This is a genomic window from Bradyrhizobium erythrophlei, from assembly GCF_042430365.1.
GTDB classification, from domain to species: domain Bacteria; phylum Pseudomonadota; class Alphaproteobacteria; order Rhizobiales; family Xanthobacteraceae; genus Bradyrhizobium; species Bradyrhizobium erythrophlei.
Map to the genome: position 1 here is coordinate 57,280 of NZ_JBHMET010000232.1, position 46,577 is coordinate 103,856.

The window sequence follows — 46,577 nt, forward strand, 5'->3', positions numbered from 1 at the left end:
AATTCGCGGTGCGGTTCGGCCGCACGATCATCTCAGCGACATCGTCGAAGCCATTCGGCGCGTAGATGTCGTAACCGTCAGCGATGCGGCGGAGGCCGATGCGGGTGGTCCTGGAGAGGAAGCGGTCGATGCCCTCGGTCGAACAGGACAAGGCCGGATAGGGCACGCCGTGCTTGCCGGGATACCAGAGATGGACGCGGGCCTGGTTGCGCGCCTCGATCGCGACGCCGAGAGGAGCGAGGCGATCCTGCAGTCTGTGGATCACGGCGTCCTCGGCTTCCCATGACGTGTCCGGATCGAAATAGAAGATGTCGTAGTCGTTGATGCCGTAGTCCACCGGGCGCTGCGTCAGCACGTTCCACACCGTCTGCATCAGGCATCCGGAGACGAGCCATGGGTCGGGAAGGGCCATGGCAAACAATTCGCCGACGATGATCTCGTTCGCGGTATTGCGTAGCGCAAGGGAAAGGAATTCGTCAGAGTTCATCGAGCTGCCGTAGGGTGGGCAAAGCGCAGCGTGCCCACCATCTCACGTTCGGTGCAAGAAAGGTGGGCACGTCGCTACGCTCCTTTGCCCACCCTACATTCTATGCTTCCTGAGCGTCGAGTTCCTTCACCGCCTTCTTCGATGCCAGCGTGCGCCAGTGCCGGCGTAGCAGCGGCTCGACGGTCGCGCGCTTGGCCTTCGACAGGCGGATCAAGACGATCGGGTAATCGCGGTAGTGGTCGGTGAAATAGAAGACCCTGGGCTGGCTCTCGATGAGCATGTCGCGCTCATCTAGTGGCACGCCCTGCATCACCAGGCTGTCGCCGTCTTCCTTCAGCCGCGCCAGCATCTTCTTGCGGACCTTCAGCGCCGGTGTGCCGTAGGAGGTGCCGTCCTCGACCTCCGGCCACGCCAGCGCGATATGTCTGACGTCGTCGAAGGTCATGGCCCTGCCCCATGAAGAAACGTAGCCCGGATGGAGCGTAGCGTAATCCGGGGATCTCGCAGGATGAGGGACTTGTCCCGGATTGCGCTGCGCTTCATCCGGGCTACGTGAGCCTACTGCACCGAGGTGAAGAACCGTGCGAGACGGAAGCCGGAGAGCCAGGTCCAGACCGGCTGGCTGCGCATGCCCATGTCCCAGGAGCCGACCACCGCGTCGGCGCGGCCGATCAGATTGTCGATCGGAAGCAGGCCGACGCCGCCATCGCGCACCGGCACACGGCTGTCGGCGGAATTGTCCCTGTTGTCGCCGAGCACGAACAGCTTGCCTGATGGCACCGTCACCTCGGCGGTGTTGTCGAGCCGGCCGTTGTCGCGCATCTTGAAGATCGCGTGGCTGACGCCGTTCGGCAGCGTCTCGACATAGCGATAGGCTTCCTCGCCGCCGCCGCGGTCGTCCTCGGCGAAGCCGGTGCCGTCGGGCTTCAGCGTCGCCGGACGATCATTGATGAAGAGCTGACCCTGCCGCATCTGGATGCGGTCGCCTGGCAATCCCACCACGCGCTTGACCCAGGCCTGCGAGCGGTCGCCCGGCCAGCGGAACACCACGACATCGCCGCGCTTCGGCGTCTCGCCGAACAGGCGGCCGGTCTCCGGCAGCGTGATCTGGATCGGCAGCGAGGCCGCGCCATAGCCGTAAGGATATTTCGAGGCCACCAGCGCATCGCCGATCAGAAGCGTCGGCTCCATCGAGCCCGAGGGCACGTAGAACGGCTCGGCGATCGCGCCCTTGGCGACGAACACGACGGCCACGATCGCGGCCAGTTGCGCCGCCTGCGACCGCCAGCTCGTCGGCTTGGCCGCCGTGATCTCGTTCCCGCTGGTGCTCACTAGCCTGTTCCTCCGACCGTAATCCGTTCCATCCGCAGCGTCGGCTGGCCGACGCCGACCGGCACGCCCTGGCCGTTCTTACCGCAGGTGCCGATCCCGGTGTCGAGCGCAAGATCGTTGCCGATCATGGTAATCCTGTGGAGATCGGTCGGCCCGTTGCCGATCAGCATCGCGCCCTTCAGCGGCGCCCCTAACTTGCCGTTCTCGATCTTGTAGGCCTCGGTGCACTGGAAGACGTATTTGCCTGAGGTGATGTCGACCTGGCCGCCGCCGAAATTGGCGGCGTACATGCCGTTCTTGACGGAGGCGATGATCTCGGCGGGGTCGCGGTCACCCGCCAGCATGTAGGTGTTGGTCATGCGCGGCATCGGCACATGGGCGTAGCTCTGCCGGCGGCCGTTGCCGGTCGGCTTCATGTTCATCAGCCGCGCATTCTGGCGGTCCTGCATGTAGCCGACCAGAATGCCGTCCTCGATCAGTACGGTGCGGTTGGTCGGCGTGCCCTCGTCGTCGATCGAGAGCGAGCCGCGGCGCGAGGCCATGGTGCCGTCGTCGACCACGGTCACGCCCTTGGCCGCGACCTGCTGGCCCATCAATCCTGCGAAGGCTGACGTCTGCTTGCGGTTGAAATCACCCTCGAGGCCGTGGCCGACCGCCTCATGCAACATCACGCCGGGCCAGCCGGCGCCCAGCACCACGTCCATCTCGCCGGCAGGTGCGGGCACCGATTCCAGATTGACCAGCGCCTCGCGCAGCGCGCCATCGGCGGCGTCGCGCCAGGCCTTGGTCTCGATGAAGCGCGCGTAACCCTCGCGGCCGCCATAGCCCATGCTGCCGCTCTCCTGACGGTCGCCCTGGCCGGCGACGACGGAGATATTGACGCGCACCAGCGGGCGGATGTCGCGATAGCTCTCGCCGTCGGGCCGCAGGATCTCGACCACCTGCCAGGTCGCGGTGAGGCTGGCCGAGACCTGCCGCACCCGCGGATCCTTGTCCCTGACATAGGCGTCGATCTCGCCGAGCAACTTGACCTTGGCCTCGAACGCTGGGCCGTCGAGCGGGTTCTCGTCGCCATAGAGCTTGATGTTGGTATGCGCAGGTGCGGCGGCGAAGTTACCGGAATAGCCGCCGCGGACGGCGGCGACCGCATCCGCGGCCCGGATCAGCGCCGGGACCGAGACGTCGGAGGAGTGTGCATAGCCGACCGCGTCATCCTTGACCGCGCGCAAGCCGAAGCCCTGCGAGGTGTCGTAGGTCGCCTGCTTCAGCCGGCCGTTGTCGAACACCAGTGCCTCGGTCTGCCCGAACTCCAGGAACAGTTCGCCGTCATCGGCTCCGGCAAGCCCGCGCGCCACCTCGCGGCGGACGGCATCGCGGTCGAGATTGGCACGGTCGAGCAGGGAGGTGGTGGCAGGGTTGGTCATGGTCACTCCAGCGCAGTGCGAATGTCACGGTCGTCCCGGCCGGTTGCAACTGCGCAACCGGGGCAGGCCATCACCACAGGTTCACGATCTAAGCAGAGACAAGCGGCGGGCTCATCTTACAATCCGGAAACCTGTCGTTCGGCCCCGACCGGGGCCGGGACAACGATCATGGAAGATAGTGCCTATGACCGCAAACCGGGAGAGGCTGCGACAGTGCGGTCGATCACGGCAGCTTGTCATACCCCTCGCCGAGCCCGTTCAGGCTGAGCGGAAAGCCGATACCCTCTTCCGGCGTCTCGAAGATGATGAAGGTTGCGGTTTTCGCGGTCTTGAGCTGACCGAGCAGCTTGTCGTCCATCACGACCTCGGCCACGCAGCCATTGGGCAGGCAGCGCACAAACCCGGCGCGGCCGACGTCCTGGTTGTCGAGCTTGAGGCCGAGGCCGGAGGGCAGGAGCACGCCGAGCGGCGCCACCACCCGCATCAGGCGGCTCTTCTGGTCGGCGGTCTTCAGCACGATCACGGTGAGGCCGGCGTTGGAGCGGTCTTCCGCTACCACGCTCTGGATCAGGGCGCATTGCTCGCTTTGGGCGCCGGGCGGGGTGTCGCAGCGGATCTGCCAGTCGCCGTGCACCGAGCGCACCGCACCTTGCGCGTTCGCCGCCTGGGTCAGGCCAAGGAAAAGGGCCGCTGCGAGCAGGCAGCCCAGCCCGCCCGCCAGCGCCGTGCGTCTTGCCTGCGTGTTCGAAGTGCCCATCCGGGTCGGTCCTCTGATGTTGGGTCCAAGGATGTTAGGTCCAAGCCCGGCCGTCCGTTCGGCCGCCGGCAGCACGCTACCCATCGACTGATACCGCAATGACGGCGCCTTGAAGGCGTTCCTCAAGCAATTCCCGCGCCGGTCAGGGCTCCGCGAGCCGAATCAGGTTCCTGTGGAGCATCCGGTCTGTGGGTACATCCGGCAATCCCCCTGTCAAGCAGGGCCGATTACCGAATCCGTTCCTTTTGCCTGATTTTGCGGGAAAATCCGAGGGCGGCAGGTTCATCGCGGACGCATGGGCTTCGGCCCTACTACTGCATTGCGAGCGCCTGCGAATTATGGTTTGAGAGGCTGGATTTCGACGCGTTCTAGCGATCTGGCTCCCGTACCCACCGTCCTTGAAGACGGGTACGTCCGGTTAAGCCGTTTGTCAGGGCGGATCGTGCTGCATCTTTGGCCGTGCGCCGGGGTGCTTTGGGGAATTATCAAGGGAGCGCGAGCGGCATGAAGATGTCGATTGGCCAGTTTGGCCGGCAATTGCTGGGGTTTGCGGCGGCGGGGCTGTCGCTTGTGGCCGGCGGAACGGCTTCTGCCGAAATGGGACAACCGGCGCCGTGGGAGTACAAGCTCCAGGAAGCCGCGACCCCGGTGATGGAAAACATCATCTGGTTTCATAACTTCCTGTTCGTGCTGATTACCCTGATCACGCTGTTCGTGCTGGCGCTGCTTGTGATCGTGGTGATCAAGTTTAACGCCAGGGCCAATCCGGTCCCCTCCAGGACCACCCACAACACGCTGATCGAGGTGGCCTGGACGCTGATCCCGGTGCTGATCCTGGTCGGCATCGCGGTGCCGTCGTTCCGCCTTCTGTTCCTCGAGCTTGACGTGCCGAAGCCCGATCTCACCGTGAAGGTGACCGGCAAGCAGTGGTACTGGTCCTACTCCTATCCGGATAACGGCAAGTTCGAGTTCGATTCGCTGCTCGACAAGGACAAGCAGCCCCGCCTGCTCGGCGTCGACAACGAGATGGTCGTGCCGGTCAACAAGGTGGTGCGGATCCAGACCATCGGCGCCGACGTGATCCACTCGTTCGCGGTGCCGGCCTTCGGCGTCAAGATCGACTCGATCCCCGGCCGTCTCAACGAAAGCTGGTTCAAGGCCACCAAGACCGGCATGTTCTACGGCCAGTGCTCGGAACTGTGCGGCAAGGACCATGCCTTCATGCCGATCGCGGTGCGGGTCGTCAGCGAGCAGGAATTCGCGACCTGGGTCGAAGGGGCGAAGAAGAAGTTTGCGACCAACCCGGCGAATTCGTACGCCTCGGCTGGTCAGGCAGCGCAGTAAGCCACCGGCTTTCCGCGCATAAGGGTTAAGGGCGAGGGGACCGCGAGGTCCCCATAGGGACTGCAAGGCAGGATTTGGAACATGGCTACAGGCGCAGCGACACACGACGATCACGCCCATGATGATCACGCGCACCATCCGACCGGATGGCGGCGCTTCCTCTACTCCACGAACCACAAGGACATCGGTACGATGTACCTGATCTTTGCGGTGTTCGCGGGCATCATCGGTGCCGCGATGTCGGTCGCGATCCGTGCCGAGCTGATGTATCCGGGCGTCCAGATCTTCCACGAATCGCACACCTTCAACGTGTTCGTGACCTCGCACGGCCTGATCATGATCTTCTTCATGGTCATGCCGGCGATGATCGGCGGCTTCGGCAACTGGTTCGTGCCTTTGATGATCGGTGCGCCGGACATGGCATTCCCGCGCATGAACAATATCTCGTTCTGGCTACTGCCGGCTTCCTTCGGGCTGCTCGTGATGTCGGCCTTCGTCGAGGGTGAGCCGGGCGCCAACGGCGTCGGAGCGGGCTGGACGATCTACGCGCCGCTGTCGACCTCGGGCCATCCCGGGCCAGCGGTCGACTTCGCGATCCTGTCGCTCCACCTTGCTGGTGCGTCCTCGATCCTCGGCGCCATCAACTTCATCACCACGATCTTCAACATGCGCGCGCCGGGCATGACCCTGCACAAGATGCCGCTGTTCGTGTGGTCGATCCTGGTGACGGTGTTCCTGCTGCTGTTGTCGCTGCCCGTGCTCGCCGGCGCGATCACGATGCTGCTGACCGACCGCAATTTCGGCACCGCCTTCTTCGCGGCCGACGCCGGCGGCGATCCGGTGCTGTTCCAGCACCTGTTCTGGTTCTTCGGCCACCCCGAAGTGTACATCCTGATCCTGCCCGGCTTCGGCATGATCAGCCAGATCGTCTCGACTTTCTCGCGCAAGCCCGTGTTCGGCTATCTCGGCATGGCCTACGCCATGGTCGCGATCGGCGGCATCGGCTTCGTGGTGTGGGCGCACCACATGTACACGGTCGGCATGTCGTCGGCGACGCAGGCCTATTTCGTCGCCGCCACCATGGTGATCGCGGTGCCGACCGGCGTGAAGATCTTCTCCTGGGTCGCCACGATGTGGGGCGGCTCGATCGAGTTCAAGACGCCGATGGTCTGGGCGATCGGCTTCATCTTCCTGTTCACGGTCGGCGGCGTCACCGGCGTCGTGCTGGCGAACGCCGGCGTCGACCGCGTGCTGCAGGACACCTATTACGTGGTGGCGCACTTCCACTACGTGCTGTCGCTCGGCGCCGTGTTCGCGATCTTCGCGGGCTGGTACTACTGGTTCCCGAAGATGTCGGGCTACATGTACTCGGAGACCATCGGCAAGCTGCACTTCTGGGTCACCTTCATCGGCGTGAACCTGGTGTTCTTCCCGCAGCATTTCCTCGGTCTGTCGGGCATGCCGCGCCGCTATGTCGACTATCCGGACGCGTTCGCCGGCTGGAACCTGATCTCCTCGATCGGCTCCTACATCTCTGCCTTCGGTGTTCTGATCTTCATCTACGGCGTGATCGATGCCTTCGTCCGCAAGGAGCAGGCCGCGAACAATCCGTGGGGTGCGGGTGCGACCACGCTGGAGTGGACGCTGACCTCGCCGCCGCCGTTCCACCAGTTCGAAGTGCTGCCGCGCGTGCAGTGAGTTGAGACAGCGCGGCGCACCTTAAGGTGCGCCGCGTTCTTGAAGGAAGCGAGACCAGTCTTGTCGGTTGTCGATCACCACGCCATCGAGCTGCCCCGGATCTCAGAGGCCGGGGTGGGCGACTACATCGCGCTGCTGAAGCCGCGGGTGATGTCGCTGGTGGTGTTCACGGCGCTGGTCGGATTGCTGATCGCGCCGGTGCACGTCCACCCCGTGCTGGCGATCACCGCGATCCTCTGCATCGCGGTCGGCGCCGGCGCCTCCGGCGCGCTGAACATGGCCTATGAGGCCGATATCGACGCCAAGATGTCGCGCACCGCCAACCGGCCGATCCCGCGCGGCCGCATCACGCCGCAGGAAGCGGCGGCGTTCGGCATTACGCTCGCCTTCTTCTCGGTGATGACGCTCGGCATCCTGGTCAACTGGGTGGCGGGCGGCCTGCTCGCCTTCACGATCTTCTTCTATGCCGTGGTCTACACGATGTGGCTGAAGCGCTTCACCGCGCAGAACATCGTGATCGGCGGCGCCGCCGGCGCCTTGCCGCCGGTGGTGGCATGGGCGGCGGCGACCGGCTCGCTGTCGATGGAGCCGATCCTGCTGTTCCTGATCATCTTCTTCTGGACCCCGCCGCATTTCTGGGCGCTGGCGCTGTTTCGCAGCGACGACTATGCGCGTGCCGGCATCCCGATGCTGCCGGTGGTCGCCGGTCCCGACGCGACGCGGCTGCAGATCCTGCTCTACACCGTCGTGCTGGTCGCGGTCGCGCTGTCGCCGTGGCCGCTCGGCTATTTCGACGCAATCTACGGCATCACTTCGCTGGTATCAGGCGCCGGCATGCTGTGGCTCGCCGTCAACGTCTATCGCCGCCGCGAGGGCGTCGAGGCCAACCGCGCCTGCCGCAAGCTGTTTGCCTTCTCCATCCTTTACCTGTTCGCGCTGTTCGCCGTTCTCCTCGCCGAGGTCGTGGTCCGCGCAATTGCGCCTGTCATCGTCGGGTAGGGGCGAGATGGGAGCCCTTGGGACAGCCATGGACGACAAGCAAGAGCCAGAAGGAATCGTCCTCACCGAGGCGCAGCTCAAGAGCCGTCGCCAGCGTTCGGTCGCCATTGCGCTCGCGCTCGGCGTTCTCGTCTTGCTGTTTTTCGCCGTCACCCTGGTCAAGGGGCCGGCTGTCCTGGTGCGGCCGCTGTGAGTGAGATGGCGAACCAACCGACCACGCAAGGCGCCGACAAGGCCAAGGTCTCGCGCCGCACGCTGACGCGCGACGCGGTGGTCGCCTCGATCTGCGGCTTCGTGGTGGTGCTGATGGTCGGCGCGTCCTATGCCGCGGTGCCGTTCTACAACTGGTTTTGCCGCACGACCGGCTTCAACGGCACCACGCAGGTCGCGACCTCGGCGCCGTCGGAGGCGCCGCTCGAGCGCACCATCACCGTCAGTTTTGACTCGAATGTCGCGCCGGGCCTGCCCTGGAAGTTCGAGCCCGAGCAGAACAACATCGAGGTCAAGATCGGCCAGGTCGTCACCGTGTTCTACACCGTGACCAACCAGTCGGCGCGGACCACCACGGGGCAGGCCGCCTACAATGTGGCGCCGCTGACGGTCGGCGCCTACTTCCAGAAGATCAACTGCTTCTGCTTCACCGAACAGACCATGGCGCCGGGCGAAAAGCGCGAGATGCCGGTCGTGTTCTATGTCGATCCGCAACTGGCGAAAGACAGCGAGAACGACACGCTGAAATCGATCACGTTGTCCTACACCTTCTTCCCGGTGCGCGAACCGGCGGCGAAGCCCGTGGCTGCGGGCGAGCCGGACCAGCGCAAGGGCAACCTCTGAGTTTTTGGGACGAATACGTGCCTTGACGGCACGCGAATGGAGAGACGGCAATGGCTGAGGCGCAAGTCAAGCATCACGACTATCATCTCGTCGACCCGAGCCCGTGGCCGGTGGTCGGCTCGATCTCGGCCTTCATCATGGCGTTCGGCGCGATCGGCTGGATGCATCACATGTATTCGGCCGCGCCGATCGTGTTCGGCATCGGCACCGTCGGCGTGCTCTACACCATGGCGAGCTGGTGGGCCGACGTGATCAAGGAAGCCCAGTACAAGGGCGACCACACCCGCGTGGTGCAGATCAGCCACCGCTACGGCATGATCCTGTTCATCGCCTCCGAGGTGATGTTCTTCGTCGCCTGGTTCTGGGCCTTCTTCAACTCCGCGCTGTTCCCGGCCGACGCGGTCCACGCCACGCGCGATGCGGTGTTCGGCTGCGGCGCGGGCACCGCGGCGGGCGCCTGCAGCGTCCCCGGCACCTGGCCGCCGAAGGGCATCGAGACCTTCGATCCCTGGCACCTGCCGCTGCTCAACACGCTCTTGCTCCTGACCTCGGGCACCACGGTGACCTGGGCGCACCATGCGCTGCTCGAGAACAACCGCCAGGGCCTGAAATACGGCCTGATCCTGACCGTGCTGCTCGGCGCCACCTTCACCTGCGTGCAGGCCTATGAGTATGCCCACGCGACGTTCTCGTTCGGCGGCAACGTCTATGGCGCGACCTTCTTCATGGCGACCGGCTTCCACGGTTTCCACGTGCTGGTCGGCACCATCTTCCTGCTGGTCTGCCTGATCCGCGCCTATGCCGGCCACTTCACGCCGAAGCAGCACCTCGGCTTCGAGTTCGCCGCCTGGTACTGGCACTTCGTCGACGTGGTCTGGCTGTTCCTGTTCGTCTGCATCTACGTCTGGGGCCGCGGCGCCGAGACCATGGCCCACGCCGCGCACTAATCGCACGTGACGTGCTAAGAAAGGGGCGGCCGCGATGGCCGCCCCTTTTGCTTTCGCTGCATGATCCGGAAAAGTGTGTAGCGGTTTTCCGAACGGATCATGCTCAAACAAGGAGCTAAGGCGCGATCTCATCGCGCTTTAGAGAGAGCCGATGACCGAGACGCCACCCACCGTAACCGAGAGCGCGCTGCGCGGCATCGCCTGCAAGTGCCCGCGCTGCGGCAAAGGCAAGCTTTATGCGGGCTTCCTCACATTGGCGCCGCGCTGCGAGAATTGCGGCCTCGACTACGCCTTCATCGATGCCGGCGACGGGCCGGCGATCTTCATCATCATGCTGGCGGGCGCCATCGTGGTCGCCGCGGCGCTGATCGTCGAGGTGAAGTACCAGCCGCCGTTCTGGCTCCATGCGGTGCTCTGGCTGCCCTTGATCGCCGCCACCACGCTGCTGCCGCTCCGCGCCATGAAGTCGCTGCTGATCGCGCTGCAGTTCCACCACAAGGCCGCCGAAGGCCGCCTGATCGAGCGCGAGCCGAAATGAACGACGTGACGACACGCCGGCGCAGCGCCGCCGGCTTCGGCATTTTCACGCTCGTGCTGGTGGCGTCCTTCGTCGCCCTCGGGGCCTGGCAATTGCAGCGCCGCGTCGCGAAGCATGCGCTGATCGCAGCGCTCGACACAAGGCTCGCGGCGCCGCCGGTCGCCCTGCCGTCGCCGTCGGCATGGCCGACGCTGACCTCGGCGAAGGACGAGTTCCGCCGCGTCGCGTTCAGCGCGACCTACGCGCCGCTGCCGGATGCGATGGTCTATGGCTCCGGCTCCGCAGTGCGCGACGACATCTCCGGCCCGGGCACCTGGGCGTTCCTGCCGGCCAAGCTTGCCGATGGTGAAACCGTCGTGGTCAACACCGGTTTCGTGCAGAACACGATGCAGGATCGTGCCTTCGAGGATCGGGTGGCCGGCCGTCTCGTCACCGGCGCGCCGCTGACACTCACCGGCTACATCCGCTTTCCGGAAGCCGCGGGCAAGCTGACGCCCAATGAGGATGCGGCGAAGCGGCTGTGGTTCAACCGCGACCACCGCGCGATGGCGCGCGCGCTCGGCTGGGGCCAGGATAGTGCGCAACTCGCGCCGTTCTACATCGATCTGGAGGCGCCGGTGCCCGAAAGCGGCATCCCGAAGCCGGGTGCGCTCAAGGTGCATCTCAAGGACGACCACATGCAGTACGCCATCACCTGGTTCACGCTGGCCGCAGCCGTCGTGATCGCGTTCGGCATCTGGTGGCGGGGGCAGCGGCGCAAGGCGGCGTGAGGACGCGGCGTCACCGACGGTCCGTCACCGGGCTCAACGGGCCGCCCCGATCGGCCGTGCCAAAACGTCAGGCGTCACGGCTTGACGTAGATGCTCTGCGACGCCCCGGCGTAAGCTTCCTTCCAGCCCCGCTTGTCGACGAGAAACCGCCGCAACTGCTGATGCGCCTTGACCCACAGCACGGTATCGATCCTGTACTTCTCGAGCACGGCGTCCCAGGCGGCCTCGTCGATCTCGCGTTCGGGCAGCTTGAAATAGTCGCGCAGCAGGGAATCGGGATACGCGGTCGCTGCTCGGCCATCCACGAACACCGGCACGGCACCTCGGGTGCGGAAGATCAGGATGCCACCGACGTTCCAGTGGTTGAGAAGCCGCGCATGCGGAAAATGCGTTTGAAGATAGAGCGCATCCTGCTCTGAAAGCATTTGCGGAAGCCCGAGCGCCGGCTTCACGTGCATGAACGTCAGCGGCAGCGCGCAGGCGGCGATGAGGCCGGCCGCCAGCAACGCGCGCTGGATCCTGGTTTCATTCAGCCGTTTGGGCAGCAACCGATCGATGTGCAGCGCCAGCGGAACCGTGGAGAACACGATGAACAGCGACATGTACCTGAACTGGTAGAATCCCAGCAGCAGGAACAGCCAGGACAATAGCCGCGCCTCCAGCGGAACCGGACAGGATGCCCGGTCGCGCAGCTCGAGCCAAACGAACATCACGATGTAGACCATGCCGGGAATGCTCCCCGGCATCACCATGTTCTCGGAATAGGACTGCCACTCGGTGATGTTGGCTTGCACGAAGTGGCCGAGCGTCGCCGCGACGCCATCGTAGACGTGCCAGCCAAGCGGATTGATCAGGATGGCAAGCAGGCAGCCAATTCCCGCGAGGCTGTAGGTCCTGACATCAACCCAATCCCGCCGCAGCAGCGCCACGGCGGCAAAGGCGCCGATGATCGGAAAGCCGAGCAGAAAGCCGCCATGCAGATTGGTCCAGAGGACCATCATCACCGGCAGCAGAAACCAGCGCGTTCTCTTCAAGCACTCTGCGTAGAAAATAACGCAGAACAACATCGTCGCCATGTTTGGCGAAGCAGCGAGATAGATATTGGGGGCCGTCGAGAAGGTGGGGTAGAGCAGGGACGCGGTGAAGACGGCGATGCAAACCGCAGTCGTCGAGGCGCCGCTGCGGAGGCCCGTGGACGCCAGGTATCCGACGATGATTGCGCCACATGCGACGACAAAGACGACGAGCCCACCGAAGCCTGTGTATTGAAACACGACGCTGGCGATCACGTCCCACAGCCACGACAGATTGTACCACTGCTTGTCGCCATGGGTGAATGACCATGGATCCTGCAGCGGGACATGGCCCCGCTCCCTGATGAGGTCTCCGGCGGCCAGATGCCAGCCCAGATCATAGTGGCCAAGCAGCAGCGGCGCGTTCAGCAGGTAGTACACGCATGCGAATGCGATCACGAAGACGTAGAGTCCGGACCTCTGGACCAAAGGACTGATGCTCATCGGCCCTCTATCGAGCCCGGGCTTGCCCCAGGCCTCCAGCGCGTCCATGGCTGAGCCTCTCACGGTCGAAGCGCGCCTCCGGCGGGCCCTGCATGCTCTGGGCGTGCACGGCCAGATGCAAACGGCGGCGACCTTAAGCAGGGTCGATTTAAGGTTGGGTGAAGATCAGCCGTGCAATTGGACCGCCGCAGGCCGAGGGATGTCCGGAGAACGGTATGGAGCGGGCATGTTCTCTATAGCGTCATGAGATTTGGTCGAATTGGCGGACCGGGAAGACGCTGCCCTCCCTCCGCTTGCGGGGGAGGGCCGGGGTGGGGGCTCTCTCCACGAATCGTACTGTGGAGAGAGCCCCCACCCGCCGCGCTACGCGCGTCGACCTAAGAGCGAGCTTCGCTCCTCTCGACCCCGCAAGCGGGAGAGGTGCAGCGAGTCTGCAGACAAGCCGATTCAACCAAGAACCATCGCGGTCTAGCGGCCCGGCGGGTCATCTCCCCGGTTGCAGCGCTGCGATGGTTTCCCTGACCAGGCGCTCGGTCGCGATGCGGTCGTCGTTTGGGGTGTAGGCCCAACCGATCCTCACGATTACGACGTCCTCGGAGGGGATGATGATCGTGTACTGGCCCTGGCTGCCGACGGCCATGAAGCTGTCGGCCGGCATGCCGGCTGCAATGCGCGCGCGGGCGGCGGTCGAGTTCCCGCGCTGGGTCCAGAAGCCCGCGCCATAGCCATACTCGTCGCCGCTTTGCGGGGTGAGTTCGGCGGAGTAGTCGACCCAGCCTTCCGGCAGGATCCGTTGCCCGCTCTCGGTGACGCCGTCGCGCAGGCACAACTGGCCGAACCGCGCCCAATCGCGGGCGCTGGCCCACAGATGGATCGATCCCAGCGGCACTCCGGCGCTGTCATATTCGAGCGTGGCGTGCGCGAAGCCGAGCGGCGCGAACAATTCCCGCGCGATGAAGTGTCGCGCGGCGTTGGCGTCGCCGCCGGCCAGATCGCGGATGATCCGCGACAGCAGCACGAAGTTGCAGTTGGTGTACCGCCACTCGCTTCCCGGCCTGGCCCGCAGGCCTGCATGGGCCGCGAAGGCCGACTGGTCGGCCATGTCGAACTCCATCTGGGTGTCGGCATCGAACAGCGTGGTCAATCCCGTATGCAGCGACTGGCCGCAGCCGATGCCGCTCATCATGCGCAGCATCTGGTCCGGCGTGATCACCTGGCGCGGATCGCCCGGCGTCGACCATTCGGCAACCGCTGCTGGCTTGTGCATATCCAGCATTCCCTTCCGCACGAGAATGCCGAGCAGCGCGTTGGTCACCGACTTGGTCATCGACCACCCGATCAGCGGCGTCGCCGGTGTCACGCCCTCCGCATAGCGCTCGCCGACGATGCGGCCGCGATGCATGACTACGACGGCCTTGGTGAAGCGACGCGGCCCGGAGACGGATTCGGCAAACGCGTGGCCGAGTGCCCCGGACAATCCGTCGTTGACAGGCGCGACAAGTCCGGGAGCCGTGAGCGGCGGCGCCGGCGCGCCACCTTCCTGGTGCTCGTCGGCTTCGCCCTTGAAGAACCGCGCCTCGCGTCCGGGATGCAGCACGCGGCATCCGAAGGGACCGTCATGGACCGCGCGGCTGTGCATCAGGCCGGCAAGGCTGACGCGGACCTCCTGCTGTTGCCGGTCGATGTCGTAGCGGAGCAGAGCGCCGAGCGGGCCGAGCTTGGGCTTGATGGCTTCGTTGAAGAACTGCGTGGGGTCGAGGCCCGCCACGAATGACGCGGAGCAGAGCTGGTGGCTCGTGAAATGAACCGGCACGCCGGCCACACGTACCAGCGCGGCGCGCCCCATGAAGGCTGCAGCCGCCGATCCCAGGCACGCCAGCGTCGAAGCGAGTTTCCAGTTTTTCCGCAGCCAGATCATCCACTTCATCCCCAGTGTTGCGCGGACGATGGCATAGCCGCATCATGCGCCGCCCGTCTGTCGGCGAGCCGACACAGCGCGAGGACCGATTGCAGGCAGGACAAGGGATGAACGAGGTCGTCAGGTCAGCTGCGATGACGCCGGAGCAACTGGCCGTCCTGAACAGCAGCGAATGGTTCGCCGCGCTCGATTCCGGCTTTCAGCAGGCTGTGCTCGGATCGTCGCGCATCATGGTGTTGGCCGCCGGCGAGTCGGTCTTCCACCGCGGCGACCGAAGCGACGGCATTTATTGCGTCATGTCGGGCGCCGTCTGCTTCGGCGCTATCGCGCCATCGGGCAAGGGAGCGATCGCCGCGCTCGCCGAAGCGCCGCAATGGTTCGGCGAAGTGGCGTTGTTCGACGACGGGGTGCGCACCCATGATGCCTGGGCTGACGTTGCATCGACCTTGCTGCACCTGCCGTTGCGTCACCTGACGAGAATTCTCGCCGACGATCCGCTCCGCTGGCAGCAATTGGGACGCTTGCTGGTGCGCAAGCTACGCATCGCGCTCTCGCTGCTTGAGGACATGGCGCTGGAGTCGCCTCGGGTCCGGCTGGCGCGTTGCCTGATCCATCTGTTCGAAGGGTATGGCCAGCGCAAGGCCGCGCCGTCGAGCAGCGTGCGCGTCTCGCAGGAGCGCCTCGGAATGATGCTCTCGCTCAGCCGCCAGACCGTCAACGAACTGCTCCGGCACCTGGAGCAGGACAGGATCATTCAGTGTCAGCGCGGCGGCGTCCGTATCCTCGACCCGAACAGACTCAGGGATGCGGCGCGGGGGTCTTCCTAAGAGTCTGACCGGACGAACGCGCGGTACTTTCAGTGCCTTTCCAATCGACTGAGAACGACTCGTTTTTCTTTCGTCATGGCCGGGCTTGTCCCGGCCATCCACGTCTTTCTTTTGCGACTAAGGCAAAGACGTGGATGCCCGGCCCAAGGCCGGGCATGACGGCGCTAGATGAAAGAGCCGGATTTCAACGTTCGCTTTTTCAGTCAGCCTCGAAGGCGCGCGCATCATGCGCGTCGCCGGCGGCGCTTACTTGATCAGCGCAATCGCGTCGCGAAAATTCCGATGCTCGGCGGTCTGAAGCCATTCGAAGACGGCCATCTCGGTCGTGACGATCTCCGCGCCATGGCGCTCCATGCGCCGGATCGCGGTCTCCTTGTCTTCCTGACGGCGCGAGCCGAGCGCGTCGCGCACCACGTAGACCTTTCGGGACGCTTGCAGCAGGCCGAGCACCGTCTGCTGGACGCAGACGTGAGCCTCGCAACCGGCGACGACGACCTGTGCGTCGACGGGAATGCGTTCGAGAAAGCCGCCCTCCCGGCACGCGTCGAAGAACTGCTTGTGAACCAGCCGGTCATTCTCGACCGGTAAGCCCGCGACGGTCGCCCCCAGGCCCTTCGCGTTCTGTTCGGTGAACACATACGGGATGTCGAGCAGCTTCGCAGCCGCAAGCAGCCGGTTCGCATGTCGGACGGCGGCCTCGCCGTCATGGATCGCCGGCATCAACCGCGCCTGGAAGTCGACGAGGAGGAGGAGGGAACGTTTGGGGTCGATGGTCAGCATGATGTCACCCTTCCGAAAGGTGGGCGATCCGGTCCTTGACATAGGCTTCCATCAGCTCCGGCGCCGATGCGCCGAACATCCGGATGCGGCCGGTGTGGAGCAATAGCAGCAGTCCCGTGGCGTGCGCGAAACAATCGACCATCAGGAGATTGGCCTTCTGCCTGGAGGCCCCGAGCGCGATCGCAGCCTCGGCGATCGGCCGCAGCGCGGCCTCGAGCGCCGCGTTCAAGGCCTCATCCCGCTCATGCCCGAGACCCGCCGGCTTCATGCCGCCGCGGAACAGGTAGAAGCCGAGGTCCAGATCCCGCGGATGTTCCGCGTAGAAGCGAAAGAACGCGATCGCCGCGGCCTTCAGCTTCTGTGCCGGCGTCCGCGCTTGCGCGACCGCCCGGTCGACCGTGGCGCCCAACGAAGCGAGGGAGGCCTTCAACAGCTCCGCATAGATCGCATCCTTGGACTCGAAGTGGAAGTAAAGCGCCGCCGGTGTGTAGCCGGCGCGGACCGCGATCGCCCGGAGGCTCGCGCCCTCCAGCCCCTCCTCCGCGAAGACCTGCTTCGCCGCGTCGAGGATGAGCTCGCGTTTGTGCCCGCTGACCGCCTCGCGCCGGCTCTGCCGCTTCTCGCCCATCTGCCTCCTCGGATCTCGCTTGACAGTAATTCTAACGGTGTTAAAATTTTAACATCGTTCAATTATTTAAACAAGAGGGATGGCCGTCATGCTGATGTCGGGTGCCGACTACCGGGAATCCCTTCGCGCCTACAAGCCGCGGGTCTTCGTCAACGGAAACACCGTGGCGAGCGTCGCCGACGAGCCGCTGCTCGCGCCCGGCGTCGCCGGCGTGGGCGTCACCTACGATTTCGCGCTTCGCAAGGAGCACGTGCCGATCATGACGGCGCGGCAAGGCACCTCCGGCAAGACCGTGAACCGGATGCTGCACATCAACGAGACCTCGCAGGACCTGCTGTTCAAGCTCGAGGCCGTACGCCTGGTCTGCAAGACGGTCGGATGTGCGCAGCGCTATCTGACCCATGACGCGTTGAACGGCATCTATCAGGCGACCAAGCTGACCGACGGCCGGCACGGCACCGACTACGGCCAGCGTTTCCTCGCCTATCTCCACGACGTGCAGGACAAGGATCTCACGCTCGGCGTGGCGATGACCGACGCCAAGGGCGATCGATCGAAGCGTCCGGGCAAGCAAGCCAATCCCGACGTCTACGTTCACATCAAGGAGCGCCGGCCAGACGGCATCGTCATCCGCGGCACCAAGGCGATCGTCACCGGTGCGCCCTACATGCACGAATTCCTCGTCATGCCGTGCCGAACCCACAGTCCGGAGGACAAGGATTTCGCCGTGTGCTGTGCCGTTCCGTGCGACGCGCCCGGCGTGACCATCATCGCCCGTCCGGCCGGGCGCCCCGGCGAAGCTGCGGCAAAATTTTCCGCCAGATATGGCCAGTCGGTCGGCGTCGTGATCTTCGACGACGTCTTCGTTCCGCACGACCGAGTCTTCCTGGCCGGCGAGACCGAGGAGGGCGGCTTCCTCACGACGTCCTACGCGACCCACCACCGGCATTCCTGCATCGGCGCCCGCGCCGGGTTCGGCGATCTCCTGATCGGCGCCAGCGCCCTGATGATCGAGGCCAACGGGCTCGACGTCGAGCGTCACGCCCACATCCGCGAAGCGATGGTCGAGCTCATCACCATCACCGAAAGCTTCTATGCCTGTGGCGTCGCCTCGTCGGTCTACTGCACCAGGGATCCTGCCGGATCGGTGATGCCCGACGCGGTGTTCTCCAACATCGGCAAGCTGCTGCTCGCCACCAAGATCTACGACATGCACCGCGTGGCGCACTACGTCTCGGGCGGCCTGATCGTCGCCCTGCCGGGACCGGAGGAAGACCACAATCCGGAGACAAAAGCGTCGCTGGCCGCGGTCATGGGCGGGCGGCCCGATATCCCCGCTGAGCAACGCGCCGAGGTCGCGCGCCTCATCGAGGACCTGACGATCTCGCGCGAGGCCGGGTGGTATTCGGTGATCTCGCTGCACGGCGGCGGCTCGCCCGAAGCGATGAAGCGCGAGATCTGGCGCAACTATCCGGTGATGGAGAAGGTCGAGCTGGTCGAGAACCTGCTCGATCGCGGCATCCTCGACGAGGGACGCCGCGTCTCGAAACAGCCCGGCCGCTGTTGCGCGACCGGATGCGAGGTGCCGGAGCCGCCCCAGCATGCGGCGGCGTTGGAGGGCGCGGCGGAGTAGCTCGTGGTGGCGCGGCCGGTGGCCCCGTGATCGGGGACGATCAACCGGCAGTGCCACGTTGATCCGGTCTGCGACGACCCGCCCGGCGCCTGCAGTCCACCGCAAGGCGCGCCTTATCGGCTCAGCATTGGGGGCGCCTACCCTAAGGAGGCGAAGCTATTTCTTCTTCCCTCCGCCCAACTGGCTCAAGGCCTTGGCGGCGGAGGCATCGCCGCCGGCGGCCGCCATTTCGAGCCATTTCCTGGTCTGCGCAAGATCCTTGGCCACGCCGTGTCCCTGCAGGTAGAGGGCGGCGATCTGTATCATGGCGTGAGTCTGGCCACCGGCCGCCGCTTTCTCATACCAGGCGCGCGCTTGCGCATAATCTTTCGCAACGCCGCGGCCGTCGCGATAGAGGTTGCCGAGGTTTATCATCGCGTAGAGCTGGCCGAGGCTTGCGGCTTTCTCGTACAATTTGCGTGCTTCATCGAGATTCTTCCCAATCCCGCTACCCTGTTCATACAGATAGCCGAGATTGTTCATTGCCGTGGCGTCGCCTGCGGCCGCCGCCTTCTCATACCACTGACGCGCCTGGACGGGATCCTTGGGAACTCCCATGCCGCGGTCATATAGAAAACCGAGCGACCTCATGCCGGAGGGCTCGCCTGCGTTGGCGGCCGTCTCATACAGGCTTCGTGCCCGCCCCGAGTCCACGGGCACGCCGCTACCTTCCTGGTAGAGGCGCCCGAGATTGGCCGTCGCCATTTTCATGCCGGCCGCGCTGGCTTTCTCGTACCATCTGCGCGCTTCACCGTAATCTTTCGCAACGCCCTTGCCCTGTTCGTAAAGCCAGCCAAGATTGTTCATCGCGGTCGTATCTCCGCCGGCTGCGGCCTTTTCATACCATTGACGTGCCTGCACCGGGTCCTGCGCGACGCCGATTCCCCGGTCGTGCAGATAGCCAAGCAACCGCATGCCGCTCGGCTCCCCGGCGGCGGCCGCCGTTTCAAACAGCCTTCGCGCGCGCGCGGGGTCCTGCGCAACGCCTTTCCCTTCCAGATAGAGACGGCCCAGGTTGGCGTTTGCGATGTTCGCACCGGCCGCACTGGCCTTCTCGTACCATATGCGCGCTTGCGCGTAGTCCTTCGGCGCCCCGTTGCCTTGCTCGTAGAGATGACCAATCGCGTTCAGGCCCGCAGGATCGTTGGCGGCAACCGCTTTTTCATACCAGTTGCGTGCCGCGTCGTAGTCCTTCGGCGTTCCGCTTCCCTGAAACGAGAGCGCGCCGAGGTTGACGTAGCTTGCGACGTAGTTCTGGCTGGCGGCTTTTTCGTAGAGTTGCTTCGCGAGCGGGAAATCCTTCTGGGCGTGCGCAACCCGACCGGCCTGATACACAAAACGCACGACGTCGGGATATTGCCGCAAGGCCTGGTTACAGGCAGCGAGCGCCGGGACGATCTGAATTTCACCGAGCTTCACGCCCCTCACGCCCTTGGGGCGTTGCGGATCGGCGGGATTGGCGGCCTGCCGGTCGCAGTCGGTGATGAAGCCATCCGCAGGCGCCGGCTCTGTCGGCTCGGCCAGCCGCGCCTCCTGCCGCGCCGGCTCCGGCGGCGGCGCATCCTGGTGGGGCATGATTGCGGTTGCGGACGCGGCAGGAGGCGAACCTGTGAAATAGAAGCTGCCGTCTATCGGAGAGGACGAGACCCAAGGCTGTTGAGCGCCGCCGGTCATCCGCTTCACGGAGAGACCGACCTCGTTGAAGGTCTGAAACAGGTCAAGCGCCGGCCGTTTCATCGTCGAGGCCAGCGCGCGCGTGTAGGGACTGTGGCCATCGCTGCCGTCCTGCGCCACGTTGCCCGGCTGCGTGGCATACGAAATCAGCGTGCCATCGGGTGCACGGAGCTGTGCAAGCCCGCCTTCCGAGGAGCGCAGGCCGCGACCGCCGAACGGATTGTTGCGGCAGGCATCCAGGATGATCACGTTGAGCCGCGTACCCGAGCCCTGCATCTGATTGAGCACGACATTGAGGTCGACCATCTGGAAATCAACGTCGGCTTCACGCGTCGGATTGGCATTGACGGGAACAAGGTAATTGGAGCCGCGCACCTGGACGCCGTGTCCCGCATAGTAGAATAGAGCAACATCGGCGCCTTGGACCTGACGTCCGAACGCCTGCACCGCTTCGTCCACGGCCCGCTTGTCCAGGTTGAGCTGGGCGCCGCCACCCGTCAGATTGAACCCGAGGTCTTTCAGCGTCTCCGCCATCAGCGCGGCGTCGTTGGTCGGATTGTCCAACGGCGCGACGTTCCGATACGAAGAATTGCCGATCACCAGCGCGACCCGCTTCTCGGCCAGCGCCGGGCTTGCCAGGCTGACGGAAAGCAGGATCGCGAAGAGCAGGCGATATTTCATCTCGAAAAATCCTTGGACCGGCAGCAAAAAGCGAAGCGCAAATCAATCTAACCTGCCGGAGCATGGCCATTGAATTGGGTTGCGGCAAAACTCTCGGCGTCCAGGTCCATAGCCTGACGGGTTGCAATCGAAAAGGATCGAAGCATCCCTTTGATGTGTTGTCCTCACGTGGCGCCGATTTCCGGATCAAGTTCGGGGCAGGCGCGAGCGGGCGACCTTTGCTCTGCACCATCAATGCCGGGGAGGCGACGGGCAAATCAGCAAAAACCTGTCGAGCCCTCCTTGAGAAAATATTCCGCTTCCGTCGTCGGGCAAATCAGTGATCTAAATTCGCCCGTCTCACCCGATTGAGGGGCGCGTCGCGATCGTCACGAGTGTTGCGGTGAGATGCGGTGGACGCTGATCGTGCGCAAGACGAGCGCGCAACGCAGCGGACGGCGAAGTCGTGTGGTCCTGACGCCCCAGTGGCAGGTGTCTCCTCGCAAGACGCGGAGCGTCTTTGCGAAGACGGTGACAAACAAGCCTGGTCTCACCGGGGAGAGCACGAAATAAGCCGTAACCCATCGCGCAGGGAAAGCCGGCGTGTTTCCGGTCTCACCTGTGGTCCGACCTCCGGTGCTTTTTGTTGCACCGGACCCATGGGTGCAATCGGCGCCCGGCTTTCCCTGCGCCCTCTGCTCAAGTGGAGTGGCGAAACGAACGGCAAACCTCGGACGCATCGCGCCGCGAGAACGCGGATTCTTGCTCAAATGCCAGGCACCGTCATTGCGAGCGAAGCGAAGCAATCCATGTCTCCACTTGCGGAGGCATGGATTGCTTCGTCGCTTCAGCGCAAAATTGCTTTGCAATTTTGTCGCGAGCTCCGCGCAATGACGCGCGGGGCGGGGGGCCCGCCGCACCCGATTTGAGCGCCCCCACAGCGCATCCTCGGGCTACCCTTTGCCGCCTCTATCTTCTATGGTGCCTTGCTGGTTCGCATTGGACGAACTCGATAATTCCAAGATATCAAAGGCTTAAGGCTCGGATCGAAGCCTTTGGAGGGTGGTTTGACGCGGTATATTTCGACACGGGGCGAAGCCCCAAGCCTGGGCTTCTGTGATGTGATGCTGACCGGGCTCGCCCGTGACGGCGGTCTCTACGTGCCGGAGACCTGGCCGCAGCTCACGCCCGAGACCATCGCCGCCTTCTTCGGTCGCCCCTATTGGGAAGTCGCGGTCGAGGTGATCCGCCCGTTTGTCGCGGGCGAGATCTCCGAGGCCGATCTCGGGCGCATGGCCAACGAGGCCTATGCCACCTTCCGCCATCCCGCCGTGGTGCCGCTCGACCAGATCGGGCCGAACCAGTTCCTGCTTGAGCTGTTCCACGGGCCGACGCTGGCGTTCAAGGACGTCGCGATGCAATTGATCTCGCGGCTGATGGATCATGTGCTGGCCAAGCGCGCGCAGCGCACCACCATCGTGGTCGCGACCTCGGGCGACACCGGTGGCGCCGCGGTCGAAGCCTTTGCCAATCTCGACAATGTCGACCTCATCGTGCTGTTTCCGAACGGCCGCATCTCCGAGGTGCAGCGCCGCATGATGACGACGACGGGCGCGGCCAATGTGCACGCGTTGGCGATCGAGGGCACCTTCGACGATTGCCAGGCGATCGTGAAGGAGATGTTCAACAATCACCGCTTCCGCGATGCGGTCGCGCTGTCGGGAGTCAACTCGATCAACTGGGCGCGCATCGTGGCCCAGGTGGTCTACTACTTCACCTCGGCGGTCGCGCTCGGCGCGCCGCAGCGGACGGTGGATTTCACGGTCCCGACCGGAAACTTCGGCGACATCTTCGCCGGCTATGTGGCCAAGCGCATGGGCTTGCCGATCCGGTGGCTGCGGATTGCCGCCAACGTCAACGACATCCTGCCGCGCACGCTGAAGACCGGCAACTATGAGGTGCGCGAGGTGCACGCCACGACGTCGCCGTCGATGGACATCCAGGTATCCTCGAATTTCGAGCGGCTGCTGTTCGAGGCGAGCGGGCGCGATGCCGCGCAGATCCGCCGCCTGATGGCCTCGCTGAAGCAGTCCGGCCGTTTCGTGCTGCCGGATGCGACGCTGGCCGCCGTGCGCCGCGATTTCGATGCCGGCCGTGCCGATGAAACCGAGACCTCGGCCGCAATCCGCGCGGCCTGGCGCGAGGCCGGCGATCTCGTCGATCCCCACACCGCGGTGGCACTTACGGTCGCCGACCGCGACACCTCGGATTCGACGATCCCGAACATTGTGCTGTCGACCGCGCATGCGGCCAAGTTCCCCGATGCGGTCGAGGCGGCGTGCGGCGTACGGCCGCAACTGCCGGCCTGGCTCGACGGCCTGATGGCCAAATCCGAACAGATAACGGTGATGAAGAACGATTCCGCTGAAGTCGAACGCTTCGTGCTGTCGGTCAGCCGTGCGGCCAAGCAGGGAGCCATCGGATGAGCGTTGAAGTCACCAAGCTTCCGACCGGGCTCACCGTCGTCACCGACACCATGCCGCATCTGGAGACCGCGGCGCTCGGGGTCTGGGCCGGCGTCGGCGGGCGAGACGAGAAGCCGAACGAGCACGGCATCTCGCATCTCCTGGAGCACATGGCGTTCAAGGGCACCACGCGGCGCTCTTCGCGCGAGATCGTCGAGGAGATCGAGGCGGTCGGCGGCGACCTCAATGCCGGCACCTCGACCGAGACCACGGCCTATTATGCGCGGGTGATGAAGGCTGACGTGCCACTGGCGCTCGACGTGCTCTCCGACATCCTCGCCAATCCCTCCTTCGTGCCCGACGAGCTCGAGCGCGAGAAGAGCGTCATCGTGCAGGAGATTGGCGCTGCGCAGGATACGCCCGACGACGTTGTGTTCGAGCATCTCAACGAGCTCTGCTATCCGGACCAGGCGATGGGCCGTTCGCTGCTCGGCACCGCGAAAACGCTGAAGAGCTTCAACCGCGACATGCTGCGCGGCTACCTGTCGACGCATTACCGCGGGCCCGACATGGTGGTGGCCGCCGCCGGCGCGGTCGATCACAAGCGCATCGTCGAGGACGTCGTGCAGAAGTTTGCAAGCTTCGAGGCGACGCCGGCGCCGAAGCCGGCGCCTGCCATGTTCGGCAAGGGCGGATCGCGCGTGGTGCATCGCGAGCTCGAGCAGGCGCATCTGACGCTGGCGCTCGAAGGCGTGCCGCAGACCGATCTGTCGCTGTTCTCGCTGCAGGTGTTCACCAACACGCTGGGTGGCGGGATGTCGTCGCGGCTGTTCCAGGAGGTGCGCGAGAAGCGCGGGCTCTGCTACTCGATCTACACCTTCCACGCCCCCTACACCGACACCGGCTTCTTCGGCCTCTACACCGGGACCGATCCGGCCGATGCGCCCGAGATGATGGAGGTCATCGTCGACGTCATCAACGACGCCGTCGAGACGCTGACGGAGGCCGAGGTGGCGCGGGCCAAGGCGCAGATGAAGGCCGGCCTGTTGATGGCGCTGGAGAGCTGCTCGTCGCGCGCCGAGCAACTGGCACGCCACGTGCTTGCCTATGGCCGTCCGCAGACCGTGGACGAACTGGTGGCGCGGATCGATGCGGTCAGCGTCGAATCGACCCGCAATGCAGCACGTGCACTGCTGTCGCGCAGCCGCCCGGCCGTCGTCGCACTTGGCAGCGGCAGAGGGCTGGACACGGCGGTGTCTTTTGCGGAAGGATTGACGAAGTCGAAGGCAAAGACGCTTTTGCACTAGGGCCACGGCCGGACAGGCTGGGCTGACAGGGCAGGGGCGTCGCGCCCGGATCCGGGCGGGGGAGTGTTGGGCCATGGCCCTGTTTCGTTTGCCATCCAGTGGACCTGCCGCGCTGATGCCCCGCGGCCACGGGCTGTTGCTGCGCGCGCCGCAAATGTCGGACTTTCCGCAATGGGCGCAGTTGCGCGAATTCAGCCGCGCCTATCTGACCCCGTGGGAGCCGATCTGGCCGTCCGACGACCTGACCCGCGCCGGCTTCCGCCGCAGGCTGCGCCGCTACGCCGAGGACATCGCCGCCGACCGCTCCTATCCGTTCATCATCTTCCGCGAATCGGACGGGGTCATGATCGGCGGCATCACGCTCGCCAATGTCCGGCGCGGCATCGTGCAGGCCGGCACCATCGGCTATTGGGTCGGCCAGCCTCACGCGCACCGCGGCTACATGACGACCGCGCTCAGGGTGCTGCTGCCGTCGCTGTTCGGCGAGCTCAATCTGCACCGCATCGAGGCCGCCTGCATCCCCTCCAACACGCCGTCGATCCGGGTGCTGGAGAAATGCGGCTTCACCCGCGAGGGCCTGGCGCGGCGCTATCTCTGCATCAACGGGGTCTGGCAGGATCACCTGCTGTTCGGCCTGCTGCACGAGGATTTCCGCGGCTGATCCCGACTTTCGGCTGATCGGCGGGTGCCTTGGGTTCGCCGCCATTGCCCTGCTATAACGCCCGCGAAACGGGGAACCCGGGACTTGACCCGGTACTTGGAGGCTTTGGGAATTCGAATGGGTGACGGACGCGTGGTCAGGTTGGCGCTGGTGGCGGCGGTTTCGATCGGGCTCGGCTGTGGATGGTTGGCGACGCCGGCGCCGGCGCAATCCCTGAGCGATCGTTTCAAGAGCCTATTCGGCGGCGGCTCGTCCGACCAGCCGAGCGACAAGCCGCCCGCGGCGCCGCCGGCGCTCAGCGACAGCGATGCGGAATTGACCTGTCCGCCGGTCACGATCCGCGCCGGCGCCTCGACCTATGCAGTGGCCGCGCCCGGCAAGCAGCCGGTCGGCAACGACCTCAAATTCCTGGCGTCGATCACCCGCACGGCGCGGCAATGCAACCTCGCCAATGGCCAGATCACCGCCAAGATCGGGATCCAGGGGCGGGTGATCGCCGGGCCTTCGGGCGCGCCGCCGACGGTGCAGGTGCCGCTCCGCGTCGCCGTGGTCCGCGGCGGCGTGTCGGAGAAGACGATCGCCACCAAGGCCTATCAGACCACGGTCCAGATGGACGAGAACGGCAGCGTGCCGTTCAGCCTGGTCGCCGAGGACATCATTTATCCGGCGCCGCCGCCGGCCGAGAACGACAACTACATCTTCTATATCGGCTTCGATCCGCAGGCCCTGAAGCCCGAGCCGAAGCCGCGCGCGCCGAAGAAGAAGTAGCGCTCCGGGCGACGCTTGGACGATAGCCAACAAAAAAGCCGGCGCGATCATCTCGCGCCGGCTTTCTGTCGAATTCGAATTGCTTCAGTTCAGCTTGGCGCGAACCTCGGCGATGCCCTTGCCGACGAGGTCGTCGGCCACCGAGCCCTTCACCGACTGCGACAGGATGGTCGAGGCGGCGGCGACCGCGGCGTTGGCCGCGGCGGCGCGGACGTCGGCCAGGGCCTGAGCCTCGGCCATGGCGATCTTGCTCTCGGCGGTCTTGGTCCGCCGCGCGACAAAATCCTCCATCTTGGTCTTGGCTTCGGCCGCGATCCGCTCAGCCTCGGCCTTGGCGCCCGAGATGATCTCCTCGGCCTCGCGCTCCGCGCTGGCGCGGCGAGCCTTGTACTCGCCGAGCAGCTTGGCGGCCTCGTCCTTCAGACGGCGGGCGTCGTCCAGCTCGGCCTTGATGCGCTCGGCGCGGTGATCGAGCGCCGTCAGCAGCGTGCGGTGGACGCCGAGATAGGCGAACACGATCATCAGGATGACGAACGCGATCGCAACCCAGGTTTCCGGTTCGAAAAACATCCGCTTATCCCTTCAGCGAGGCGTCGACGGCGCTGTTGACCGCATTGACGTCCGGCGTCACGCCGGACAGCCGCTGGACGATGGCGCCGGCCGCATCCGCCGCGATGCCGCGGACGTTGCTCATGGCATTGGTCCGGGTCGTTGCGATCTGCTTCTCGGCGTCGGCGAGCTTGCTCGCCAGCTTCGCTTCCAGCGCCTTGCGTTCCGCTTCGGAGGCCGCGTTCAGCTTCTCGCGGGTCTCGTTGCCGATCGCCTGCGCGCGGGCGCGCGCATTCGCCAGCTCGCTCTCATAGGCCTTCAGCGCAGCGTCGGATTCGTCCTTCAGCTTCTGCGCCTCGGCCAGATCGCCCTCGATCTTGTTCTGGCGTGCATCGATCGTCCCGCCGACACGCGGCAGTGCGATACGCGACACGATCAGGTAAAGCGCGACGAACGCAATGACCAGCGACACCAGCTGCGAGGCGTAGTTGGACGAATCAAACGGAGGAAAGGTTCCGCCGTGATGTCCGCCGTCCGTCTCGGTGTGGGCGCCGGCTTTCTGGCCTTTTGCCTCGCCATGACTCTCAGCCATGGTGTTCTCCTGTTGCTGTCATGCGCGCCGCCCTGAAGGCGGCGCGAAGGGGTGCCGCTCGGATCAGAGCGGAACGAACAGCAGGAGCAGCGCGATCAGCAGCGAGAAGATGCCGAGCGCTTCGGTCACGGCGAAGCCGAAGATCAGGTTGCCGAACTGGCCCTGAGCAGCCGAAGGATTGCGCACCGCCGCGGCAAGGTAGTTGCCGAAGATGATGCCCACACCGACGCCCGCGCCGCCCATGCCGATGCACGCGATGCCCGCGCCGATAAGTTTAGCTGCTGCCGCTTCCATTTTTAGCTCCTTGGAAAGAAAGACTGATGTGAGGGTGGAATTCCCCGGACCGCTTAGTGTCCCGGATGAATGGCGTCGTTGAGGTAGATGCAGGTCAGGATCGCAAACACATAGGCTTGCAGGAAGGCGACCAGCAATTCGAGCGCGGTCAGCGCGACGGTGAGCGCCAGCGGCAGCACGCCGCCGATCCAGCCGATCGCGCCGAGCGAAACGCCGAGCATGGCGACGAAGCCCGCGAACACCTTCAGCGCGATGTGGCCGGCCAGCATGTTGGCGAACAGACGCACGCTGTGCGAGACCGGCCGCAGGAAGAACGACAGGATCTCGATGAACATGACCAGCGGCAGGATGTAGATCGGAACGCCCGACGGCACGAAGATCTTGAAGAACTTCAAGCCGTTCTTGTAGACGCCGTAGATCAGGACCGTGAAGAACACGAGCAGCGCGAGCGCCGCGGTGACGATCAGATGGCTCGAGATCGTGAACGTGTAGGGAATGATGCCGACCAGGTTCGAGACGCAGATGAACATGAACAGCGAGAAGATCAGCGGGAAGAACTTCATGCCGTCCGCACCGGCGGTGCCGCGAATCGTGCTGGCGACGAATTCGTAGGAGATCTCGGCGATCGACTGCAGCCGTCCCGGAACCAGCTCGCGGCCGCTCGCCAGCATCAAGAGCGCGATCACCAGGACCGCGATCAGCATGTAGAGGGACGAATTGGTGAAGGCGATCGTGTGATTGCCGATATGCCCGATCGTGAAGAGGGGCTCGATATTGAACTGATGGATCGGGTCGATTTTCATCCGCGCGGCTCTTGGTCCACCGGCCGTCCTGCCGGTTATCGAATTTCAAATGTCGTGACTTCCCGCCAGCGCTCAACGCTTGCCCGAGGCCACGCCAGCGGACCTCACCACGTTGACCACGCCGGCGACGAAGCCGAGCAGCAAAAACACGATGAAGCCGAATGGCGATGTCGACAGCAAACGGTCGAACCCCCAGCCAATCGCCGCCCCGACGGCAACGCCCGCGATCAACTCCGAGGAAAGGCGAAAACCGAGCGCCATCGCCGAAGCTCTGGCCGCACTGTCCCCGCTTTCAGTTCCGGATTGATCAGTCCTCTTTCTCCGGCTGTCGCGAACTTCAGACAACCGATGATCGAGATTTCCGAGCCTTGCGGAAAGCGCAGCTTCGTCGGAGGACGAAGGATCGCGATTCCCATTTGCGTCGTGGTTTGTGTTTTCAGCCATGCTGCAAACACTAACCGAAGCCGCGGTTGATGGAAATTACGCCCGTCCCCGTCAAAAGCCGCGCGGACCATACTTACCGAGTCTAATCAAGTCAAGATTACGTCGTAACCAGTTATTCCTTTGATTTCATTGGATTTATCTGGAGATATTCAACGGCAGAGTGACGCAGTGTTCGCAGTGCAGCAGCTGTTCTGCAATGGAACGAACTTGCGCGTGTGCGATCGCTCTGTTGGGATGGCCGAAAGTCACCCTCGTTTGCGTTCGGGGATCCTCATGCCGCGTCAGGTCGATTACTACTTCTCGCTTCAATCGCCGTGGGCTTATATCGGCCACAAGCCCTTTATGAAGCTCGTAAGTACTTACGATCTCAAGGTAAATTACCGCCCCGTGCTGCTGATCGATCTGTTTTCGGAGACCGGCGGCCTGCCGCTTGCCAAGCGCCATCCGGTGCGGCAGCGCTATCGGATGATCGAGCTGCAGCGCTGGCGCGACAAGCGCGGGCTGAGTTTCCACCTTGAGCCCGCGAACTGGCCGTTCAACCCGCGGCTCGCCGATGGGGTCGCGATCGCGGCGATCGAAGCGGGCCTCGATCCCGATCCCTATCTGCAGCGGGCCTATCCCGCGGTCTGGGAGCATCAGCTCAACCTGGCCGATCCGGCAATTGTGGAAAAACTCGCCGATGATGCCGGTTTGCCCGGCAAGCAACTCGTCGCGCGTTCAGGAACGGACGCAATCAGCGCGGCCTATGAGCAGAACCGGCAGGATGCAATTTCAGCCGACGTGTTCGGCTCCCCCGGCTATGTGCTCGACGGCGAGGTGTTTTGGGGGCAGGACCGGATCGAATTGCTGGAAGACGCGTTGAAGTCGGGCCGCAAGCCCTATAGCTCAGAAGTCTAGGGCAGGGTTCTGATTGAGACGGAGCAAGCCCATGCGCATGGCGACGTCGTCCTCGAAATTCCCCATCGCGATCGCGGTTGGCGCCCTCTTCGTCTGCGGCGTGGCGGCCGCTCAATCGGCGCCGGACACCGAGAACGGTCGCTATGTGCTGTCGCCGGCGGCCGATGGTTTCCTGCGGCTCGATACGCGCACCGGTGCGGTCTCGACCTGCAGCAATTCCGGTGCGGGTTGGGCCTGTTATGCGGTGCCCGACGAGCGGGCGGCGATGGATGTCGAGATCGGCCGCCTGCAAGCCGACAATGACAGGCTGAAGGCCGAGCTCGCGGCGCGCGAGCCGACCGTACCGGGCAAGATCGAGGAGGCGCTACCGAAAGCGGACGCGCTGAAGAAGCCGGAGCCGAAGGTCGCCGAGGGCGAGCGCAAACTCGAGATTCCGTTGCCGAGCGACCGCGACATGGATCGCATGATGTCGTTCCTGGAGCGCGCGTGGCGTCGGCTGATCGAGATGGCCAATCGCGTGCAGCGCGACGTCAACGGCGGCAAGATTTGATGTCGCACTTTGACGTCGTCCCGGCGAAGGCCGGGACCCATAACCACCGATGCGCATTGGTTACGGAAGATATCAACTCCGAGCCTTCGAAATCGAAGGGCCGCGGCGTATGGGTCCCGGCCTGCGCCGGGACGACGGGTTGAGAGAACGCAGACAATGGCACCGAAAGCAATATCGCGCTCTGCGCCTTCGTCCGTCGCCGCGACCACCATCATCTCGTCGCGCCTCACGGTGCAAACCTCGGGCGCGGGCTTCTCCGACCTCACGCGCGAGGTCGCATCGTTCCTGCGTGACGCGCACGCCGGCGAGGGCGTCGTGACCATGTTTATCCGCCACACCTCGGCGTCGCTGACGATCCAGGAGAATGCCGACCCCACCGTGCTGGTGGATCTGATGACGGCGCTCGACCGCGCCGCGCCCGAGGACGGAGGGTGGCGTCACGATACCGAGGGTCCCGACGACATGCCGGCGCATATCAAGACCATGCTGACCGCAACCTCGCTCCAGGTCCCGGTGCTTGACGGCGAGATGGCGCTCGGCACCTGGCAGGGCATCTACCTGATCGAGCATCGTGCCCGTCCGCACCGGCGCGAGATCGTGCTGCAGTTCGTCGGCGCGACCAGGGCCTGATCGCGGATCACGCCCGAAAAATGAAACCGGCCGCGGATCGCTCCGCGGCCGGTTCGTCGAAAGGCCTGTGTCAGCCGATCAGGTCTTGCTGATGTCGACGTCCTTGGTCTCCGGCAGGAAGAGCGCGCCGACCACCGCAGTGATTGCCGCGAAGATGATCGGGTACCAGAGGCCGGCGTAGATGTCGCCGGTCGAGGCCACGATCGCGAACGCGGTCGCGGGCAACAGGCCGCCAAACCAGCCGTTGCCGATGTGATAGGGCAGCGACATCGAGGTGTAGCGGATCTTGGTCGGGAACAACTCGACCAGCATCGCGGCGATCGGGCCGTAGACCATGGTGACGAAGATCACCAGGATGAACAGCAGGCCGATGACGGCGGCGACCTGCGGCCGGAAGATATCGAACGGGTTCGACATCTTCACGATGCCGGCGTCGCCGGTCTTCGGATAGCCGGCGGCGGTCACCGCGGCGGTGATCGCCGGGTTGCCGTCCTTGGCGTTGGCGTAAGGGACCTCCTTGCCGTTGACCATCACCTTCACGCCGGAGCCGGCCGGGCCGTAGGTCGTCGAGTACTTGACCGACGACTGGGCCAGGAAGGCGCGGGCGGTGTCGCAGGGCGCGGTGAAGACGCGGGTGCCGACCGGGTTGAACAGGTCGCCGCAGCCTGCGCGATCGGCAACCACCTCGACCTTGGTCGCTTCGATCGCCTTCTCCAGCGCCGGATTGGCGTTGGTGGTGATCATCTTGAAGATCGGGAAGAAGGTCAGCGCCGCGATCGCGCAGCCCGCCAGGATGATCGGCTTGCGGCCGATCCTGTCGGACAGCGCGCCAAACACCACGAAAAAGCCGGTGCCGAACACGAGCGACCAGGCGATCAGGAGGTTCGCGGTGTAGCCGTCGACCTTGAGGATCGATTGCAGGAAGAACAGCGCGTAGAACTGGCCGGTGTACCAGACCACGCCTTGGCCCATGGTGCCGCCGAGCAGCGCGAGCAGCACGATCTTGGCGTTTGACCAGTTGGCGAAGGCCTCGGTCAGCGGCGCCTTCGAGCTCTTGCCCTCTTCCTTCATGCGCTGGAACACCGGCGATTCATTCAGCCGCAGCCGGATCCAGACCGAGATGCCGAGCAGCAGCACCGAGACCAGGAACGGAATGCGCCAGGCCCACTCGGCGAAATCCTTCTCGCCGGTGATGGTTCGGGTGAACAGGATCACCAGCAGCGACAGGAACAGGCCGAGCGTCGCCGTGGTCTGGATGAACGAGGTGTAGTAGCCGCGCTTGCCCTGCGGAGCATGCTCGGCGACGTAGGTCGCCGCACCGCCATATTCGCCGCCGAGCGCGAGGCCCTGCAGCAGGCGCAGCGAGATCAGGATGACCGGCGCCGCGATGCCGATGGTCGCGGCGTTGGGCAACAGGCCGACGATGAAGGTCGACAGGCCCATGATCAGGATGGTGACGAGGAAGGTGTACTTACGGCCGACGATATCGCCGACGCGCCCGAACACGATGGCGCCGAACGGGCGGACCAGGAAGCCCGCGGCGAAGGCCAAAAGGGCGAAGATATCGCGCGTTGCCGGCGGATAGGCCGAGAAGAACTGCGCGCCGATGATGCCGGCGAGCGATCCGTAGAGATAGAAGTCGTACCACTCGAAGACGGTGCCGAGCGACGAGGCGAGGATGACGAAGCGTTCGTCCTTCGTCATGCCGGCCGGTCGTGCCGAAGTTGCAGTCACTGTGGACATCTGGATCGTTCCCCCAAATTTATTGCTGCCGAACTGGCCCACCTGCCGAGTTCGGCTTGGTTAAGCTCTGGACTTGGCAGGAAGGTAACATCGCCGTGAAACGCGCCCATATAAGACTTTCGGCTTTTGCACGTCCTGATCCCCCGGGGGAACATGACGGCACCGGCTGCATCTATTGCGGCGCACAAGCCGCTGAGTTAACTGCATTGGCATGTGGTATTATCGAGCGCTTGCACGGTATTGCTGCTCGGGAGAGAACAGGGCCTTGTGGGTTCGCCGTGACCCGCGCGTGAGACTGAGATGACTGCCGTAACCAATACTCATCTTGTCATCGCCGACGATCATCCGCTGTTCCGCGATGCGTTGCGCCAGGCCGTTGCGACCGTCGTGAACTCGGCCACGATCAGCGAGGCCGGATCGTTCGAGGATCTCACCACGCTCCTGGAACGGGACTCCGAAGTCGACCTGATCCTGCTTGACCTGTCGATGCCGGGGATCAGCGGCTTCTCGGGCCTGATCTATCTGCGGGCGCAATATCCGGCGATCCCAGTGGTGATCGTCTCCGCCACCGACGATGCCGGCACGATCCGCCGCTCGCTCGATTTCGGCGCCTCGGGCTTCATTCCCAAACGTTTCGGCGTCGACACGCTGCGCGACGCCATCATGAAGGTCATGGAAGGCGACGTCTGGGTTCCGCCGGACACTGACCTGTCGGCCGGCGGCGATCCCGACATGACGCGGCTGCGCGATCGCCTGGTGACGCTGACCCCGCAGCAGGTGCGGGTGCTGATGATGCTGTCGGAGGGGTTGCTCAACAAGCAGATCGCCTACGAGCTCGGTGTTTCCGAGGCGACTATCAAGGCTCATGTCTCGGCGATCCTGCAAAAGCTCGGCGTCGAAAGCCGCACCCAGGCCGTGATTGCCGCCGCCAAGATCGCCGGCGGCCAGTGGCGTCAGGGCACGCCGACCACCTAGCGCCGCAGTGGTTCCGATCGAATCGGCACCGGGGGCGCCAGCTTTTGTTTCGACCCGCAGTTCCGGCGCGAGCCGCAATCCACCTCGCTTGAAGACAACGTGAGCCCCGCAATGGAGCAGGACCAGATCCGGGAGGGATGGCGATCGCTCCTCAGACGGGAATGGATCCCGACGCTCGCGGTCCTGCTCGGCGGCGTGCTGCTGCAGTCCATGAACGTGCTGATGCTGACGACCGTGTTGCCGTCGATCGTCGGCGAACTCGGCGGCGTCACGATGCTGAGCTGGCCGACCACCGCCTATCTTGCCTCCTCGATCGTCGCTGCAAGCTGCGCTGGCGTGCTCGCCACGGCGCTTGGCGCGCGCGCCGTCTATTGCGCGGGAGTGACGATATTCGGCCTCGGCTCCCTGCTGTGTTCGCTCGCCCCGGCGATGGGTTGGATCGTTGCCGGCAGGCTGATTCAAGGGTTCGGCGGCGGGCTGGAGGCCGCCGTGGCTTACGTCCTGGTGCGCGGAACGTTTCCAGAGATGGTCTGGTCGCGGACCATCGCGTTGATGTCGACGAGCTGGAGCATGTCGGTGTTGATCGGCCCGCTCGTCGGCGGGATGTTCGCCCATTTCGGCAACTGGCGCAGTGCCTTTGTTGCGACCGCCGCGACCGCAATGGTGTTGGCGGTCAGCGCCTTCTTCATCCTGCCGCCGGTCGCGGCGGAACGTCGCACCGCGTCCGCGCGTGTCCCCGCCGGTCGTGTCGCCCTGGTCTGCCTCGCCATCGCCGCGACGTCCGCCGCGTCCGTCGTCGCCTCGCCGGCTGCGAAGCTCGCGGTGATCGCGGCGGCGATCGTCGCATTCGCTCTGATGCTGCGGCTCGACCGTTCGTCGTCGACCCGGCTATTGCCGAGCGACGCGTTCTCCTGGCGCACGCAAACGGGCGTCGGGCTGTGGCTGGCGCTGCTGCTCTGCATCACCTTCAGCCCGCTGCAGATCTATGTGCCGATGTTCCTGCAGCAGCTGCACGGGTTCGATCCGCTCTCGGCCGGCTTTGCGGTGGCCAGCGCCTCGCTGGCCTGGAGCGCCGCCTCGCTTGCGACCGCCGGGGTGTCGGCCCCCTGGCGGGATCGATTGATGCTGACCGGGTCGGCGATCATGGGCGTGAGCCTGCTTGGGCTCGGGCTTCTGGTGCCGCAGGCCGCGGCATCGGCATTGCTGCTGGTTCCGCCGATTGCCTTGCTCGGTGCGGGCATTGGTCAATGCTGGCCGTTCGTCGCCCACCGCATCATGGATGGCGCCAAGGCGGGCGACGAAGTGGTCGCGGCATCGTCGGTCCCCACCGTGCAGCAGATGGGTTTTGCATTCGGCGCCGCGATCGCGGGGCTGGTCGCAAATGCCTGCGGATTATCGGCCGCGGTTGCCGATGCGACGATGGCGCGGGCCGCCTTCTTTGTGCCGGCGAGCTTCGTGATACCGGCGATCCTCGCCTTTGCGGCCGCGTTGCGCCTCTACGGCTTGCGCAAGTCCTGAATTCAGCGCTCGGTTGCTACTCCGCCGCCACCATCTGCTGGGTGCGCCACTGTCCGAGCAAAGCGCGCAGCGAGGCCGGTTTGACCGGCTTGTTCAGCACCGCGATGTTCTCCTCGCGCGCCGCGGCGCGGACCGGTGGGCTGCGGTCGGCGGTGATCAGGATCGCCGGGATATTCTCGCCGAAGCGGCGGCGGATCTCGCGGATTGCGGCGACGCCGTTGCCGCGGTCGAGATGGTAGTCGACCAGAAGCCCGGTGACGTCGCCGCCGGCTGCCTCGATCGCGGCGATGGCCGCCTCGGGATCGGCCACCGCGATCACCTCGGCATCCCAGGCGGTCAGAAGCGTCTTCATGCCGTCGAGGATGGCGGGGTCGTTCTCGATGCAGACGATCAGCGCGCCGCTCATCGGCGTCTTCGACAGCGGCGTCGCGCTGGTGACGGCGGCGGTGTGGTTGATTGCGGTTGCGACCGGCACGGTCACCGAGAAGACCGAACCGCCGCCGGTGTTGGCGTCGATCGCGATGCGGTGGTTGAGCACGCGTGCCAGCCGTTCGACGATCGACAGGCCAAGGCCAAGGCCGCGGGCGATCCGGGCGCCCTGCTCGAGGCGATGGAACTCCTTGAAGATCTCGCCCCGCTTCTGCACGGGGATGCCGACGCCGGTGTCGTAGATGCCGATCTGCAGGCTTTGGCCGCGGCGGCGACAGCCGACCAGCACGCGGCCCCGCGGGGTGTATTTGATCGCGTTGGAGACGAAGTTCTGCAACAGCCGGCGCAGCAGCGAGCGGTCGGATTCGACCGGCAGCGAGCAGGGCACGAAGCGCAGATCGAGGCCCTTGTCGCGGGCGATCGGCGCGAACTCGATCTCCAGCGAGCGCATCAGGTCCCCCATCCGGAAGCTCGTGATCGACGGCGTCATGGCGCCGGCATCGAGCCGAGAGATGTCGAGCAGCGCGCCCAGGATGTCCTCGATCGCCTCCAGCGAGTCGTCGATATTCTCGACCAGGCGCGAATCCTCGCCGCCGTTCTGGCGCTCGACCAGGCTTGTCACATAGAGCCGCGCGGCGTTGAGCGGCTGCAGGATGTCGTGGCTCGCTGCGGCAAGGAAGCGGGTCTTGGAGGCGTTCGCGTCTTCCGCCGTGCTCTTGGCGTGCGCGAGCTCGGAGTTCAGTCGCGTCAGTTCCTCGGTGCGGTCGCGCACGCGCTTTTCCAGCGTCGCGTTGGCGCGCTCCAGTGCTTCGGCAGCCTCGAAGCTCGGCGTGACGTCGGAGAAGGTGATCACGAGCCCGCCGCCCGGCATGCGGTTGGAGCGCACCTCGATCACCATGTGGCGATCGGGGAAGCGCTCGAGATAGGGTTCGCCCGCGGTGGTGTAGGCCACCAGGCGCTTGTCCAGCAGGCTGTCGGTGGTCTCGGGGCCGAGCGGGCCCACCGCGCCCATGAATTCGAGGATCTCGGGCAGCGGGATGCCGAGTTGCACCAGATGCGGCGGCAGCGCCAGCAGCTCGCTGAACTGGCGGTTGGAGCAGATCAGCTGCAGGTCCGCATCGAACACGGCGATGCCCTGGCGCACGTGGTTGAGGGCGGTCTGCAGGATCTCGCGGTTGAAGTGCAGCGCGGCGTGGGAATCGTCGAGCAGCTTCAGCGCGGCCTTGGCCGACACCGTGCGCCGGCGCAACAGGAGCGACATCACGATGCGCGAGGAAGCGGCGCCGATCGAGGAGGCGATCAGCCGCTCGGCATGCTGCAGCAGCTCGAAATCCGCGGGCGACGACGGATCGAGCGCGCTGTTGTGGTCGGCTGCGAAGGCCGCGAATGCCTCGCGGGCGCGGTCGGGGCCGAGATACTGCGCCACCGTGCTCTCGATGTCCTGCACCGTCACCGTGGTGCGCCAGCGCCGGAAGGTCGGCGCGATCGGGGTCAGCGTGTTGGGCACGAACAGATCGGCCTGCAGCAGCTCGATCGATGACGGCGCGCGCGCCAACGAGAACACGACATAGGTCAGGATATTGAGCGACAGGCTCCACAGCACGCCGTGCAGCAACGGCGGCAGATCGGCGCCGAACAGCGCCTGCGGCCGCAGCAGCTCGAGGCCGAGCGGGCCGTGCCGCAGCAGCATCAGGCCGGTAGTCGAGGTTTCGAGGAAGCTCGGCACGAACAGCGTGTAGAGCCAGACCGCGAAGCCGACCAGCATGCCGGCCATGGCGCCGTGCGCGGTGGCGCGGCGCCAGAACAGGCCGCCGAAGAACGCGGGCGCAAGCTGCGCGATCGCGGCAAAGGACAACAGGCCGATCGCGACGAGCTGGGTGTTGCCGAGCGCGCGATAGTAGAAATACGCCATCACCATGATGGCGAAGATCGAGAAGCGGCGCACCTTCAGCAGGAAATCGCCGAAATCCTTCTCACTGAGGCGGGCCTCGCTGCTGCGCGGCAGCACCAGCGGGAGCACGATGTCGTTGGAGACCATGATCGACAGCGCGACGCATTCGACGATCACCATCGCAGTCGCGGCCGACAGGCCGCCGATGAACACGGCGACGCTGAGCAGCTGCGAATTGCCTTCGATCGGCAGCGCCAGCACATACATGTCGCTGTCGACGGCGCCGAACGGAAAGATGACGAGGCCTGCGATCGCGATCGGGATCACGAACAGGTTGATGGCGACGAGATACAGCGGGAACAGCCAGCGCGCCCGGCTGACCTCCGCGCTGGTCGAATTCTCCACCACGCTGACATGGAATTGGCGCGGCAGCAGCATGATCGCGCAGAACGACAACAGCGTCATGATCAGGAAATTGCCGATCGACGGCACATATTCGATCGCGCGCACCGCCTCCGGCGTCTTCAGCGCGCGCTCGTACAGGTCGGCGGGCGAGAACATCCAGAACGTGACGAAGGCGCCGACGGCAATGAAGCTCACCAGCTTGACGATGGATTCGGTCGCGATCGCCAGGATCAGGCCGTGCTGGTGCTCGGTCGCGTCGGTGTGGCGGGTGCCGAACAGCACCGCAAACACCGCCATCGCCAGCGTCACGATCAGCGCGATGTCGCCGATGATCGGAATCTTGGAGAGCGCCTGATCCTCGCTCAGGATGGTCTCCAGCGACGCCGCCACCGCCTTGAGCTGCAGCGCGATATAGGGCACCGAGCCGATGATCGCGATGCCGGCCACCGTCGCCGCCACCGCCTGGCTCTTGCCGTAGCGCGCGGCGATGAAGTCGGCGATCGAGGTGATGTTCTGGGATTTGGCGAGGCCGATCACCCGGCGCAGCAGCGGCGTGCACAGCCCGATCATCACGATCGGGCCGACATAGATCGCCAGGAAGTCGATGCTGGTGCGGGTGGCGAAGCCGACGGAGCCGAAGAAGGTCCAGGACGTGCAGTAGATCGCCAGCGACAGCGGGTAGATCCAGTGGCTGGCGCGGCCGCGCTCGCCCGGCGGCATCCGGTCGCCGCGGCTGGCAACGAAGAACAGGAACCCGATATAGGCGAACGCCGCGGCGATGACGCCCCAGTCGTGCAGCATTGCTGCGTGTCTCCTTCCCGGCCCGCGAGGGGCCGATAGGAGGTATATATAAACGCATTGGGCCGGCCGCGCACCGCGCGACCGGCCCAATTTCAGGGACTGGAAGGGAAAAGGGTTACTCGGCCGCCAGCGACTTCTTGTTCAGCGGCAGATCGAGCCGCTCCCAGACCTGCAGCAGGGCTTCGGCGAGAGCGTCGATCAGGCCGTCGTCGTGATAGGGCGAGGGCGTGATGCGCAGCCTCTCGGAGCCCTTGGCGACCGTCGGGTAGTTGATCGGCTGGATGTAGATGCCGTGGTCCTCGAGCAGCATGTCGGAGGCGCGCTTGCACTTCTCGGGGTCGCCGACGAACAGCGGCACGATATGGGTGTCGCTCGACATCACGGGCAGGCCGGCGGCGATCAGGATCGCCTTGGTGCGGGCGGCGCGGTCCTGGTGGCGCTCGCGCTCCCAGCTCGAGGTCTTGAGGTGGCGGATCGCAGCCGTCGCGGCCGAGCAGATCGCCGGCGGCAGCGCCGTGGTGAAGATGAAGCCCGGCGCGTAGGAGCGCACGGCATCGATGATCTCGGACTTGGCAGCGATATAGCCGCCGAGGCAGCCGAACGCCTTGGCGAGCGTACCCTCGAGGACGTCGATGCGATGCATGACGCCGTCGCGCTCGGCGATGCCGCCGCCGCGCGGGCCGTACATGCCGACCGCATGGACCTCGTCGACATAGGTCATGGCACCGTATTTCTCGGCGAGATCGCAGATCTTGGCGAGCGGCGCGACGTCACCGTCCATCGAGTACAGGCTCTCGCAGGCGATCAGCTTCGGCCGGTCCGGGCCTGCGGCGATCAAGAGCTCCTCGAGATGCGCGACGTCGTTGTGGCGGAAGATCTGGCGCTCGCAGCCGGCCTGCCGCACGCCCTCGATCATCGAATTGTGGTTCAGCGCGTCCGACAGGATCAGGCAGTTCGGGATCAGCTTCGCGAGCGTCGAGATGCCGGTCTGGTTGGACACATAGCCCGAGGTGAACAGCAGCGAGGCCTCCTTGCCGTGGAGGTCGGCGAGTTCGGCCTCGAGCTGCACCAGCGGATGATGAGTGCCCGCGATGTTGCGGGTGCCGCCGGCGCCGGTACCGACCCGGGTCGCCGTCTCGACCATGGCGCCGACCACCTTGGGGTGCTGGCCCATGCCGAGATAGTCGTTCGAGCACCAGATCACGACGTTGCGCAGGCCCTTCGGCGAGTGCCAGGTCGCATGCGGGAAACGGCCCGCGATCCGCTCGAGGTCGGCGAAAACCCGGTAGCGCCGCTCGTCATGCAGGCGATTGAGGGCGGTTTGGAAGAACTGGCTGTAATCCATCGGCAATCCTGAAGGCGGAACCTGACCGGAAGAGCTGCCTCTTCTTAGAGCTTTTCCAGCTCCAATGTCCATGCGCTGGCCCACATTTGGGCATGCGCCAGAGGTGGGCAAATTGCCCTAGCCGGGCCAATCCCGGGTTGATTCCGATCAAATCGGCGGGAGCCGCGGAGCGCCGGCCGCCTCCGGGGCGCTCAGGTCGTCCTGAAGCGCAGCACCCCGTCGGCGGTCTCGGCCTTCAGCCGGCCCTCGACCAGCATGTAGTTGACGTGGGCGATCAATTCGCCGGCGGCAAAGCCCATCTGGTGGGGGTCGAGCGCGTGCTTGTGGAAGACCACCGGCACCAGTTCTTTCGAGGTCTGGGGCACCTCGCGGCAGGCGTCGGCGATCAGCCGGCAGCGCTCCTCGTGGTGGTCAGCGAGCTGCTTGATCCGGGTCTTCAGCCCGTAGAACGGCACGCCGTGGCCGGGCAGCACCATCACGTCATAGGGCAGGGTGGTGGTGAGGCTCGCCAGCGACGCGAGATACTCGCCGAGCGAGTTCTGCTCGGGCTCGACCGCCCAGACGCTGACATTGGGCGAGATCTTGCTCAGGACCTGGTCGGCCGACAGGAACAGCTTGTCGGCGGCGCAGTACAGCATCACCTGGTCGAGGGCGTGGCCGCCGCCGGTGATCACCTTGAAGCGCCGCGCGCCGATCACGACCTCGTCGCCATGGGTGAGGCGGTGGTACGACGGCGGCAGCACCGACACCCGCTTCAGATAGTCCTGGCCGCGGCCAAGCAGCTTTTCCGTCAGGTCCTCGTCCATGCCATGACGGCGGAAGAACAGCCGCTGCGCGTTGCGCCGCTCCTCGGTGCCGCGATTCTGGTGGTAAACCGACTGCAGATATTCCACCTGCGACATCAACAGCGGGCAGTTGAAGCGTTCGGTGATCCAGCCCGCAAGTCCGACATGGTCGGGGTGCGAATGGGTCACGATCAGGCGCGTGACCTTCACATGCTTGAGCGGCCCTTCGAACAGCGTGGTCCAGGCTGCGATCGATTCCTCGTTGCCGAAGCCGGAGTCGACCATGGCCCAGCCGTCACCGTCGGCGAGCAGGTAGATGTTCACGTGGTTGAGGCGGAACGGCAGCTTCAGCCGTACCCACAATACGCCGGGCGTCACCTCCACGACCTGGTCGTGGCCGGGATGGTTTTCCCAGGGGTATCGCAGTGCCTCCGCGGAGGAGTGGATGCTGTCGGTCTTTGAATGCATGCTATCGGCTTAGCGGCACACGGCCCCCCGCGCCAGCCGAAAAATCGGCTGCCAGTCCGGAGAATGGGAGTGGCAGGAACCGAAATTCCGTAGCCCGGATGGAGCGCAGCGCAATCCGGGATAAGTCGATCCACGAAGAACGGTCCCGGATTTCACTACGCTCCATCCGGGCTACGGTCTTCCAGCTCACGCCGCCCGGATATTCGACAGGAAGGCGTCGATCTCCGAGCGCAGCACGTCGGCCTCCCGGCGCAGCGCGTCGGAGGCGTTCAGCACCTCGCCGGCGGCGGCGCCGGCTTCCGAGGAGGCGTTGCTGACGCCGACGATGTTGCTCGACACCTCGCTGGTGCCGCCGGCGGCGTGCTGGATGTTGCGGGCGATCTCGCGCGTCGCCGCCCCCTGCTCCTCGACCGCAGCCGCGATCGCGGTGGTGACGTCGTTGATCTCGCCGATCGTGTTCGAGATGTTGCGGATCGCGGAGACCGCCGTGGTCGTCACGTCCTGCATGCTGACGATCTGCTGGCGGATCTCCTCGGTCGCCTTGGCGGTCTGGCTGGCGAGGTTCTTCACCTCGGAGGCGACCACCGCAAAGCCGCGGCCGGCCTCGCCGGCGCGCGCCGCCTCGATGGTGGCGTTGAGCGCGAGCAGGTTGGTCTGCGAGGCGATGGTCTGGATCAGGTCGACCACGACGCTGATGCGCGCGGCGTTGTCGGCAAGCCCCTGCATCGTGGCGTCGGTGGCGCTGGCCTCTTCCACCGCCTTGCGGGCGATCTCCGCCGAGGTGACGACCTGACGGCCGATCTCCGAGATCGACGACGACAGCTCTTCGGTGCCGGACGATACCGTCTGCACGTTGACCGAAGTCTCCTCGGCGGCCGAGGCCACCGCGTTGACCAGCGCGCTGGACTGGTCGGCAGTCGCCGACATGCTCTGCGCGGTGGTCTGCATCGAGTTCGCCGCGGTCTGCAGGCTGCCGAGCGCGGTGCGGACGGTGGATTCGAAATCGACGATCTGGGCCTCCATGCGTGAGGCGCGCTCGGCCTTGGCGATGCGGTCCTGGTTCTGGCTTGCCGAGAGCTCGCGGCCCTCGATCATGCTCTCGCGGAACACCTGCAGCGAGTCGGCCATCGTGGCGATCTCGTCGCGCTGCCGGCTGTGCGGGATCTCGGTCTCGAGGTCGCCGTCGGACAACAGCTGCATCGAGCGTTGCAGGCCGCGGATGCGGCGCAGGATGTTGCGGCCGACATAGAGCCAGACGAACAGGAACGAGCCGACCAGGGTCAGTGCGCCGAGCCCGATCATGACCGTGGTCGCAAACGAGATCTGCTGCCGCGCCTGGAAGGTCGAGGCGTCGGTCTCCTTCTGCACGCCGTCGACGAGCTGCTGCACGCTGATGCCGAGGCCGACATTGAGCTTGCGCGTCTCGTCGAGGATGGTCTGGCCGTAGTCGATCGAGTCGAGCTCCTTCTCGCGGACCTTGAACACGCCGCTCTTGCCCTCGCCGAGCGCGAGCAGCTTCTGCGCGGTGTCGCGCACTGCGACGAGCGAGGGATTGTTGGGCAGGTCTTCGAGATTGGACTTGATGCGCTCGCGGCCCGCCTTGAAATCCTTTTCGATCGCATCGAGCGTGTCGCTGGCATTCGCCGACAGCGCCGCGGTCAAGTCGGCGGCCATCAAATTGCCGACGGAGAGAACGTTGCCGATCTGGCCGACGCTGCGGGCCGCTTCGCCTGCGGCGTCAGCGTCGACCTCGGCCGAGCCGAGGATCGCGTTCAGCCGCGTCTGCGCATCCAGCATCGCCGGGCCCGCCGCGGACACGAAGGCCGCCTGCGCCTTGCGCAGCGCGACGTATTGCTTGTCATGGAGGGCTGCGACCTCCAGCCGCTCGCGCGCCGCCGAGATCAGGCTCTTGGTCGCCTCGTCGGTGTTCTTGACGTTCTCCTGGAGCGCGCTGACTACGGACTTATCGGCGCCGAGCTCAATGATCTCGCCGAGCTTGGCCGAGGTGAGCTGCTGGACCTCCTTCACCTTCTTGGTGCGTTCATTCAGCGCGTCTTCGCTGGGAGCGGCCAACAGGCCGGGTCCCTGCGCGGCGAGTGAGGCACTCTGCGCGGCGAGCTGCAGGCTTGCGGCAAGGCGCGGGATGTCGCGGCCGCTCAGATCGGTCATGGTGCCGCCGAGCTGGCGCAGCACCATGCCGGCGCCCGCGCTGATCACGAGCGCCATGCCCGCGATCACGGCGAACGCCGCGAACAGGCTGCCCCTGACGCCCATCTGCGGAAGGTGGATACGCGTGAGATTGAGTTTGCCGAGCTTGAACCGAAACGCCATTGCCCCTGCCCCGAAAGTGCTACCTTGGATGATCCTCGCGCGGCAGTATCGGGGGAGGCGGTTAACAAAATCGGGAAAATTGCGGCGATCTGCGCGAATTTTGGGCGTGGTCGGCACACTGGCGTATTCTTGCTCACGGCGATCGATGCACGCGATCGAACGCAAAAAGGCCGGCGGATGCCAGCCTTTTCCACGCCTGGTTGTATCATAGCGTTTTCAAGCGAAGTGGATGCCGGTTCGCGTGAAGAAAACGCGTCAAGACAAGAATCTAGGATTGTCTCAGTAGCGCGCGACCACCGGGCCGCCGAAGTTGAAGCGATAGTTGATGCCGGCCTTCACCGTGTGTTCGTCATTGCTGAAGGTGCCGAACGGAACCAGCGCGGCCGGGGCAGTGAAGCGGCTGTCGCCGAAATTGTAGTACTGATACTCGGCCTTGGCCGACCAGTTCGGCGCGAACATGTATTCGATGCCGGCGCCGACGGTGTAGCCGTTGGTGTGGTTGTCGCTGAGCGCGAAGGCCACCGGCACGCCGCCGAAGGTCACCGTCTCGCGGTTGTCGGAATAGGCGTAGCCGCCCTTCACATAGATCAGGCCCGGTCCCCAGGTGTAGCCGACGCGGCCGGTGATCGATCCGATGCCGCGCTGGTTGTTGTTGTAGACGATGCCGCCGGGGAACACCGCGTTGAGCTGGTGGCCGCTGAGCCAGGAATACTGGCCTTCGACACCGACCACCCAGGTCGGGGCGATCTGCCAGTCGGCGCCCGCCTGCACGCCGCCAAGGAAGCGGCCGTCGGTGTTGGTCAACGCGAGGCCGTTGAAAGCGTTGCTGTTGCTGGCGAACGCGCCGCCGAGATGGCCGCCGATATAGAAGCCGGTCCAGTTATAGAGCGGCGCGGCATAGGCCGGCGGCGGATTGTTGTAGTAGGGGCGGCGGGCGCCGAGGTCGGCGGCCTCTGCGGACGCGCCCAGGCCACCAAGGGCGGCTGCGACGGCTGCGGTTGCGAGCAGGTACTTCTTCATTTCGGGACTGTCTCCGGCAATTCGATTGGGACGGCACCCGCATCGGGTGCCGTCCGTGATGCACTTAGACAGCTATTGAATAAAATGCGGTCAGTTGGAGGCGACGGCGGTATCAAACCAAGCTGTTGGCCGATAAACGTTTTCTTGTGCCTAACGAAGGCCTAACGAGAGGTTGAGGAAGGCTTAAGAACCCGACGCGGTTACCGCTTCCGCAAATCCTCGGCGTGCACGATGCAAGACAGCTAATCCAGCCGGCGGAGCACGTCGTCGCGGATCTGCGCGCGGAACGCCTGCTTGCGCGCCGGGCGGTCCTTCTCGGCGACGTCATAGCGATCGAACACGTTGAACTTCTCGAGGATCGGGTAGCGCTCGCTCGCCATCGCCAGAATGCGCAAGAGGTCGGCGGCCTGTCCGCTCGGGCCGCTGACCTCCCACCGGCGGATCGTGTCGGCCCCGCCGGCCGCCGGCAGCCCGCACAGCTTTGCCATGTCGACGGCAGTGAGCGGCCGGCCGATCGCCTCGCCGAGATCTTCGCGCAGTTTCTTGAGCTCTGGGCCGGTCACTCTGGTTCTGCTCCGGGATGAGAAGTGTGAACTGCGTCACGCGACGCAGTTCGGGTCCGGGCTATACGGCGCGCAACCGTTCCGGAAGGAGATCGTCATGCGCGACATCATTGAAAGCCTCAGTCCCGAGGATGGACAGATCGAATGGAAATGGGTCGGCAGTGTGTTCGCGTTCTACGTCGTGGTGATGATCGGCGCGGCGGGGGTGCTGATCGCGCGTTGATCCGGCAGCCGTTAGCAGCTCCGACGAGCGCCGCGCGATCTGGCCGGTGCGATGTTTGCGGCCGGGCAGGATTGAACTGTCGAGAGCCTACGTTTTCGCTGAAATCGTTGAGTTTTTCGGCCTCGCCAAGTTGCCCTGTGCATCAGCCGCGGGTGCAGTTGTCTCGTCGTTGCAGTTCAGGGATCAGTGGTAGTTTCGGCTTGTGGGGCTCTTCACCTCACCCTTCGCTTCCTTCGCGGCGCTCAACAGCTGGGTCGCTAGCATCCGGTCCAGCATGTCTTCTAGTGCGCTCACGTCGATTGCGCCCTCGGTGAGGCGGAGATCGGCAGCTTCGAGCGCGTCGTAGTAGGGCTTTTTATTTCCAGCGATCTGCTCGGGAATTGTTGGAGCACCCGGCAGCAGGCTGTCCAGCTTGGCGCTCATCACAACATACGACACGGCTCGGGCAGTACGCCCGTTGCCATCAGCAAACGGATGGATCCAATTGAGCCGCCACAGCACTAGATGGACTGCAGTTTTCGACCAATTGTCGTTGACGTAGTCGCATAGATGCTCAATTTCCTCGGATACGAACGGCGCTTCCGGAGGCTGATGCTTGCTGCCCTGAATTGTCACATTGGTATTCCGCCACGTTCCCGCCAACGGATGGATACCGTCAAGAGCCGCCTGGTGCAGCTTGAGAATCAAACTCGAGCGCAAACGAAAAGGGCGCTCTGGTTCCTTGACGAAAGACCGGATCATCTCCAGTGCGAGGTCGAATTGACGAATGCCGTTCTCAGCCTCGCGCCGAGCGATTTCGTCAGGATCGTTGAGAAGTGGCGCTGTCTCGGCAACGCTATGCCGGTCCTCGGCCACGACTACTCCTACTCGCCCGAGTGAAGCTTCTTGTCGAGCGCGGCGACCATCTCGCGGGTGATCCGATCGTTCTCGATATGAGTGTTGCCGTAGGCGAAGCTCCGGCGCTGTTCGCCCAGTTGGTCAGGCGTCATCTCAATATGGCGAGCCCGCTCAATCAGTTCCTTCAGATCATTAGTCATCGAGCCACTCCCCGCATCAGAAGCAATCATAGCGAACGGCCTACGTTCCTGTAAAGTTCCTAATCGCACGTAAAAGGACGTACAGTCGCTGATGCGGCGTTTAGGTGACTCGTTCAATCGTGTCGAGCCACCGCGGGCGGAAAGCGAAGTCGACCCCTTGAACGGGCGGCGAGGGGGAGCTCGGACAGACAATCGGAGGTGCCGGCCTCAGGCGGCCGGGTCGTGTCCCAGCTGGTGGTGTAGCTGGAGCGAAGCCGCTCGCGACGCGCGCCCCCCC

At 64.9% G+C, this 46,577-nt stretch carries 44 protein-coding genes and 1 pseudogene (1 of these 45 running past the window's edge); 20 read left to right on the forward strand and 25 right to left on the reverse strand.

Annotation, left to right across the window (positions count from 1 at the left end):
* From ACFFWD_RS35105 to ACFFWD_RS35125, 5 genes are all read right to left on the reverse strand, one after another.
* Positions 1–487: the 5' portion of a nucleotidyltransferase family protein gene (locus tag ACFFWD_RS35105; RefSeq protein ID WP_376973392.1), read on the reverse strand. The gene continues 143 nt to the left of window position 1, outside the view; only the first 487 of its 630 coding nucleotides appear in the window; its start codon is at positions 485–487; its stop codon lies beyond the left edge, outside the window.
* 100 nt (positions 488–587) lie between these two features.
* Positions 588–932 (reverse strand): MmcQ/YjbR family DNA-binding protein, encoded by a 345-nt coding sequence (locus ACFFWD_RS35110; RefSeq protein ID WP_376973394.1) that lies wholly within the window; start codon positions 930–932, stop codon positions 588–590.
* Positions 933–1,045: 113 nt separating this feature from the next.
* Positions 1,046–1,819 (reverse strand): signal peptidase I, encoded by a 774-nt coding sequence (gene lepB, locus ACFFWD_RS35115; RefSeq protein WP_376973396.1) that lies wholly within the window; start codon positions 1,817–1,819, stop codon positions 1,046–1,048.
* The gene (tldD, locus tag ACFFWD_RS35120) at positions 1,819–3,243 is read right to left on the reverse strand and encodes a metalloprotease TldD (protein WP_376973398.1); all 1,425 of its coding nucleotides are present in this window, start codon (positions 3,241–3,243) and stop codon (positions 1,819–1,821) included. Before tldD ends, lepB begins: the two co-directional genes overlap by 1 nt.
* Before the next feature lie 223 nt (positions 3,244–3,466).
* Positions 3,467–4,000: an invasion associated locus B family protein gene (locus ACFFWD_RS35125; protein ID WP_376973400.1), complete on the reverse strand. Its 534-nt coding sequence runs from the start codon at positions 3,998–4,000 to the stop codon at positions 3,467–3,469.
* Positions 4,001–4,504: 504 nt separating this feature from the next.
* Here ACFFWD_RS35125 and coxB point away from each other — a divergent pair.
* The 8 genes from coxB to ACFFWD_RS35165 all read left to right on the forward strand — a co-directional run bounded on the left by coxB (position 4,505) and on the right by ACFFWD_RS35165 (position 11,130).
* Positions 4,505–5,344, forward strand: coding sequence for a cytochrome c oxidase subunit II (gene coxB / locus ACFFWD_RS35130; RefSeq protein WP_376973402.1), 840 nt, complete (start codon positions 4,505–4,507; stop codon positions 5,342–5,344).
* A gap of 81 nt (positions 5,345–5,425) precedes the next feature.
* Complete coding sequence (gene ctaD / locus ACFFWD_RS35135; RefSeq protein ID WP_376973404.1) at positions 5,426–7,042, forward strand: cytochrome c oxidase subunit I; 1,617 nt, start codon at positions 5,426–5,428, stop codon at positions 7,040–7,042.
* 60 nt (positions 7,043–7,102) lie between these two features.
* Positions 7,103–8,041: a heme o synthase gene (locus ACFFWD_RS35140; RefSeq protein ID WP_376973406.1), complete on the forward strand. Its 939-nt coding sequence runs from the start codon at positions 7,103–7,105 to the stop codon at positions 8,039–8,041.
* A 28-nt stretch (positions 8,042–8,069) separates the two neighbouring features.
* Positions 8,070–8,234 carry a cytochrome c oxidase system small membrane protein gene (locus tag ACFFWD_RS35145; RefSeq protein WP_376973408.1) on the forward strand — a complete coding sequence of 55 codons (165 nt, stop codon included), beginning with the start codon at positions 8,070–8,072 and terminating at the stop codon, positions 8,232–8,234.
* 5 nt (positions 8,235–8,239) lie between these two features.
* Complete coding sequence (locus ACFFWD_RS35150; RefSeq protein ID WP_376973410.1) at positions 8,240–8,875, forward strand: cytochrome c oxidase assembly protein; 636 nt, start codon at positions 8,240–8,242, stop codon at positions 8,873–8,875.
* A gap of 50 nt (positions 8,876–8,925) precedes the next feature.
* A complete protein-coding gene (locus ACFFWD_RS35155; protein WP_376973412.1) occupies positions 8,926–9,822 on the forward strand; it encodes a cytochrome c oxidase subunit 3 in 897 nt (298 codons plus the stop codon).
* 151 nt (positions 9,823–9,973) lie between these two features.
* On the forward strand, positions 9,974–10,360 hold the full coding sequence (locus ACFFWD_RS35160; protein ID WP_376973414.1) for a DUF983 domain-containing protein: 387 nt from the start codon (positions 9,974–9,976) through the stop codon (positions 10,358–10,360).
* Positions 10,357–11,130: an SURF1 family protein gene (locus tag ACFFWD_RS35165; RefSeq protein ID WP_376973416.1), complete on the forward strand. Its 774-nt coding sequence runs from the start codon at positions 10,357–10,359 to the stop codon at positions 11,128–11,130. The genes ACFFWD_RS35160 and ACFFWD_RS35165 overlap by 4 nt, the downstream gene beginning before the upstream one ends.
* Before the next feature lie 74 nt (positions 11,131–11,204).
* Here ACFFWD_RS35165 and ACFFWD_RS35170 read toward each other — a convergent pair whose 3' ends face one another.
* Both ACFFWD_RS35170 and ACFFWD_RS35175 read right to left on the reverse strand, forming a co-directional pair.
* Positions 11,205–12,695 carry a hypothetical protein gene (locus tag ACFFWD_RS35170; RefSeq protein WP_376973418.1) on the reverse strand — a complete coding sequence of 497 codons (1,491 nt, stop codon included), beginning with the start codon at positions 12,693–12,695 and terminating at the stop codon, positions 11,205–11,207.
* Between the two features lie 436 nt (positions 12,696–13,131).
* Entirely contained in the window at positions 13,132–14,565 is a 1,434-nt protein-coding gene (locus tag ACFFWD_RS35175; protein ID WP_376973420.1) for a serine hydrolase domain-containing protein, read from the reverse strand.
* Positions 14,566–14,672: 107 nt separating this feature from the next.
* On the opposite strand from ACFFWD_RS35175, the gene ACFFWD_RS35180 reads away from it, so the two are divergent.
* The gene (locus ACFFWD_RS35180) at positions 14,673–15,392 is read left to right on the forward strand and encodes a Crp/Fnr family transcriptional regulator (RefSeq protein ID WP_376973422.1); all 720 of its coding nucleotides are present in this window, start codon (positions 14,673–14,675) and stop codon (positions 15,390–15,392) included.
* Between the two features lie 246 nt (positions 15,393–15,638).
* On the opposite strand, the gene ACFFWD_RS35185 is transcribed toward ACFFWD_RS35180, so the two are convergent.
* Both ACFFWD_RS35185 and ACFFWD_RS35190 read right to left on the reverse strand, forming a co-directional pair.
* Entirely contained in the window at positions 15,639–16,172 is a 534-nt protein-coding gene (locus ACFFWD_RS35185) for an isochorismatase family protein (protein ID WP_376973424.1), read from the reverse strand.
* 4 nt (positions 16,173–16,176) lie between these two features.
* Entirely contained in the window at positions 16,177–16,800 is a 624-nt protein-coding gene (locus ACFFWD_RS35190; RefSeq protein WP_376973426.1) for a TetR/AcrR family transcriptional regulator, read from the reverse strand.
* A gap of 88 nt (positions 16,801–16,888) precedes the next feature.
* Between ACFFWD_RS35190 and ACFFWD_RS35195 the strand changes: the two genes are divergently transcribed.
* Positions 16,889–18,433 carry a 4-hydroxyphenylacetate 3-hydroxylase family protein gene (locus tag ACFFWD_RS35195; protein ID WP_376973428.1) on the forward strand — a complete coding sequence of 515 codons (1,545 nt, stop codon included), beginning with the start codon at positions 16,889–16,891 and terminating at the stop codon, positions 18,431–18,433.
* 156 nt (positions 18,434–18,589) lie between these two features.
* On the opposite strand, the gene ACFFWD_RS35200 is transcribed toward ACFFWD_RS35195, so the two are convergent.
* Positions 18,590–19,900, reverse strand: coding sequence for a tetratricopeptide repeat protein (locus ACFFWD_RS35200; RefSeq protein ID WP_376973481.1), 1,311 nt, complete (start codon positions 19,898–19,900; stop codon positions 18,590–18,592).
* Positions 19,901–19,939: 39 nt separating this feature from the next.
* Positions 19,940–20,827: pseudogene (locus ACFFWD_RS35205) on the reverse strand (caspase family protein); the annotation flags it as partial.
* A gap of 1,046 nt (positions 20,828–21,873) precedes the next feature.
* On the opposite strand from ACFFWD_RS35205, the gene thrC reads away from it, so the two are divergent.
* The 4 genes from thrC (at position 21,874) to ACFFWD_RS35225 (ending at position 26,007) form a co-directional block, all read left to right on the forward strand.
* Positions 21,874–23,292: a threonine synthase gene (gene thrC / locus ACFFWD_RS35210; RefSeq protein ID WP_376973430.1), complete on the forward strand. Its 1,419-nt coding sequence runs from the start codon at positions 21,874–21,876 to the stop codon at positions 23,290–23,292.
* Positions 23,289–24,578 (forward strand): M16 family metallopeptidase, encoded by a 1,290-nt coding sequence (locus tag ACFFWD_RS35215; RefSeq protein WP_376973432.1) that lies wholly within the window; start codon positions 23,289–23,291, stop codon positions 24,576–24,578. The genes thrC and ACFFWD_RS35215 overlap by 4 nt, the downstream gene beginning before the upstream one ends.
* 73 nt (positions 24,579–24,651) lie before the next feature.
* The gene (locus tag ACFFWD_RS35220) at positions 24,652–25,239 is read left to right on the forward strand and encodes a GNAT family N-acetyltransferase (RefSeq protein ID WP_376973434.1); all 588 of its coding nucleotides are present in this window, start codon (positions 24,652–24,654) and stop codon (positions 25,237–25,239) included.
* A 117-nt stretch (positions 25,240–25,356) separates the two neighbouring features.
* On the forward strand, positions 25,357–26,007 hold the full coding sequence (locus tag ACFFWD_RS35225) for a hypothetical protein (RefSeq protein ID WP_376973436.1): 651 nt from the start codon (positions 25,357–25,359) through the stop codon (positions 26,005–26,007).
* An 84-nt stretch (positions 26,008–26,091) separates the two neighbouring features.
* On the opposite strand, the gene ACFFWD_RS35230 is transcribed toward ACFFWD_RS35225, so the two are convergent.
* The 5 genes from ACFFWD_RS35230 to ACFFWD_RS35250 all read right to left on the reverse strand — a co-directional run bounded on the left by ACFFWD_RS35230 (position 26,092) and on the right by ACFFWD_RS35250 (position 28,689).
* A complete protein-coding gene (locus ACFFWD_RS35230; RefSeq protein ID WP_376973438.1) occupies positions 26,092–26,577 on the reverse strand; it encodes a F0F1 ATP synthase subunit B family protein in 486 nt (161 codons plus the stop codon).
* A 4-nt stretch (positions 26,578–26,581) separates the two neighbouring features.
* Positions 26,582–27,148 (reverse strand): F0F1 ATP synthase subunit B, encoded by a 567-nt coding sequence (locus tag ACFFWD_RS35235; protein ID WP_376973440.1) that lies wholly within the window; start codon positions 27,146–27,148, stop codon positions 26,582–26,584.
* Positions 27,149–27,211: 63 nt separating this feature from the next.
* Complete coding sequence (locus ACFFWD_RS35240) at positions 27,212–27,442, reverse strand: F0F1 ATP synthase subunit C (RefSeq protein WP_291602905.1); 231 nt, start codon at positions 27,440–27,442, stop codon at positions 27,212–27,214.
* A gap of 53 nt (positions 27,443–27,495) precedes the next feature.
* Positions 27,496–28,245, reverse strand: a complete 750-nt coding sequence (locus ACFFWD_RS35245) for a F0F1 ATP synthase subunit A (RefSeq protein WP_376973443.1) — start codon at positions 28,243–28,245, stop codon at positions 27,496–27,498.
* 72 nt (positions 28,246–28,317) lie between these two features.
* Complete coding sequence (locus ACFFWD_RS35250; protein WP_376973445.1) at positions 28,318–28,689, reverse strand: AtpZ/AtpI family protein; 372 nt, start codon at positions 28,687–28,689, stop codon at positions 28,318–28,320.
* Between the two features lie 273 nt (positions 28,690–28,962).
* Here ACFFWD_RS35250 and ACFFWD_RS35255 point away from each other — a divergent pair, with 273 nt between their 5' ends.
* The 3 genes from ACFFWD_RS35255 to ACFFWD_RS35265 all read left to right on the forward strand — a co-directional run bounded on the left by ACFFWD_RS35255 (position 28,963) and on the right by ACFFWD_RS35265 (position 30,766).
* Positions 28,963–29,586 carry a 2-hydroxychromene-2-carboxylate isomerase gene (locus ACFFWD_RS35255; RefSeq protein WP_376973483.1) on the forward strand — a complete coding sequence of 208 codons (624 nt, stop codon included), beginning with the start codon at positions 28,963–28,965 and terminating at the stop codon, positions 29,584–29,586.
* Between the two features lie 31 nt (positions 29,587–29,617).
* Positions 29,618–30,136, forward strand: a complete 519-nt coding sequence (locus ACFFWD_RS35260; RefSeq protein ID WP_376973447.1) for a hypothetical protein — start codon at positions 29,618–29,620, stop codon at positions 30,134–30,136.
* A 156-nt stretch (positions 30,137–30,292) separates the two neighbouring features.
* The gene (locus ACFFWD_RS35265; RefSeq protein WP_376973449.1) at positions 30,293–30,766 is read left to right on the forward strand and encodes a secondary thiamine-phosphate synthase enzyme YjbQ; all 474 of its coding nucleotides are present in this window, start codon (positions 30,293–30,295) and stop codon (positions 30,764–30,766) included.
* Between the two features lie 78 nt (positions 30,767–30,844).
* Here ACFFWD_RS35265 and ACFFWD_RS35270 read toward each other — a convergent pair whose 3' ends face one another.
* On the reverse strand, positions 30,845–32,470 hold the full coding sequence (locus ACFFWD_RS35270) for an MFS transporter (RefSeq protein ID WP_376973485.1): 1,626 nt from the start codon (positions 32,468–32,470) through the stop codon (positions 30,845–30,847).
* 339 nt (positions 32,471–32,809) lie between these two features.
* Between ACFFWD_RS35270 and ACFFWD_RS35275 the strand changes: the two genes are divergently transcribed.
* Together ACFFWD_RS35275 and ACFFWD_RS35280 are read left to right on the forward strand one after the other, a co-directional pair.
* Positions 32,810–33,484 (forward strand): response regulator, encoded by a 675-nt coding sequence (locus ACFFWD_RS35275; RefSeq protein WP_376973451.1) that lies wholly within the window; start codon positions 32,810–32,812, stop codon positions 33,482–33,484.
* A 99-nt stretch (positions 33,485–33,583) separates the two neighbouring features.
* Positions 33,584–35,002: an MFS transporter gene (locus ACFFWD_RS35280; protein WP_376973453.1), complete on the forward strand. Its 1,419-nt coding sequence runs from the start codon at positions 33,584–33,586 to the stop codon at positions 35,000–35,002.
* Between the two features lie 16 nt (positions 35,003–35,018).
* On the opposite strand, the gene ACFFWD_RS35285 is transcribed toward ACFFWD_RS35280, so the two are convergent.
* The 6 genes from ACFFWD_RS35285 to ACFFWD_RS35310 form a co-directional block, all read right to left on the reverse strand.
* Positions 35,019–38,528 (reverse strand): PAS domain-containing hybrid sensor histidine kinase/response regulator, encoded by a 3,510-nt coding sequence (locus ACFFWD_RS35285; RefSeq protein WP_376973455.1) that lies wholly within the window; start codon positions 38,526–38,528, stop codon positions 35,019–35,021.
* Positions 38,529–38,643: 115 nt separating this feature from the next.
* On the reverse strand, positions 38,644–39,873 hold the full coding sequence (gene hemA, locus ACFFWD_RS35290; protein ID WP_376973457.1) for a 5-aminolevulinate synthase: 1,230 nt from the start codon (positions 39,871–39,873) through the stop codon (positions 38,644–38,646).
* A 191-nt stretch (positions 39,874–40,064) separates the two neighbouring features.
* Positions 40,065–41,126 carry an MBL fold metallo-hydrolase gene (locus tag ACFFWD_RS35295; RefSeq protein WP_376973459.1) on the reverse strand — a complete coding sequence of 354 codons (1,062 nt, stop codon included), beginning with the start codon at positions 41,124–41,126 and terminating at the stop codon, positions 40,065–40,067.
* A 186-nt stretch (positions 41,127–41,312) separates the two neighbouring features.
* Positions 41,313–43,457, reverse strand: a complete 2,145-nt coding sequence (locus ACFFWD_RS35300; protein WP_376973461.1) for a methyl-accepting chemotaxis protein — start codon at positions 43,455–43,457, stop codon at positions 41,313–41,315.
* 279 nt (positions 43,458–43,736) lie between these two features.
* Positions 43,737–44,477, reverse strand: coding sequence for an outer membrane protein (locus ACFFWD_RS35305; protein WP_376973463.1), 741 nt, complete (start codon positions 44,475–44,477; stop codon positions 43,737–43,739).
* A 242-nt stretch (positions 44,478–44,719) separates the two neighbouring features.
* Positions 44,720–45,040, reverse strand: coding sequence for a helix-turn-helix domain-containing protein (locus ACFFWD_RS35310; protein WP_376973465.1), 321 nt, complete (start codon positions 45,038–45,040; stop codon positions 44,720–44,722).
* A 97-nt stretch (positions 45,041–45,137) separates the two neighbouring features.
* Between ACFFWD_RS35310 and ACFFWD_RS35315 the strand changes: the two genes are divergently transcribed.
* Positions 45,138–45,263 carry a hypothetical protein gene (locus tag ACFFWD_RS35315; RefSeq protein WP_376973467.1) on the forward strand — a complete coding sequence of 42 codons (126 nt, stop codon included), beginning with the start codon at positions 45,138–45,140 and terminating at the stop codon, positions 45,261–45,263.
* A gap of 183 nt (positions 45,264–45,446) precedes the next feature.
* On the opposite strand, the gene ACFFWD_RS35320 is transcribed toward ACFFWD_RS35315, so the two are convergent.
* Both ACFFWD_RS35320 and ACFFWD_RS35325 read right to left on the reverse strand, forming a co-directional pair.
* Positions 45,447–46,118 carry a Fic family protein gene (locus ACFFWD_RS35320; protein ID WP_376973469.1) on the reverse strand — a complete coding sequence of 224 codons (672 nt, stop codon included), beginning with the start codon at positions 46,116–46,118 and terminating at the stop codon, positions 45,447–45,449.
* An 8-nt stretch (positions 46,119–46,126) separates the two neighbouring features.
* The gene (locus tag ACFFWD_RS35325) at positions 46,127–46,300 is read right to left on the reverse strand and encodes a hypothetical protein (protein WP_376973471.1); all 174 of its coding nucleotides are present in this window, start codon (positions 46,298–46,300) and stop codon (positions 46,127–46,129) included.
* Positions 46,301–46,577 lie beyond the last annotated feature (277 nt).

Excerpts from the sequence above, each read along its gene's own strand:
- tldD (WP_376973398.1), bottom strand. The coding sequence starts at position 3,243 with ATGACCAACCCTGCCACCACCTCCCTGCTCGACCGTGCCAATCTCGAC.
- ACFFWD_RS35315 (WP_376973467.1), top strand. The coding sequence starts at position 45,138 with ATGCGCGACATCATTGAAAGCCTCAGTCCCGAGGATGGACAGATCGAA.
- ACFFWD_RS35180 (WP_376973422.1), top strand. The coding sequence starts at position 14,673 with ATGAACGAGGTCGTCAGGTCAGCTGCGATGACGCCGGAGCAACTGGCC.
- ACFFWD_RS35165 (WP_376973416.1), top strand. The coding sequence starts at position 10,357 with ATGAACGACGTGACGACACGCCGGCGCAGCGCCGCCGGCTTCGGCATT.
- ACFFWD_RS35110 (WP_376973394.1), bottom strand. The coding sequence starts at position 932 with ATGACCTTCGACGACGTCAGACATATCGCGCTGGCGTGGCCGGAGGTC.
- ACFFWD_RS35285 (WP_376973455.1), bottom strand. The coding sequence starts at position 38,528 with ATGCTGCACGACTGGGGCGTCATCGCCGCGGCGTTCGCCTATATCGGG.
- ACFFWD_RS35230 (WP_376973438.1), bottom strand. The coding sequence starts at position 26,577 with ATGTTTTTCGAACCGGAAACCTGGGTTGCGATCGCGTTCGTCATCCTG.
- ACFFWD_RS35185 (WP_376973424.1), bottom strand. The coding sequence starts at position 16,172 with ATGCTGACCATCGACCCCAAACGTTCCCTCCTCCTCCTCGTCGACTTC.
- ACFFWD_RS35220 (WP_376973434.1), top strand. The coding sequence starts at position 24,652 with ATGGCCCTGTTTCGTTTGCCATCCAGTGGACCTGCCGCGCTGATGCCC.
- ACFFWD_RS35270 (WP_376973485.1), bottom strand. The coding sequence starts at position 32,470 with ATGACGAAGGACGAACGCTTCGTCATCCTCGCCTCGTCGCTCGGCACC.
- ACFFWD_RS35235 (WP_376973440.1), bottom strand. The coding sequence starts at position 27,148 with ATGGCTGAGAGTCATGGCGAGGCAAAAGGCCAGAAAGCCGGCGCCCAC.
- ACFFWD_RS35265 (WP_376973449.1), top strand. The coding sequence starts at position 30,293 with ATGGCACCGAAAGCAATATCGCGCTCTGCGCCTTCGTCCGTCGCCGCG.
- hemA (WP_376973457.1), bottom strand. The coding sequence starts at position 39,873 with ATGGATTACAGCCAGTTCTTCCAAACCGCCCTCAATCGCCTGCATGAC.
- ACFFWD_RS35300 (WP_376973461.1), bottom strand. The coding sequence starts at position 43,457 with ATGGCGTTTCGGTTCAAGCTCGGCAAACTCAATCTCACGCGTATCCAC.
- ACFFWD_RS35170 (WP_376973418.1), bottom strand. The coding sequence starts at position 12,695 with ATGGACGCGCTGGAGGCCTGGGGCAAGCCCGGGCTCGATAGAGGGCCG.
- ACFFWD_RS35275 (WP_376973451.1), top strand. The coding sequence starts at position 32,810 with ATGACTGCCGTAACCAATACTCATCTTGTCATCGCCGACGATCATCCG.
- ACFFWD_RS35325 (WP_376973471.1), bottom strand. The coding sequence starts at position 46,300 with ATGACTAATGATCTGAAGGAACTGATTGAGCGGGCTCGCCATATTGAG.
- ACFFWD_RS35225 (WP_376973436.1), top strand. The coding sequence starts at position 25,357 with ATGGGTGACGGACGCGTGGTCAGGTTGGCGCTGGTGGCGGCGGTTTCG.
- ACFFWD_RS35175 (WP_376973420.1), bottom strand. The coding sequence starts at position 14,565 with ATGATCTGGCTGCGGAAAAACTGGAAACTCGCTTCGACGCTGGCGTGC.
- ACFFWD_RS35125 (WP_376973400.1), bottom strand. The coding sequence starts at position 4,000 with ATGGGCACTTCGAACACGCAGGCAAGACGCACGGCGCTGGCGGGCGGG.
- ACFFWD_RS35240 (WP_291602905.1), bottom strand. The coding sequence starts at position 27,442 with ATGGAAGCGGCAGCAGCTAAACTTATCGGCGCGGGCATCGCGTGCATC.
- ACFFWD_RS35190 (WP_376973426.1), bottom strand. The coding sequence starts at position 16,800 with ATGGGCGAGAAGCGGCAGAGCCGGCGCGAGGCGGTCAGCGGGCACAAA.
- ACFFWD_RS35255 (WP_376973483.1), top strand. The coding sequence starts at position 28,963 with ATGCCGCGTCAGGTCGATTACTACTTCTCGCTTCAATCGCCGTGGGCT.
- ACFFWD_RS35195 (WP_376973428.1), top strand. The coding sequence starts at position 16,889 with ATGCTGATGTCGGGTGCCGACTACCGGGAATCCCTTCGCGCCTACAAG.
- ACFFWD_RS35305 (WP_376973463.1), bottom strand. The coding sequence starts at position 44,477 with ATGAAGAAGTACCTGCTCGCAACCGCAGCCGTCGCAGCCGCCCTTGGT.
- coxB (WP_376973402.1), top strand. The coding sequence starts at position 4,505 with ATGAAGATGTCGATTGGCCAGTTTGGCCGGCAATTGCTGGGGTTTGCG.
- ACFFWD_RS35155 (WP_376973412.1), top strand. The coding sequence starts at position 8,926 with ATGGCTGAGGCGCAAGTCAAGCATCACGACTATCATCTCGTCGACCCG.
- ACFFWD_RS35250 (WP_376973445.1), bottom strand. The coding sequence starts at position 28,689 with ATGGCTGAAAACACAAACCACGACGCAAATGGGAATCGCGATCCTTCG.
- ACFFWD_RS35260 (WP_376973447.1), top strand. The coding sequence starts at position 29,618 with ATGCGCATGGCGACGTCGTCCTCGAAATTCCCCATCGCGATCGCGGTT.
- ACFFWD_RS35160 (WP_376973414.1), top strand. The coding sequence starts at position 9,974 with ATGACCGAGACGCCACCCACCGTAACCGAGAGCGCGCTGCGCGGCATC.
- ACFFWD_RS35145 (WP_376973408.1), top strand. The coding sequence starts at position 8,070 with ATGGACGACAAGCAAGAGCCAGAAGGAATCGTCCTCACCGAGGCGCAG.
- ACFFWD_RS35295 (WP_376973459.1), bottom strand. The coding sequence starts at position 41,126 with ATGCATTCAAAGACCGACAGCATCCACTCCTCCGCGGAGGCACTGCGA.
- ACFFWD_RS35215 (WP_376973432.1), top strand. The coding sequence starts at position 23,289 with ATGAGCGTTGAAGTCACCAAGCTTCCGACCGGGCTCACCGTCGTCACC.
- ACFFWD_RS35245 (WP_376973443.1), bottom strand. The coding sequence starts at position 28,245 with ATGAAAATCGACCCGATCCATCAGTTCAATATCGAGCCCCTCTTCACG.
- ctaD (WP_376973404.1), top strand. The coding sequence starts at position 5,426 with ATGGCTACAGGCGCAGCGACACACGACGATCACGCCCATGATGATCAC.
- ACFFWD_RS35150 (WP_376973410.1), top strand. The coding sequence starts at position 8,240 with ATGGCGAACCAACCGACCACGCAAGGCGCCGACAAGGCCAAGGTCTCG.